Source organism: Pelomonas sp. BJYL3 (genome assembly GCF_027257975.1).
GTDB classification, from domain to species: domain Bacteria; phylum Pseudomonadota; class Gammaproteobacteria; order Burkholderiales; family Burkholderiaceae_C; genus Roseateles_B; species Roseateles_B flavus.
In genome coordinates this window covers 728,824-784,472 of record NZ_JANZKX010000003.1, presented here as the reverse complement: position 1 = coordinate 784,472, position 55,649 = coordinate 728,824, and the positions used below count along the sequence as shown (strand labels likewise).

55 protein-coding genes and 4 tRNA genes (2 of these 59 only partly in view) are annotated in these 55,649 nt (G+C 65.2%); 56 read left to right on the top strand and 3 right to left on the bottom strand.

From position 1 onward, the window contains the following. The 7 genes in view from O9Y01_RS13255 to O9Y01_RS13225 are tightly spaced (at most 52 nt apart) and all read left to right on the top strand, a layout consistent with a single transcriptional unit that may run on beyond the window. A protein-coding gene (locus O9Y01_RS13255; RefSeq protein WP_183103958.1) for a GntR family transcriptional regulator crosses the window boundary here: on the top strand, window positions 1-198 show its final stretch. Its footprint begins 543 nt before the window's first position; the window shows 198 of its 741 coding nt (coding positions 544-741); the start codon falls outside the window, past its left edge; its stop codon occupies window positions 196-198. Further along, complete coding sequence (gene nagA, locus O9Y01_RS13250) at window positions 195-1,325, top strand: N-acetylglucosamine-6-phosphate deacetylase (RefSeq protein WP_269632027.1); 1,131 nt, start codon at window positions 195-197, stop codon at window positions 1,323-1,325. Before O9Y01_RS13255 ends, nagA begins: the two co-directional genes overlap by 4 nt. Before the next feature lie 13 nt (window positions 1,326-1,338). After that, on the top strand, window positions 1,339-2,349 hold the full coding sequence (locus O9Y01_RS13245; protein ID WP_269632139.1) for an SIS domain-containing protein: 1,011 nt from the start codon (window positions 1,339-1,341) through the stop codon (window positions 2,347-2,349). A 13-nt stretch (window positions 2,350-2,362) separates the two neighbouring features. After that, on the top strand, window positions 2,363-3,850 hold the full coding sequence (nagZ, locus tag O9Y01_RS13240; protein ID WP_269632026.1) for a beta-N-acetylhexosaminidase: 1,488 nt from the start codon (window positions 2,363-2,365) through the stop codon (window positions 3,848-3,850). Window positions 3,851-3,881: 31 nt separating this feature from the next. After that, complete coding sequence (locus O9Y01_RS13235; RefSeq protein WP_269632025.1) at window positions 3,882-5,204, top strand: MFS transporter; 1,323 nt, start codon at window positions 3,882-3,884, stop codon at window positions 5,202-5,204. A 52-nt stretch (window positions 5,205-5,256) separates the two neighbouring features. Beyond that, a complete protein-coding gene (locus O9Y01_RS13230) occupies window positions 5,257-6,141 on the top strand; it encodes a glycoside hydrolase family 16 protein (protein WP_269632024.1) in 885 nt (294 codons plus the stop codon). 23 nt (window positions 6,142-6,164) lie between these two features. Then, a complete protein-coding gene (locus tag O9Y01_RS13225; protein WP_269632023.1) occupies window positions 6,165-7,235 on the top strand; it encodes an acyltransferase family protein in 1,071 nt (356 codons plus the stop codon). 81 nt (window positions 7,236-7,316) lie between these two features. On the opposite strand, the gene O9Y01_RS13220 is transcribed toward O9Y01_RS13225, so the two are convergent. Continuing rightward, the gene (locus tag O9Y01_RS13220; protein WP_269632022.1) at window positions 7,317-8,321 is read right to left on the bottom strand and encodes a hypothetical protein; all 1,005 of its coding nucleotides are present in this window, start codon (window positions 8,319-8,321) and stop codon (window positions 7,317-7,319) included. A 334-nt stretch (window positions 8,322-8,655) separates the two neighbouring features. Here O9Y01_RS13220 and O9Y01_RS13215 point away from each other — a divergent pair, with 334 nt between their 5' ends. The 8 genes from O9Y01_RS13215 to O9Y01_RS13180 all read left to right on the top strand — a co-directional run bounded on the left by O9Y01_RS13215 (window position 8,656) and on the right by O9Y01_RS13180 (window position 19,812). Further along, the gene (locus O9Y01_RS13215; protein WP_269632021.1) at window positions 8,656-10,185 is read left to right on the top strand and encodes a tryptophan halogenase family protein; all 1,530 of its coding nucleotides are present in this window, start codon (window positions 8,656-8,658) and stop codon (window positions 10,183-10,185) included. 541 nt (window positions 10,186-10,726) lie between these two features. Continuing rightward, window positions 10,727-13,912 carry a lantibiotic dehydratase gene (locus O9Y01_RS13210; RefSeq protein WP_269632020.1) on the top strand — a complete coding sequence of 1,062 codons (3,186 nt, stop codon included), beginning with the start codon at window positions 10,727-10,729 and terminating at the stop codon, window positions 13,910-13,912. Continuing rightward, entirely contained in the window at window positions 13,909-15,123 is a 1,215-nt protein-coding gene (locus O9Y01_RS13205) for a lanthionine synthetase LanC family protein (RefSeq protein WP_269632019.1), read from the top strand. Before O9Y01_RS13210 ends, O9Y01_RS13205 begins: the two co-directional genes overlap by 4 nt. 72 nt (window positions 15,124-15,195) lie before the next feature. Continuing rightward, complete coding sequence (locus O9Y01_RS13200; protein WP_269632018.1) at window positions 15,196-15,492, top strand: hypothetical protein; 297 nt, start codon at window positions 15,196-15,198, stop codon at window positions 15,490-15,492. A gap of 213 nt (window positions 15,493-15,705) precedes the next feature. Continuing rightward, window positions 15,706-15,963: a hypothetical protein gene (locus O9Y01_RS13195; RefSeq protein WP_269632017.1), complete on the top strand. Its 258-nt coding sequence runs from the start codon at window positions 15,706-15,708 to the stop codon at window positions 15,961-15,963. A 42-nt stretch (window positions 15,964-16,005) separates the two neighbouring features. Beyond that, a complete protein-coding gene (locus O9Y01_RS13190) occupies window positions 16,006-16,278 on the top strand; it encodes a hypothetical protein (protein ID WP_183103970.1) in 273 nt (90 codons plus the stop codon). Window positions 16,279-16,489: 211 nt separating this feature from the next. Continuing rightward, on the top strand, window positions 16,490-17,716 hold the full coding sequence (locus O9Y01_RS13185; RefSeq protein ID WP_183103971.1) for an HlyD family secretion protein: 1,227 nt from the start codon (window positions 16,490-16,492) through the stop codon (window positions 17,714-17,716). A 5-nt stretch (window positions 17,717-17,721) separates the two neighbouring features. Further along, a complete protein-coding gene (locus tag O9Y01_RS13180; RefSeq protein ID WP_269632138.1) occupies window positions 17,722-19,812 on the top strand; it encodes a peptidase domain-containing ABC transporter in 2,091 nt (696 codons plus the stop codon). A gap of 493 nt (window positions 19,813-20,305) precedes the next feature. On the opposite strand, the gene O9Y01_RS13175 is transcribed toward O9Y01_RS13180, so the two are convergent. After that, entirely contained in the window at window positions 20,306-22,936 is a 2,631-nt protein-coding gene (locus O9Y01_RS13175) for a TonB-dependent receptor (protein ID WP_269632016.1), read from the bottom strand. 604 nt (window positions 22,937-23,540) lie between these two features. Here O9Y01_RS13175 and O9Y01_RS13170 point away from each other — a divergent pair. From O9Y01_RS13170 to rpoC, 13 genes are all read left to right on the top strand, one after another. After that, a tRNA-Tyr gene (locus O9Y01_RS13170) sits at window positions 23,541-23,626 on the top strand. Between the two features lie 54 nt (window positions 23,627-23,680). Continuing rightward, window positions 23,681-23,754, top strand: a tRNA-Gly gene (locus O9Y01_RS13165). A gap of 72 nt (window positions 23,755-23,826) precedes the next feature. Continuing rightward, window positions 23,827-23,901: transfer RNA gene (locus O9Y01_RS13160), tRNA-Thr, on the top strand. Between the two features lie 48 nt (window positions 23,902-23,949). Then, window positions 23,950-25,140 carry an elongation factor Tu gene (tuf, locus tag O9Y01_RS13155; protein ID WP_183103973.1) on the top strand — a complete coding sequence of 397 codons (1,191 nt, stop codon included), beginning with the start codon at window positions 23,950-23,952 and terminating at the stop codon, window positions 25,138-25,140. 15 nt (window positions 25,141-25,155) lie between these two features. Further along, window positions 25,156-25,231: transfer RNA gene (locus tag O9Y01_RS13150), tRNA-Trp, on the top strand. Window positions 25,232-25,358: 127 nt separating this feature from the next. Then, the gene (secE, locus tag O9Y01_RS13145; protein WP_269632015.1) at window positions 25,359-25,742 is read left to right on the top strand and encodes a preprotein translocase subunit SecE; all 384 of its coding nucleotides are present in this window, start codon (window positions 25,359-25,361) and stop codon (window positions 25,740-25,742) included. Between the two features lie 20 nt (window positions 25,743-25,762). Beyond that, on the top strand, window positions 25,763-26,344 hold the full coding sequence (gene nusG, locus O9Y01_RS13140) for a transcription termination/antitermination protein NusG (RefSeq protein WP_269632014.1): 582 nt from the start codon (window positions 25,763-25,765) through the stop codon (window positions 26,342-26,344). A 180-nt stretch (window positions 26,345-26,524) separates the two neighbouring features. Further along, window positions 26,525-26,956 (top strand): 50S ribosomal protein L11, encoded by a 432-nt coding sequence (gene rplK / locus O9Y01_RS13135; RefSeq protein ID WP_195795794.1) that lies wholly within the window; start codon window positions 26,525-26,527, stop codon window positions 26,954-26,956. Between the two features lies 1 nt (window position 26,957). Continuing rightward, window positions 26,958-27,665, top strand: coding sequence for a 50S ribosomal protein L1 (gene rplA / locus O9Y01_RS13130; protein WP_269632013.1), 708 nt, complete (start codon window positions 26,958-26,960; stop codon window positions 27,663-27,665). A 320-nt stretch (window positions 27,666-27,985) separates the two neighbouring features. Next, on the top strand, window positions 27,986-28,504 hold the full coding sequence (gene rplJ, locus O9Y01_RS13125; protein WP_183103978.1) for a 50S ribosomal protein L10: 519 nt from the start codon (window positions 27,986-27,988) through the stop codon (window positions 28,502-28,504). A 51-nt stretch (window positions 28,505-28,555) separates the two neighbouring features. Beyond that, window positions 28,556-28,936, top strand: coding sequence for a 50S ribosomal protein L7/L12 (gene rplL, locus O9Y01_RS13120; RefSeq protein WP_269632011.1), 381 nt, complete (start codon window positions 28,556-28,558; stop codon window positions 28,934-28,936). 430 nt (window positions 28,937-29,366) lie between these two features. Beyond that, window positions 29,367-33,488 (top strand): DNA-directed RNA polymerase subunit beta, encoded by a 4,122-nt coding sequence (gene rpoB, locus O9Y01_RS13115; protein WP_269632010.1) that lies wholly within the window; start codon window positions 29,367-29,369, stop codon window positions 33,486-33,488. A 21-nt stretch (window positions 33,489-33,509) separates the two neighbouring features. Continuing rightward, entirely contained in the window at window positions 33,510-37,733 is a 4,224-nt protein-coding gene (gene rpoC, locus O9Y01_RS13110; RefSeq protein WP_269632009.1) for a DNA-directed RNA polymerase subunit beta', read from the top strand. 116 nt (window positions 37,734-37,849) lie between these two features. Here the strand turns inward: rpoC and O9Y01_RS13105 are convergent, their stop codons facing one another. Beyond that, window positions 37,850-38,416, bottom strand: coding sequence for a putative toxin-antitoxin system toxin component, PIN family (locus O9Y01_RS13105; RefSeq protein ID WP_269632008.1), 567 nt, complete (start codon window positions 38,414-38,416; stop codon window positions 37,850-37,852). Window positions 38,417-38,821: 405 nt separating this feature from the next. Here O9Y01_RS13105 and rpsL point away from each other — a divergent pair, with 405 nt between their 5' ends. From rpsL to infA, 28 genes are all read left to right on the top strand, one after another. Then, on the top strand, window positions 38,822-39,199 hold the full coding sequence (gene rpsL / locus O9Y01_RS13100) for a 30S ribosomal protein S12 (RefSeq protein WP_183103984.1): 378 nt from the start codon (window positions 38,822-38,824) through the stop codon (window positions 39,197-39,199). Window positions 39,200-39,373: 174 nt separating this feature from the next. After that, the gene (gene rpsG / locus O9Y01_RS13095) at window positions 39,374-39,844 is read left to right on the top strand and encodes a 30S ribosomal protein S7 (RefSeq protein ID WP_183103985.1); all 471 of its coding nucleotides are present in this window, start codon (window positions 39,374-39,376) and stop codon (window positions 39,842-39,844) included. 69 nt (window positions 39,845-39,913) lie between these two features. Continuing rightward, window positions 39,914-42,016 carry an elongation factor G gene (fusA, locus tag O9Y01_RS13090; protein ID WP_269632007.1) on the top strand — a complete coding sequence of 701 codons (2,103 nt, stop codon included), beginning with the start codon at window positions 39,914-39,916 and terminating at the stop codon, window positions 42,014-42,016. A 239-nt stretch (window positions 42,017-42,255) separates the two neighbouring features. Then, window positions 42,256-43,446 (top strand): elongation factor Tu, encoded by a 1,191-nt coding sequence (gene tuf / locus O9Y01_RS13085; RefSeq protein ID WP_183103973.1) that lies wholly within the window; start codon window positions 42,256-42,258, stop codon window positions 43,444-43,446. An 89-nt stretch (window positions 43,447-43,535) separates the two neighbouring features. After that, on the top strand, window positions 43,536-43,847 hold the full coding sequence (rpsJ, locus tag O9Y01_RS13080; RefSeq protein WP_130434746.1) for a 30S ribosomal protein S10: 312 nt from the start codon (window positions 43,536-43,538) through the stop codon (window positions 43,845-43,847). A gap of 331 nt (window positions 43,848-44,178) precedes the next feature. Then, window positions 44,179-44,850, top strand: a complete 672-nt coding sequence (gene rplC, locus O9Y01_RS13075) for a 50S ribosomal protein L3 (protein ID WP_183103987.1) — start codon at window positions 44,179-44,181, stop codon at window positions 44,848-44,850. Beyond that, window positions 44,850-45,470 carry a 50S ribosomal protein L4 gene (gene rplD, locus O9Y01_RS13070; protein WP_183103988.1) on the top strand — a complete coding sequence of 207 codons (621 nt, stop codon included), beginning with the start codon at window positions 44,850-44,852 and terminating at the stop codon, window positions 45,468-45,470. Before rplC ends, rplD begins: the two co-directional genes overlap by 1 nt. Continuing rightward, window positions 45,467-45,781 (top strand): 50S ribosomal protein L23, encoded by a 315-nt coding sequence (gene rplW, locus O9Y01_RS13065; RefSeq protein ID WP_269632006.1) that lies wholly within the window; start codon window positions 45,467-45,469, stop codon window positions 45,779-45,781. The genes rplD and rplW overlap by 4 nt, the downstream gene beginning before the upstream one ends. Continuing rightward, window positions 45,781-46,605: a 50S ribosomal protein L2 gene (gene rplB, locus O9Y01_RS13060; protein WP_269632005.1), complete on the top strand. Its 825-nt coding sequence runs from the start codon at window positions 45,781-45,783 to the stop codon at window positions 46,603-46,605. Before rplW ends, rplB begins: the two co-directional genes overlap by 1 nt. Window positions 46,606-46,618: 13 nt before the next feature. Next, window positions 46,619-46,894, top strand: a complete 276-nt coding sequence (gene rpsS / locus O9Y01_RS13055) for a 30S ribosomal protein S19 (RefSeq protein WP_183103991.1) — start codon at window positions 46,619-46,621, stop codon at window positions 46,892-46,894. Between the two features lie 11 nt (window positions 46,895-46,905). Next, a complete protein-coding gene (gene rplV, locus O9Y01_RS13050) occupies window positions 46,906-47,235 on the top strand; it encodes a 50S ribosomal protein L22 (RefSeq protein WP_183103992.1) in 330 nt (109 codons plus the stop codon). Window positions 47,236-47,251: 16 nt separating this feature from the next. Continuing rightward, window positions 47,252-48,073 carry a 30S ribosomal protein S3 gene (gene rpsC, locus O9Y01_RS13045; RefSeq protein ID WP_183103993.1) on the top strand — a complete coding sequence of 274 codons (822 nt, stop codon included), beginning with the start codon at window positions 47,252-47,254 and terminating at the stop codon, window positions 48,071-48,073. Between the two features lie 2 nt (window positions 48,074-48,075). Next, on the top strand, window positions 48,076-48,492 hold the full coding sequence (gene rplP, locus O9Y01_RS13040; RefSeq protein WP_183103994.1) for a 50S ribosomal protein L16: 417 nt from the start codon (window positions 48,076-48,078) through the stop codon (window positions 48,490-48,492). A 14-nt stretch (window positions 48,493-48,506) separates the two neighbouring features. Then, the gene (rpmC, locus tag O9Y01_RS13035; RefSeq protein ID WP_183103995.1) at window positions 48,507-48,701 is read left to right on the top strand and encodes a 50S ribosomal protein L29; all 195 of its coding nucleotides are present in this window, start codon (window positions 48,507-48,509) and stop codon (window positions 48,699-48,701) included. A gap of 1 nt (window position 48,702) precedes the next feature. After that, complete coding sequence (rpsQ, locus tag O9Y01_RS13030) at window positions 48,703-48,972, top strand: 30S ribosomal protein S17 (protein ID WP_183103996.1); 270 nt, start codon at window positions 48,703-48,705, stop codon at window positions 48,970-48,972. 148 nt (window positions 48,973-49,120) lie between these two features. Further along, window positions 49,121-49,627: a peroxiredoxin gene (locus O9Y01_RS13025; protein ID WP_269632004.1), complete on the top strand. Its 507-nt coding sequence runs from the start codon at window positions 49,121-49,123 to the stop codon at window positions 49,625-49,627. Window positions 49,628-49,939: 312 nt separating this feature from the next. Then, the gene (gene rplN, locus O9Y01_RS13020) at window positions 49,940-50,308 is read left to right on the top strand and encodes a 50S ribosomal protein L14 (protein WP_183103998.1); all 369 of its coding nucleotides are present in this window, start codon (window positions 49,940-49,942) and stop codon (window positions 50,306-50,308) included. 25 nt (window positions 50,309-50,333) lie between these two features. Next, window positions 50,334-50,651, top strand: coding sequence for a 50S ribosomal protein L24 (gene rplX, locus O9Y01_RS13015; protein WP_269632003.1), 318 nt, complete (start codon window positions 50,334-50,336; stop codon window positions 50,649-50,651). A gap of 10 nt (window positions 50,652-50,661) precedes the next feature. Further along, window positions 50,662-51,201 carry a 50S ribosomal protein L5 gene (gene rplE, locus O9Y01_RS13010; protein WP_133605052.1) on the top strand — a complete coding sequence of 180 codons (540 nt, stop codon included), beginning with the start codon at window positions 50,662-50,664 and terminating at the stop codon, window positions 51,199-51,201. An 8-nt stretch (window positions 51,202-51,209) separates the two neighbouring features. Next, window positions 51,210-51,515: a 30S ribosomal protein S14 gene (gene rpsN, locus O9Y01_RS13005; protein WP_269632002.1), complete on the top strand. Its 306-nt coding sequence runs from the start codon at window positions 51,210-51,212 to the stop codon at window positions 51,513-51,515. Window positions 51,516-51,538: 23 nt separating this feature from the next. Beyond that, window positions 51,539-51,934 carry a 30S ribosomal protein S8 gene (gene rpsH, locus O9Y01_RS13000; protein ID WP_133605050.1) on the top strand — a complete coding sequence of 132 codons (396 nt, stop codon included), beginning with the start codon at window positions 51,539-51,541 and terminating at the stop codon, window positions 51,932-51,934. A gap of 19 nt (window positions 51,935-51,953) precedes the next feature. Then, window positions 51,954-52,487 (top strand): 50S ribosomal protein L6, encoded by a 534-nt coding sequence (gene rplF / locus O9Y01_RS12995; protein ID WP_183104001.1) that lies wholly within the window; start codon window positions 51,954-51,956, stop codon window positions 52,485-52,487. Between the two features lie 11 nt (window positions 52,488-52,498). Further along, on the top strand, window positions 52,499-52,864 hold the full coding sequence (gene rplR / locus O9Y01_RS12990) for a 50S ribosomal protein L18 (protein WP_183104002.1): 366 nt from the start codon (window positions 52,499-52,501) through the stop codon (window positions 52,862-52,864). 21 nt (window positions 52,865-52,885) lie between these two features. Continuing rightward, complete coding sequence (gene rpsE / locus O9Y01_RS12985) at window positions 52,886-53,404, top strand: 30S ribosomal protein S5 (protein ID WP_183104003.1); 519 nt, start codon at window positions 52,886-52,888, stop codon at window positions 53,402-53,404. 22 nt (window positions 53,405-53,426) lie between these two features. Further along, the gene (gene rpmD / locus O9Y01_RS12980) at window positions 53,427-53,609 is read left to right on the top strand and encodes a 50S ribosomal protein L30 (protein WP_183104004.1); all 183 of its coding nucleotides are present in this window, start codon (window positions 53,427-53,429) and stop codon (window positions 53,607-53,609) included. 25 nt (window positions 53,610-53,634) lie between these two features. Then, a complete protein-coding gene (gene rplO / locus O9Y01_RS12975; protein ID WP_269632000.1) occupies window positions 53,635-54,072 on the top strand; it encodes a 50S ribosomal protein L15 in 438 nt (145 codons plus the stop codon). 20 nt (window positions 54,073-54,092) lie between these two features. Continuing rightward, complete coding sequence (secY, locus tag O9Y01_RS12970; protein WP_183104006.1) at window positions 54,093-55,403, top strand: preprotein translocase subunit SecY; 1,311 nt, start codon at window positions 54,093-54,095, stop codon at window positions 55,401-55,403. A gap of 58 nt (window positions 55,404-55,461) precedes the next feature. Then, window positions 55,462-55,649, top strand: partial view of a translation initiation factor IF-1 gene (gene infA, locus O9Y01_RS12965; protein WP_009855680.1) — the 5' portion only. It continues 31 nt past the right edge of the window; only the first 188 of its 219 coding nucleotides appear in the window; the start codon lies at window positions 55,462-55,464; its stop codon lies beyond the right edge, outside the window.

Sequence of the window (55,649 nt, the reverse complement as noted above, 5' to 3'; positions counted from 1 at the left end):
GTGCGCGCGCTCCAGCACATTCGAGCCATCAACGCCGACTCCCGCCTTGCCAGCCTGCTGGAAGTGCCCGTGGGTCAGGCCGTGCTGTTCATCACACGGGTGGGCTATCTGGAATCGGGTCAGGCCGTGGAGCTGACCCATTCGTACTGCCGCAGCGACTACTACGACTTCGTTGCGGAGATGAGGCGGGATGGATGACCGAAGCACAGCGCACTGACGGATTCGTACTGACACCTGCGGGATTCGTCCGCGGTGTGCTGGAGCATCAAGGGGGCCGCATCACCCGCATCGAGGGTGAGGCGGTCACCGAGTACGAGGTCCGCCACGGATCTCAGGATCTGCCCCTGATCCTCCCCGGCTTCATCGACGTGCATGTGCACGGCGGCGGCGGCCGGGACACCATGGAAGGTGGCGACGCCGCCCGGGCCATCGCCCGGCTGCATGTGCGCCATGGCACGACCTCGCTGCTGGCCACCACCATGACCGCGCCCATGGACGAGATCCGCGCGGCCCTGTCGGCCCTGGGCCCTGTGTGCCGCGAGCGCGAGCCGCAGGCCGCCCGCGTGCTGGGTGTGCATCTCGAGGGCCCCTACATCAATCCCGGCAAGCTGGGCGCCCAGCCCGACTTCGCCCGCGCCGCGCAGCTGGCCGAAGTGCAGGCCCTGCACGCCCTGGCCCCCATCCGCCTGATCACGCTGGCGCCCGAGCTGCCCGGCAATCTGGACCTCACCGAGCAGCTGCGCGCGGCCGGCTTCCAGGTGCAGATCGGCCACACGCTGGGCACCTACGAAGACGGCGTCGAGGCCCTGCAGCGCGGCGCCGGCGGCTTCACCCACCTCTTCAATGCCATGACGGGCCTGCATCACCGCGAGCCTGGCATGGTGGGCGCCGCGCTGGCCCATGCGCGCTACGCCGAGATCATCCCGGACCTGCTGCATGTGCATGAAGGTGCCGTGCGCGTGGCCCTACGCTCCATCCCCTGCCTGTTCTGCGTGACCGACTCGACCGCTGCCGCGGGCATGCCCGATGGCGAGTACAGCCTGGGCCGCCACCGCGTCACCAAGTGCATGGGCGGCGTGCGCCTGCCCGACGGCACGCTGGCCGGCAGCACGCTGACGATGGACCAGGCGCTGCGCAATCTGGTGGGGCTGGGGCTGGAGATGGCGGACGCCTCGCGTCGCGTCTCGACCCATGCCGCGGACTATCTGGGACTCGGGGACCGCGGCCGCCTGGCTGTCGGCGCCTGGGCGGACTTTGTGATGTTGGACCGTGATTTGCAGGTGCAAGGCGTGGTCGTTGAAGGAGATGGAATTGACCTCGCTTGATATCAAGACCCGCATGCTGGAGGAGTGCCTGTCGGCGCCCGCGGCTGTTGCGCGCCAGCTGGCCGCTGACCAGAACGCCTATGCGGCCCTGGGTGAATCGCTGCGCGACGCGCCGCCCAGCAGCCTGCTGACCGTTGCCCGTGGCAGCTCGGACCACGCGGCCCACTACATGGCCTACCTGGTGATGGCGCGCCTGGGCCGGCTGGTCACCTCGCTGCCCATGTCCCTGATCACGCTGTACCAGAGCAAGATCGCCTGCGAGGGCCTGGTGTCCCTGGCTTTCTCGCAATCGGGCCAGAGCCCGGATCTGGTGGCGCCGACGCGCTTCTTCCGTGAAGGCGGGGCACGCACCGTGGCCTTCGTCAACGCCGAGGGTTCGCCCCTGGCCGCCGCAGCGGAGCATGTCTTCTCGCTGCATGCCGGTCCCGAGAACAGCGTGGCCGCGACCAAGAGCTACATCGCGCAGCTGGTGGCCGGCGCCCGCGTGGTCGCCGCCTGGCAGGGGGATGAGGACCTGGCCGCCGCCCTGCAGCAGCTGCCCGACGACCTCGTCAAGGCCGCCGGCCTGCGCTGGGATGCCGCCGTGGAAGCGCTGCGCGGCGCGGACAAGCTCTTCGTGATCGGCCGCGGCACCAGCCTGCCCATCGCACTGGAAGCCGCGTTGAAGTTCAAGGAAACTTGCGGTATCCAGGCCGAGGCCTTCTCCGGCGCCGAGGTCAAGCACGGCCCCATGGCCCTGGTGGAGGAGGGCTACCCGCTGCTGGTCTTCGCGCCGCGCGGCCCGGCCCAGGCCGGCCTCGTGGCCCTGGCCGAGGAAATGCGCGGCCGCGGTGCCCGCGTCCTGCTGGCCGCGCCGGCCGGCACGCCCGGTGCCGAGCTGCCGCTGGCCTGCACCGGCAACGAGGACCTCGACCCCATTGCCGCCATCCAGAGCTTCTATCCCATGGTCGAGGCCCTGGCCCGCGCCCGCGGCCTGAACCCCGACCAGCCGCGCCACCTGGCCAAGGTCACCAAGACCCACTGAGCGAGGCGCCGTCATGACCCAAGCATTCACGCCCGAAGACGCCGGCCAGCTGGTGATGGTCGACATCCAGGGCAAGACCCTGGACGCCGCCACCGCGGCCTTCCTGCGCGAGCACAAGATCCGCGCCGTCTGCCTGTTCCGCAAGAACCTGGGCACGGAAGAGGAAGTGCGCCAGCTGACCCGCGAGCTGCGCGAGGTGATGGGCCCCCACGCCCTGATCGGCCTGGATCAGGAAGGCGGCTCCGTGGTGCGTGCGACCTTCCTGCCTCAGGCGCCCTCGGCCATGGCCCTGGGCGCGGCGGGCGACAGCGAGCTGTGCGAGCGCGTGGGCGCCGCCGTGGCCCGCGGCCTGCGCAGCATCGGCGTGAACTGGAACTTCGCTCCGGTGCTGGACATCAACAACAACCCGGCCAACCCGGTGATCGCCGAGCGCAGCTTCTCCGAGCGCGCCGACGAGGTCACCCGCCTGGCCGGCGCCTGGATGTGGGGCTCGCTGCGCGAGGGCGTGGCCTGCTGCGTCAAGCACTTCCCCGGCCATGGCGACACGCATGTGGACTCCCACCTGGCCCTGCCCACGGTGGACAAGAGCCGTGCCGAGCTCGATGCCCTGGAGCTGCGCCCCTTCCACGCCCTGCGCGAGATCGCGCCGGCGGTGATGACGGCGCACATCGTCTACCCGCAGATCGACCCCGAGTACCCGGCCACGCTGTCCGCCACCATCCTCGGCGGCATCCTGCGCAAGGAGTGGGGCTACGAGGGCGTGGTGATCACCGATGCGCTGATGATGAAGGCCATCTGCGAGCGCTACGGCTATGACCGCGCCGCCGTGCTGGCCCTGCAGGCCGGTGCCGACATGATCCTGGCCCAGGGCTCGCTGGAAGAGCAGGGTCAGTCCTTGCGTGCCCTGCGCGAGGCCTTCGCCCGCGGCGAGCTGACGCCGGCGCAGGGCGCCCGGGCGCGCGATCGCCTGGACCGCCTGGCGCGGGCCTATCCGGTCAGCCACGACGACTATGGCGGCGCCGTCCGCGAGGCCGACGGCGCGCTGATGGCCGAGGCCTGGGCCCGTGGCCTGACGGCCCTGCGCGCCGCGAAGGCGCCTGCGCTGCATGCGCCGCTGCGCGTCTACGTGCAGACCGACGTGCCCACCGACATGGTCAGCGAGGCCGGCCCGACCGGCGCCCAGATCGCCGGCCTGTTCAGCGGCTTCGCGGACGCCGAGATCGTGATGCTGGACGACCTGCTGGGCCTGGACTGGTCGCAGGTACCGCAGGACGGCCGCCAGACCATCGTCGCCTCCACGCACCGGATGCGCTACGGCGCCAATGCCGGCCATTGGCAGCCGGACCTGCACCTCGTGCTGTGGAACCCCTTCCAGGCGCTCGATGTGCAGGGCCCCACCGTCGTCAGCTGGGGCTATGCGGACGGCGCGCTGGCCGCGCTGAAGAGCTGGCTGCAGGGCGAGCTGGCCGCGACGGCCGCATCGCCGGTGAGCCTGGGCTGAGGCCCGCGTCGAACCACAACAAGGACAAGCCATGAGCGCGATCCAGGACTCCTCTTCGGCCAGCCCCCTGCGCTGGGTGCCCAGCCTGTACTTCGTGCAGGGCCTGCAGTTCTTCGTGGTCATGCTGATCGCCAGCATGATGTACAAGACGCTGGGCGTGGAGAACGACCAGATCGCGCGCTGGACCAGCCTCATCGGCCTGGCCTGGGCCTTCAAGCCGCTGTGGAGCCCCTTCCTGGAGCTGATTCCCAGCAAGAAGCGCATCGTCGTGAGCATGCAGTTCCTGGGGGCGGCCGGCCTGCTGGCGGTGGCCCTGACGCTGCAGCTGCCCAGCTGGTTCGGGGCCTCGCTGGCGGTGTTCTTCGTGCTGGCCTATGCCTCGGCCACCCATGACATCGCCTGCGACGGCCTTTACATGGCCTCGCTGTCGGACAAGGAGCAGGCCGCCTACGCGGGCTGGCAGGGGGCCTTCTTCAACGCCTCCAAGTTCCTCACGCAGGGCGGCCTGCTGATCCTCGCCGGACTGCTGGCCGAGCGCTTCGGCCTGAGCAATGCCTGGACGAGCATCTTCGTGATGCTGGGCGTGCTGCTGGCCCTGCTGGCCAGCTACAACGCCGTCGCGCTGCCCAACCCGCTGCCCGCACAGGCGCCCAAGGGCGGAGCCTCGGCGGTCTGGCAGACCCTGGTGGAGGTGATTGCCGACCTGCTGCGCAAGCCGGGCATCTGGGGCTTCATGCTCTTCATCGTCCTGTTCCGCCTGGCGGAAGGCCAGGTACAGACCATCGGGCCCCTGTTCCTGCTGGAGGCGCGCGAGAAGGGCGGGCTGGGACTGACGCAGGAACAGACGGGCGGCGTCTACGGCACGGTGGGCACCGCCGCCTTCCTGGTGGGCAGCATCCTGGGCGGCTACTTCACGTCGAGGCTGAGCCTGCGCCGCGCCATGCCGGTGCTGCTGCTGGCCATGGCGGTGCCCAGCGTCACCTTCTACTACCTGGCTGCGGCACGCCCGACTGACATCATCCACATCGGCGCGGCCATCGCGCTGGAGATGTTCGGTTACGGCTTCGGCTTCGTCGGCATGATCCTCTTCATCATGCAGGTGGTGGCCCCCGGCCGCTTCCAGACCGCGCACTACGCGCTGGGCTCGGGCGTGATGCAGCTGGGCTTCATCCTGGCCCGTTCGTTCAGCGGGGACGTGCAGCTGGCGCTGGGCTACGAGCGCTTCTTCCTCTGGACCATCGCCTGCGGTGCCCCGGCCCTGCTGCTGTACTTCTTCGTCCGCTTCCCCCAGGGCCAGGCCGCCGCCACCCCGGACGCGGCTCCCCAGGCAAGCGCCTTGCCGGCGGGTCGCTGAGCGTTCCGGCATGCGTGCTCACGTTCTTCATGTGGTAGGCCTTGTGCTTGCCTTGTCTCTTGGGCCGGCCTCCGCGCAAAGCGGGGCCGGCCGTTTTTTTGACGATTTCAGCGATGCCGACCTGGCCGGCCTGCAGGCCGCCGGCTGGACGGCTCGCACGGCGCCGGGCCACCCAGGCGTGCCCGGCGCGCAGTGGGGCGAATCCCAGCTGCGGCTGCTCGACGATCCCGCGCACAAGGGCAACCGCCTGCTGCGCCTGGTGGCCGAGACCGACGGCACCGGCCCCGGCACCCGCCAGGCCCAGCTGTGCCAGCAGCGCAAGTTCCACGAGGGGACCTACGCCGCTCGCCTTCGCTTCAGCGACGCGCCGGTGCAGGGCGCGGACGGCGATCCCGTCATCCAGACCTTCTACGCCGTCGCGCCGCTGCGCCACGATTTCGACCCGGAGTTCAGCGAGATCGACTGGGAGTACCTGCCCAACGGCGGCTGGGGCAGCGAGAAGACGCGGCTCTACGGCATCAGCTGGCAGACCGTGCGCATCGAACCCTGGCTGGCCTACAACGGCTCGCATGAGGAGATGGGCGCGCTGGGGGCGGGCGATGCGGCCTGGCACGTGCTGCTGATGCAGGTGGCCGGCGGCCGTGTGCGGCTCTTCCTGGACGGCCGCCAGGTGGCCGAGCATGGCGGGCGCAACTACCCGGTGGTGCCCATGTCCATCAACTTCAACCTGTGGTTCTCGCCCGGCGGCCTGCTGCCCGCAGGCGGCCCGGTACGCCGCTACGAGCAGGACGTGGACTGGGTCTTCCATGCGCGCAACGAGGTCCTGAGCCTGGCGCAGGTCGAGGCGGCCGTGGCCGCCTACCGCCGCCAGGGCAGGGGCCGCGAGGACACCGTGCCCGCCGCACAGCCCGCGCTGGACAGCCGCTGCGATTTCTGAGCCCGCGCCTTGCGCCAATCCCGATGACTGCGAACTCCCGTCTGGCCTCCGTCGATGCCCTGCGCGGCCTGACCGTGGCCGCCATGCTGCTGGTCAACAACCCGGGCGACTGGGACCATGTGTTCTGGCCCCTGGAGCACGCCGCCTGGAACGGCTGCACGCCCACCGACCTCATCTTCCCCTTCTTCCTGCTGATTGCCGGCGCCAGCCTGAGCCTGGCCACGGGCGGGCGCTGGAGCCGTGGCGAGCCGGCCGGCCTGCTGCTGCCGCCTCTGCTGAAGCGTGCGTTGAAGGTCTTCGTGCTGGGCCTGGTGCTGCACCTGCTGGCCTGGTGGCTGATGGACAAGCCGCAGTACCGGCTGATGGGCGTGATGCAGCGCATCGGCCTGTGCCTGGCCTTCGCGGCCCTGCTGGGCACCGCCTGGCGCAGCGAACGTGCGCGCTGGTCCGTGCTGGCTGCGCTTTTGATCGGCTATGGTGGCCTGATGGCCTGGGGCGGCGGCTGGGAGCCGCAGACCAATCTGGCCTCGCGCCTGGACAGCCTGATCCTGGGCCGCTGGAACTACCTGTGGGATGCGGCGAGCGGCCTGGGTCACGACCCCGAGGGCCTGCTCAGCACCCTGGGCGCCCTGGCCAGCACGGTGCTGGGCCTGATCGCCGGAGAGCGCCTGCGCCAGGGGCGTGGCCGCAGCCTGTGGATGCCCGCGGCCCTGCTGCTCCTGCTGGGCGCACTGGCCACGCAATGGGTGCCCTGGAACAAGCAGCTGTGGACGCCCAGCTTCGTCCTCTGGACCGGCGGCTGGGCCTTCGCGGCCCTGGCCCTGGCCAACGAGCTGGTGGACCGCCGCGGCCTGCCGCCGCTGGGGCGGGCCTTCGGCGTCAATGCCATGGCCGCCTATGCGGGGGCCTGGATGTGCACGGTCTTCCTGGAAGGCTTTGGCTGGATGGGGCCGCTGTACGGCGGCTTGTTCTCCCCCATCGGGACGGCCCTCGGCCCCGAGGTCCAGTCCCTGAGCTTCGCCCTGGCCTTCGTGGCGCTGTGGAGCGGCATTGTTTGGGCGCTGGACCGGCGGGGCTGGTACTGGAAGCTCTGAGTCCGGCCACCGCACGGGGGGCGCGCACGAGAAGAAGGGCCGACCCTTGCGAGCCGGCCCTGCTGACGACGCGGAGGTCGATCAGGGGATGGGGCAGGACTTGGTCGGGTCGCGCAGGCTGCACTTCCACTGCCACATCACATTCAGCCTCTCGGTGAGGTTCACCGTGAAGTTCATGCCCGGCGCGCTCAGATTCAGGGTGATGACATTGCCGCTGATGATGTCGGACGTGGGCTCGCCGGTCCCGTAGACACCCTGGACCACCGCGCCCTTGCCCAGTTGCACGCTGACCTGGCTGTTGGCGATCAGGTAGGCCAGGTTGTTGTTGACGTACTGGCCGATGGGGAAGGTCTGGCCATTGGGCAGCGTCACCACCTTGTCGGCCGGAATCAGCTTGTTCAGGCCAGTCAGGTAGTTCTGGTCGCGGCCGAAGAAGAGGCCGTCCTTGACCATGCCCAGGGAGCCCTTGACGCCGTCCAGCACGCCCTGGTCAATCTTGCCCTCGGCCTTGTTGATGATGATGTTGCCCAGGATGGGCAGCATCCAGCTGAGGTTGGAGTCGCAGTCGGTCGAGGACCCCACATTGGCGGTCACGCCGATCTTGTCGGAGGGCAGCTCGCCGGTTGCCGCGCCGTACTGGGCCGTGACCTGCAGATTGGCCAGGGAGGCATGGTTGACGCAGCTGTACGAGATGATGCCCCAGCGCTTGCCGCTGAACTGCGTGTAGGCGTCATAGCGGACGCCGCCCAGCGTCATCAGTACCGTGCCGTTGGCTTGCGGCTGAATCTGCACGTTGACATCGCCGGAGAGCGTGCCGCTCTGGAAGTTGACGCCCTGGCTGGCAGCCGACGCCCGCATGAATTCGTTCAGGCCGTTCTGCATGCTGTAGGGCACGGCCTTCATCTGTCCGGCGAGGGTGCCCAGCGGTCCACCGCTGCGCCAGTCTTCCGCGTAGCTCAGACTGCCGCCGCCATAGCTGACGGTGGCCACATACTGGCCTGATTGGATGCGGGGAGACCAATCGGCCTGAGCCGCTCCCGTGAAAGCCAGGGCCAGGGCCCCCAGAAGCAGGTGTTGTCGCTGCATAGATCCTCATTCCCGCCTGTGACGTGGCCGTGCGCCCATGCATGGGCGCCGCCGCCTTCCCCGATCTTGGTCAAGCACACCGCTCCCGTCTGCGGCGGGCAAGGGGTAGGGCGGGTGCCTGATGGCCCCGGCCCTTGCGGGTCCGGCGCGGCGGAAGGATGGCAAAAAGCCGAGGGCGGCAACACTGCAAGAGTTGCGAGGTTCTGAAGGACTGTGCGATCCGCGGGTTGACGGCAGACGGTGACGGAGCCTCCATGCTAGGCCGGAGGCTTCGAGCTCATTCATGGTAGATGACGATTGACTACCACTTGAATACCAACCAGGATTCCAGCCCATGAAGATCAAGACGATTGCCATCATCGGCGGCGGCACCGCGGGTTGGCTGGCGGCCAACCATCTCGGGCGCGAGTTGCTGGCCGATCCGGAGTTGAGCATCACGGTCATCGAGTCGGACGAGGTGCCCATCATCGGCGTGGGCGAAGGCACGGTGCCCTTCATCAAGCAGTCCTTGCAGAAGTTCGGCATTGGCGAGGCCGAGCTGATGCTGTCCTGCGAGACCACCTTCAAGACCGGCATCCGCTTCCAGGGCTGGCTGGATGCGGCCCGGCATGGCGCCGACCACCACTACCTCCACGCCTTTGCCTCGCCCTTCCCCGGCGGGCTGGACGTGACGCCCGCCTGGCTGGAGGACAGCGGCGGGCGGCCCTTCGACGACGTGTCCGTCGCGGCCCGCCTCTCGGAGGCTGGGCGCAGTCCCAAGCAGATCTCCTCCGGGCCCTATGTGGGCGAGGCCGACTACGCCTATCACGTCAACGCGCAGCAGTTCGCCCAGCTCCTCTCGCGCAATGCGCAGCAGCGCTTTGGTGTCCGGCACCAGCTCGCCACCATCGTCGGCGCCGAGCGCGCGGCCGACGGCAGCATCGCGGCCCTGCGCACCCGCAGCGGCGAGCGTCTGGCCTTCGACTTCTACGTGGACTGCAGCGGCTTCGCCTCCCTGCTGACCCAGGGCGTGCTCAAGGTGCCCTTCGTGGACAAGTCGCACCAGGTGCTGACGGACACCGCCCTGGTCCAGCAGGTGCCCTTCGGCCCCGACGAGCCCATCGCGCCCTACACCCTGGCCACGGCCCACCGCGCGGGCTGGATCTGGGACATCCCCGTGACCCAGCGCCGCGGCACCGGCTTCGTCTACGCCAGCGCCTACATGGGCGAGGACGAGGCCGTGGCCGCCTTCGCGCGCTACCTCGGCCGCCCCGAGGCCGGCTTCGTGCCGCGCAAGATCGCCATGAAGATCGGCTACCGCCAGCAGATGTGGAGCCACAACTGCGTGGCCCTGGGCTTGGCGCAGGGCTTTGTCGAACCGCTGGAGGCTACGTCCATCCTGCTGACGGACTTCTCGGCCCAGCTCCTGTCCCGGAACTTCCCCCGCCAGCGGGGCGATGAGCCCGCGCTGCGGCGCCATTTCAATGAAGCGACCGGGCAGGCCTGGGAACGGATCATCGATTTCGTCCAGCTGCACTACCACCTGTCGGACCGCAGCGATTCCGACTTCTGGCTCGACAACCGCCAGCCCGGCCACCTGTCCGAGGTCCTGCGCGAGCGCCTGGCGAAATGGCGCGTCGCCCCGCCTCAGGCCACGGACTTCGGGAGCCGCTTCGAGCTCTTCAGCGTCGAGAACTACCTGTACGTGCTCTATGGCATGAAGTTCGCCACCCGCGGCTTCCCCATCGGCGAGGCCGAGCGCCGGGAGGCGCGCCAGCAGCTGGCCCAGGTCGAGGCGCGCGCCCGCCGTCTGGTGGAGAGCCTGCCGTCCCATCGCGAGTGGCTCGATGGCCTGCGCGCCGCCGCCGCGCAGGCGCGCGGCTGAGCCCGCGGTTCAGGCGTTTCCGCGCATCGGCAGGCGGCCGGGCCCCGGCCGCCTGCGCCGCGCTTCGACGTTCCGCATGATTTCGCCGGCACGGAGCCGGTGCAGCGGCGCGCTTCCCTGCAGGCGGCTGTCCGCCCGGTCTGTTCGTGCGCTGAAACCGGGCCACTCCCTTGACCTGTAAGAACTGACAGGTGGGGCAGCCGGGGGCGCATTCCCCTGGATTCCATGCTTGCGCTGGATTTGTGCAGGTATTAAATTGGTATTCAAATATAGAAACTGGATCCTGATTGGTGCTTTGCTGGCTCAGTGGCGAGGTGGCCGGGAAGGCGGGGCATCAGGCGGTGTGCTGATGTCAGGGCGCTGACCTAATGGATTGGGTCGGGGGTGCTCTGACGCAGGCGCGGCCGCCTGTGCAGGGTCTGGTGTCGAGCGCCGGAAACACGGCGCCAGCACATCGTGCAGGACGGAGATCCGCGGCCGGGGCCTGGCCTGCGGCTGTGGTGGATCTCCGGCGTCATTCGTTTCGTCTCGGAGGGAGACCATGAAAGAGCTGATCGCGCCGGCGGGCTTCGCCGTGCTGCGCCGCCCCCTGCTGCCCCTGCGGCACTTCCAGGACTGGCAGCGGAGCGAGGACCCGGAGTCCTTCATCCTGTCCCTGTATGCCCAGCCGTGGCTGGAAGAGGGACTGTATGTGTCCAGCCCCTCTCTGCATGCCCGCCTGCTGGAGCTGAGGCAGGGCGTGGGGGAGGTCAGCCGCCTGCCGACGGAGCGCAAGAAGCTGGTCGCCAGCCTGGCGCGCTTCCTCAGCCGCGCGGCCTACCGCTGCACGCCTTTCGGACTCTTCGCCCAGGTCCAGCTGGCGACGACGGGGGCGCACGAGGAAGCCGAGCCGGCTCCCGCATCCGCCCCGACGACGCAGGCCCTGCAGCGCGGCATCCACCTGGACAGCGGCGTGGAAGCCTGCCTGCTGGAGCGGGCCCTGCAGGACCGCGGCTGGCGTGAGCAGCTGCATTGGCAGATCAGCAACACGGCGGTGCGCTGCGGTGAGCACCTCAGCTATGTGGACTGGATCTACCAGGCCAACCGCCAGCGCAGCTACCGCGCCGTCGAACTCGTCCATGGCGAGGCCCTGCAGCTGCTGCTGGATGGCGCCCAGGTCCCGCAAGCCTTCGCCACCTTGAGCGGGCTGCTGTGCCGGCAGCTGGAGGTCGAGCCGGCGGAGGCTGCGGACTTCCTGCACGAGCTGATCGACCGCCGCCTGCTCCAGCCTCTGCTGGCTCCCACGGCCAGCCCGGGCTGCAGCCTTGATCAGGCCCTGGCCCGGACGTCGCCGCATCCGGCGCTGGAGGCGTTGCTGGACATCCAGCGGCATCTTCAGGGCCTGCGGGCCCAGGCGGACAGCGAGGCCTCCCTGGTGCCGGCCTACCAGGCCTTGCGCGAGCGTATCGAGGCCGAGATCGGCAGCGAGGACTTGAGCCGCGGCGTCCTGCAGATCGACACCCTGGACCCGCGCCCCGCCCGGCTGGACCCGGCCCTGGTGGCCAGCCTGGTGAGCCGGCTGCAGACGGTGATGGCGCTCACGGCCCGTCGCACGGCCCAGCGGCAGGACTACAAGCGCCTGTTCCGCGAGCGCTTCGAGGAGCGCGAGGTCAACCTGGCCTACGCGCTGCATCCGGAGCTGGGCCTGCCCTATCCGAACCGCGGCAGCCTGGCCTCCCCTCTGCTGGAGGGCCTGAAGCTGGGCGGCGCTGGCGGCGGTGAGGGCGGCGCTGCGCTGCCCATGCTGCCGCTGGAACGCCTGGTGCTGAGCCGGCTCTTCGCGCAGGGCGGGCAAGGTGAGCCCATCGAACTGAGCACGGAGGACCTCAAGGGCCTGGGCCAGCCAGCCGAACCGACCCTGCCCGAGGGCCTCTATGCCCAGGTCGCGCGCCTGCCGGCGCCGGCCGGGCAGGCGCCCCAGTTCGAGCTGCGCGGTCTGGGCGGGCGCAACGGCCTGGAGCTGGTCGCCCGCTTCTGCCACCTGAGCCCGCAGCTGACCGAGGCCGCCGCCCGCTATGCCCGCGAAGACCGCGACGAGCAGCCGGACTGCCTCTATGCCGAGCTGATCCACCACCCGCAGGACCGCCTGCTCAACATCCTGCGCCGCCCGGCCCTGGCCAGCCACGAGCTCGTCTATGCCGGCAGCAGCGACAAGCCGCGCGAGCAGCAGCTGTGGCTCAGCGACCTCAGCATCCAGCTCGTGGGCGATCGCTTCGTGCTGCGCGAGCGGCGCAGCGGCCGCCGCGTCATCCCGCGTCTCAGCAGCGCCCACAACTACAGCGCCCGCCAGCTGGGCACCTATGAGTTCCTGGCCGGGCTGCAGGACGAAGACGGCCCCTGGATGGGCTTTGCCTGGCCCCAGGCCGTCCAGCACCTGCCCTTCCTGCCGCGGGTGGCCTGCGAGGGGCTGATCCTGGCGCGCGCCCGCTGGCTGCTGGATGCACCCGGCATCGAGGCCCTCAACAAGGCCGCCGCGCAAGGCAGCCTGAGTGCCTGGCGTGCCGAGCGCGGGCTGCCGCGCTTCGTCACCTGGGACCAGCACGACAACCACCTGCCGGTGGACCTGGACAACCCCGGATCGGTCGCCCTGCTGCTGGACGAGATCATCAAGCTGCCGCAGGCCCTGCTGCACGAGTGCCTGGCCCTCAACGCTGCGCAGCAGCACCAGGCCTTCGACCAGCACAGCCAGGAATGGCTGCTGCCACTGCGGCGCCCGAAGCGCGCGGCGGCGCCGGCGCAGCCCGCAGCCTGGCATCCGGAGCGTGAGGCGCTGGTGGCGGAAGGCGAGCGCCGCCCCTGCCTGGATGACTGGATCTATCTGCGCCTCTACACCGGCGCGGGCTATGCCGACCGGGTGCTGCGCGAGCACGTCGCACCGCTGATGCGGGAGGCCCAGTCGCAGGGCCAGCTCAAGGCCTGGTTCGTCGTGCGCTATCAGGACAGCTTCGAGCACCTGCGCCTGCGCTGCCGCGCCCGCGACCGCGACACCCTGGTGCAGCTGCACGAACGGCTGCAGTCCAGCCTGGCGCAGGCCCAGCGGCGCGGCCTGCTGTGGCGCGTGCAGACGGACGACTACCTGCCGGAGCTGCAGCGCTACGGGGGCGCCGGTGGCCTGGCGCTGGCGGAGCAGCTCTTTGCCGTGGATTCGGACGAGCTGCTGGCCCTGCTGGACCTCGAAGCCGAGGCTGGCGAAGCCGGTGTGGAGGCGGCACCGCGCTGGCTCCATGCCCTGGCCTCCCTCGATGCCTATGCCGGCCAGCTGTGCCCCGACCCGGCACGGCGCGAGGCTCTGCTGGACAAGCTGGCCCGGCAGTTCCTGGAGGAGCAGGCCGGCAGTGCGGGCCGCTCGGCAGCGCTGGTGGCCATCGGCGCCCGCTTCCGGGAGTTCAGGCGCGAGCTGGAAGGGCTGCAGAAAGGGGAGGGCAGCCTCGGCCGATGGCTGGCGGTGCTGGCCCTGCATGCACCACGCCGTGAGCCGCTGCTGCAGGCGCTGCAGGTGCAGCTGCAGACGCTGCCGCAGGCGCAGCGCGAGCAGGTCCTCGAAAGCCTGCTGCACATGCATTGCAACCGCCTGGCGCCCAGCGAGCCGCGTCGCCACGAGACCCTGCTCTATGACTTCGCGAGGCGCCTGCTGCGCGCCCGCCAGGCGCGGCGAGCCCCCGTGGCCGCCGCGGAGCCGGCCGCATGAGCCCGGCCCAGCTTCGCCTGATCGAGACCGTGCGCGGGCATCTGCGCCGGGCACTGGACCAGGACTGGCGCGATGCCACCTATGCGCGCGGTGCCGCCGGGCAGCTCCTGGCGCTGGCCGCACTCGATGAGCTGGCCGTGGCGCGCGGTGCCCCGCCCAGCCTCGACGCGGGCTGGCTGGCCGAGCGCCTGGCGCGCCTGCTGTCCCAGCTTCCGCGCTACCCGCACGGCCTGTTCCAGGGTGTCCAGGGGCTGCTGTTCGCCGCGCTGGAGCTGGACCGCGTCCATGCGCTGGGCATGGCGGAAGAGATGGCCCGGGACGCGGACGAGCACCTGATGGAATGCCTGCGCAGTGGCGAGGGGCTGCCCGAGCACTTCGACCTCATCGGCGGCCTCAGCGGCCTGCTCGTCTACGCGGCCTATCGCGAGCAGCAGGGCGGGGACCTGCCCCTGGCCGAGGCCTGCCTCCGGCGCCTGGCTGCCCAGGCGCGGCCGGACGGCGCGGGCGGCCTGTCCTGGTTCACCCCCGCCGCCTGGATACGCGGATTTCCCATGGGCGATGTGCATCCCACGGGGTGCACGGACCTCGGCGTTGCGCACGGGCAGGCGGGCGTGCTGGCCGCCTTGGCCTATGCCCAGGCCGTGGGGGCCAGTGGCGCCGCGCAGGGGCGTGAGCTGCTGCTGGGCAGCGTGCAGACGCTCAGGCGCCATGAGCAGCAGGGCGGGCCGGCCCATTTCGGCGTGGCGGCGGAAGAGGCGGGCGGATCGCGCTGCGCCTGGTGCTATGGCGATCTGGGCATGGCCGCAGCGCTGCAGCTGTCGGCGCAGGCGCTGGCGGATCCGGGCCTGGAGGCCTGGGTGGAGCGCCTGCTGCAGTCGCTCTCTCGACGCCCGCTGCCGAGCCTGGGCTTTTCCGACGCCTGGCTGTGCCACGGCAGCATCGGCTCGGCCTGGCTGCTGCGCCAGCTGGCCCCGCAGCGGGCCGAGATGGCCGCCCGCTTCCAGCGGCAGCACGCCCTGGAGGGCGAGGGCGGCCTGCTGGCGGCGCTGGAGGCGGACGCAGCGCCGGATCTGAGCCTGCTCGAAGGTCATGCTGGGCTCGCCCTGGTGCTGGCCGAGCTGGGGCAAGACCTGACCCCCGCGCTGCACTGGAGCCTGCCATTTCTGGCCGGACGCCGAGCCCTTCAGGCCCGGGCGAGCGCACCGGCCTGACGACTGACGCAGTGCCTGCTTTCGAGCCGCGCAGGCAGCAGTTCAAGGCGGCTCATCACGCAAGGAAGAACCATGAGCAAGAGCAACAAGCTGGGGCTGAGCACGACCTCCATCCGGCATCTCAACGAGGGCGAGCAGCAGGGCGTGGCCGGGGGCTACACGCCGCCCATCTCCTACACGGGGCCGGCGCAGGCCGGCTGCGCGGGCTGGTCCGTGGGCTGCCCCGTCAGCAACACCTGCCCTCCGGCGACGGCCGACTGCCCGCCCGCCACCGGGGGCTGCCCGCCGGCGAGCCTCCCGACCTGCGTGTCGCCCACGCATGACCGCGGCTGCGCTCCCACGGGCGCCGTCTGTGTGCCCTGGGCCTGATTCGCGGCCCGGGCTCGATGCCTGAACACGCCGCCGTGCAGGAGGGCTCGGCCGGGCCTGAGCGCAGGGCGGCGCCCTGGGCACTTTGGTGTTCCCGGAGCTGCACGGAGCTCCCGTAATGCCAGGTGCCGCCGCCGACGGGCCGCCGTGAACGGCCCCGGCGACTCTCCGCGGCAGCGCCTGCGCTGCCTTCCTCTCCCAAAAGGATCATCCATGAGCAACTCCACCCGCCTGCGACTGAGCACGACCTCGGTGCGCAGCCTGTCCTCGTCTGAAGTCGGCCAGGTGGCCGGCGCTGACGGCGGCCCGACCGGCAACACCTCGCTGTCCAACGCCTACTGCGGCCCCTGCCCGTCCAACAACCCCTGCCAGACGAACTACTGCCCGCCGCCGGCCACGGCCACCTGCCCGCCGGCCACCACCAACTGCCCTGCGCCCACGACCAACGTCACCAAGGGCTGGTGCATCTGAGCGCTGCGGCGCCTTTCACGACATCCATCAAGGAGACTGACCATGAGCAAGAAGCTGAAGCTGTCCACCACCTCGGTGCGCCAACTGGGCGCCAACGAGCTGACCGACGTGGCCGGTGGCTACACCTCGATCGCCGCCTGCGGCGACGACCCCACCAACCGCCCCTGCATGACCATCAATGCGGCCTCGGGCTGCCCCACGGGCGTGCCTGAGACGCAGACCTGCCCGCCCGCTACCGGTGCCTGCGCCACCAGCGCCTGCCCGCCGGTGTCGCGCACGCCGCGTTGCGGCGGCGGTGCCAGCTACCTGTGCTGATGCAGGCGGCCTGCCATCGGCCCGGGACCGCCTCGGTGGGCCCCGTCGCCGTCCGACAGCAGCGCTTGAGCGGCTGATGGCGGCTTGATCGCGAGTGGATGCCATCGGGCATCCACTCGCCTCCCGATTCCCCTTTCCCGCGGACGCGCGCCGGCCCCAGCGCCGGGCGTGCGGACGCCGATTCCGTCACCGACCCGAGCGAGTCCCCCACATGCTGTTTCGTCAAGCCGCCCTCGATCACCTGCGGCGCGGTCATGCGCAGGGTCAGGTCTTGCTGCGCAGCCCGCGCAGCTTCTGGTGGATGTCCTCGGCCGCGCTGGCACTGGGCCTGGGCGTGCTGGTGCTTCTGTTCCTGGGCAGCTACACGCAGCGCGCCCGCGTGAGCGGCCATCTGGTGCCGGACAAGGGACTGGTGCCGCTGAGTGCCCTTCAGCCCGGCCTGCTGGCCGAGGTGAGGGCCAGCGAAGGTGATGCCGTGCGGCAGGGTCAGGTCTTGTTCCGCCTGCGGTCCGAGCGGCAATCGCTCAAGGGCGAGCTGAGCCAGCAGGCCGTGCGCAGCCTCCAGGAGCAGCGCAGCGGTCTTGAACGCGAGCTGAGGCTGCTGGACGCACTGGCCCAGACCCAGGCCCAGGCGCTGCGACAGAAGCAGCGCGAGCTCGAGCAGGCGCTGCCACGCGCCCAGGCCGAGCAGGCCCTGCAGCGAAGGCGCCTGCAGTCCGCACAGGCCACGCTGCAGCGCTACGAGGAGCTGCAGCGCACCGGCTTTGCCAGCCCCCTGCAGCTGCAGCAGCGTGCTGACGAGGTCCTGGACCAGCAGGCCCGGCTCGCGGTGCTGGAACGCAGCGAGCACGAACTCAAGGCCCAGCTGCAGGCGCTCCAGCTGGACCTGCAGGCCCAGGCCCTGCGCGACGACGGCCCCCGCGCCCAGGCCCGGCGCCAGCTGGCCGCACTCGACCAGGAACTGGCCGAGGCGCAAGGGCGGCGCGAATGGGTGCTGACCGCGCCGGTGGATGGCGTGCTGACCTCGCTGCGCGCACACCCGGGCCAGCTGGTGCAGCCCGGTCAGGAACTGGGTCTGGTGCTGCCGCAGGGCTCGCAGCTGCTGGCAGAGCTGCAGCTGCCCTCCAGCGCAGCGGCCTTCGTGCGGACGGGCCAGCGCGTGAACCTGCGCTACGCCGCCTTCCCGTATCAGAAGTTCGGCCAGCAGCAGGGCGTGGTGAAGGAGCTCGCCCGGGCGGCCGGGCAGGGCGCGGCCGCGGGCGGCGGGGAGCGCAGCTACCGGGTGCTGGTGAGCCTGCCTCGCCAGCAGGTGATGGCCTACGGTGAGCCGGTGCCGCTGCAGCCCGACATGCAAGTGGAGGCCGATGTGATGCTGAGCCAGCGGCGCCTGATCGAGTGGATCTTCGAGCCCATGCTGGCCTTGAAGGGGCGGCTGTGAACCTGATGCAGGGATTGCGATTCGGATTCGGCGCCCGGCTGCCCATGCTGCAGCAGGCCGAGACCGCCGAGTGCGGGCTGGCCTGCCTGGCCATGATCAGCTGCTTCCACGACCGCTGGGTCGAGGTGCAGACGCTGCGCCAGCAGCTCCAGGCCTCGGCCAAGGGCATGAACCTCAAGCAGCTGATGGAGCACGCCACGGCGCAGGGCTTCTCCACGCGCGCCGTCCGCCTGGAACTGGAGGACCTGCCGCAGTTGCAGCTGCCCTGCATCCTGCACTGGGACATGAACCATTTCGTGGTGCTGCGCCGGGTCAGCGGCCGGGAACTGCTCATCCACGACCCGGCTCAGGGCGTGCGCCGGCTGGGCCTGGCCGAGGCATCGCGGCATTTCACCGGCGTGGCGCTGGAGCTGGCGCCCATGCCGGACTTCCAGCGCAGCGAACCCAAGCCGGCTGTGAGCCTCGGGCAGCTGGTGGGCCAGGTGCGCGGCCTCAGGCGCTCGGTGCTGCAGGTGCTGATGCTGTCGCTGGCGCTGGAGATCCTCGCGGTGGTCTCCCCCTTCTTCCAGCAATGGGTGCTGGACGGCGTGATCGTCCAGCATGACACCGACCTGCTCCAGGTGCTGGCGATCGGCTTCGGCATGCTGATGCTGCTGCAGCTGGCCATCAGCACACTGCGCAGCTGGATGGTGATCTACTTCTCCACCCAGCTGAACCTCCAGTGGGCGGCGGGCGTGCTGAGCAAGCTGCTGCGCCTGCCCATGGACTACTTCATGCGGCGCCATCTCGGCGACGTGATCTCGCGCTTCGGCGCCATCCAGAACATCCGGCAGACGCTGACCTCGGCCGCCCTGAATGCGGTGCTGGACGGGCTGATGGCCGGCGTGGCGCTGGTGATGATGCTGGTCTACAGCCTCAAGCTGGCCGCGGTGACCCTGCTGGCGCTGGCGGCCTATGTGCTGATTCGCGTGCTGTCCTATGAGCCCTTCAGGCAGGCCAACGAGGAGCAGATCGTCCATGCCGCGCGGCAGGATGGGCATCTGCTGGAATCCGTGCGCGGCGTGCAGTCGCTCAAGCTCTTCAACCGCGAGGACGAGCGCCTGGCGCACTGGCTCAATCTGCTGGTGAACACCAGCAACCGTGAGCTGGCCACGCAGCGGTTGTCGACGCTCTACCAGAGCGCCAACACCCTGGTCTTCGGCGCCGAGAACATCGCGGTGGTGTACCTGGGCGCCCTGCTGGTGATCCAGGGCGAGCTGTCCATCGGCATGAGCTTCGCCTACGCCGCCTACAAGACCCAGTTCAGCGGGCGCATCAGCGCCCTGGTCGACCTCGGTTTCCAGGTGCGCATGCTGCGCATCCAGCGCGAGCGGCTGGCAGACATCGTACTCAGCGAGCCCGAGCCTGCGGGGGGCACCGGCCTGCCGAGCGATGCGGTGCCCGACATCGAGCTGCGACAGGTGCGTTTCCGCTATGCAGCGAACGAGCCCTGGGTTCTGGACGGCGTGAGTCTGCGCGTGGAGGCCGGGGAGTCGGTGGCCATCGTGGGGCCGTCGGGCTGCGGCAAGACGACCCTGCTCAAGCTCATGCTGGGCCTGCTGCAGCCGACCGAGGGCGAAATCCTGGTGATGGGTCGCCCGCTGGGCGCCGTCGGCCTCAGGGCCTGGCGAGAGTGCCTGGGCGCGGTGATGCAGGAGGACCAGCTCTTTGCCGGCACCATCGCCGAGAACATCGCCTTTGGCGACCCCGAGCTGGACCTGGCCCGTGTGCAGCTCTGCGCCCGCCAGGCCGCCGTCGAGGAGGACGTGCTGGCCATGCCCATGGGCTGGCAGACCTTGATCGGCGACATGGGGGCGGCCATCTCGGGCGGGCAGAAGCAGCGGCTGCTGCTCGCCCGGGCCCTGTACAAGCAGCCGCGCGTGCTGTTTCTGGATGAGGCCACCAGCCATCTCGACGCCCAGCGCGAGCTGCAGGTCAACGAGGCCATCCAGGCCCTGCGCCTCACCCGCGTGGTGATTGCCCACCGCCAGGAGACCATCGAGCGCGCGGGCCGGGTGATCCGGCTCGCGGCGGTGGCGGCGCCGGCGCTGCGCTGAGGACCGCACTGGCGCACTGTCCGCCGGCCTGCGTCGCCGCCGTCAAGGTGCCACGCTCTGATCCGGCGTCTGCGGGTGCGTGCGGGTGCTCGTCCGCCAATGGCCCCTTGCCTGCGTGCCTGCACGCCCTGAGTGGGGCGGCGTGAGCCCGTCCGAGGATGCGCTATCGCCGGCAGGTGTGTCCAGTGGCTAACGTCTGAAGTGAAGTCCCGTCTCAATGCCGGCGGGCGTGCTCGACCCAGGCGCCAGGCGCTCGCCGGCACCAGCCCGGAGCGGCAGCGGGGTGGCTGGTCGCCTCTGCTGTGCAAGACCGGCTCGGCGCATGCAGCCAGGGCAGCTGCCGCGCCGTTCCTGTGACGGGCAGGCGGCGTCGCGGCCAGGGCTGAGGCCCTGCATCGGGCACGACATAGCGCTTGGTCAGCTGCGCAGAACGTCAGGACGAAAAAAAGCCCGGCTGAGCCGGGCTTTGAGGGGCCTACAGGCGAAGGATCGCTTAGAACTTGGCGCTCAAGCCGAGGCGGTAGGTCGTCTCGCCCATGAAGGACCAGGCCGGGTAGCCCACCTTCATGCTGCCCTTGACGTCCGGGTTGCTGGCGTCGGCGGCACCGTACTGCACGTCGTCCTTCTTCAGCAGATTGACGGCTTCGAAGGTCAGGCGCAGGTTCTTGTTGATGTTCCAGCCTGCGCTGAAGTCCAGCGAACCGTACGGATCGTGCATGCGGTAGCTGTAGTAGCCCGTCTCACGGATCATGTACTTGGAGCGCCAGTTGTAGGCCAGGCGAGCGGTGTAGTTCTCCGTTTCGTAGAAGCCCACCAGGTTGACGGTGTGCTTGGACGATTGGGTGAACAGGGCCAGGCCGTCCGGGTAGCTGGAAGCGGGCGCCTTCGCGTCAGCGTAGGTGTAGCTGCCGGCGAAGCCGAAGCCGCTGTCCAGGCTGTGGTTGATCTGGGCTTCGAAGCCGTTGATCTTGCCGCCGCCGGCGTTGATGTACTGGTTGACGGTCCAGTTGTCGACCTTGCTCAGCGGATCCACCACGCCCAGCTTCTGGTTGGTCTTGACCAGGGCCGTGACGAAGTTGTCGATCGACTTGTGGAAGATCGCGGCGGACACCATGTTGCCCTTGCCGTAGTAGTACTCGATGCCCAGGTCGAACTGCTTGGAGGCCTGGGGCTTCAGGCCCACGGAGCCGAAGGTCATGGACTCGTTGCCGACGCGGTCATCGTTGTAGCCGGCCTGCTTGGTCAGGAACATGTACTCGAAGTTGGGGCGGGTGATGGCCTTGGAGGCGGCCAGTCGCAGCACCGTGTTCTTGTCGATGTTGTAGGCCGCATTCAGGCTGGGCAGCCAGTCGCTGTAGCTGGCCTTCTCCTCGCGGATGGTGTTGCCCCAGCCGTCGTTGTTGGGCACATCGTTGGCGGCCAGCGGCGTGCCGTCGAACTTGTAGCCACGACCGGTCACGTTGGTGTGGACGTAGCGCAGGCCGAAGTTGCCGCGCCAGCCGGCCTTCTCGAACTCGAACATGCCGTAGGCGGCACGGTTGTCCTCCTCGATCTCGGCGAAGCTGGAACGCTGGGGCGTCCAGGAGGCGGTGTTCTTGTCATACAGGGCGGCCATGGCGTCCAGGTTGGCCTTGGGGAAGTCCCAGCCATTGGGGCCCATCTTGATGGAGCCGCTGTACAGGTCGCTGGTGTTGCCCGAGACCACGGTGGGGCTGAACTTGGCGCGCAGGGCGCTCTGCTCGTACTTGTGGCTGGTCGCACGGACACCGGCCTTGAAGGAGGTCAGGCCGTTCCAGTCCAGGTCGTAGGTGGCGTCCGCCTGGGCGAAGTTCTCCTTGTCGGCGTTCGGCTGCTGCTGGTCGGTGGCCCAGCCGGTCGGCACGAGCTTGGAGGGCAGGTTGGACACCTTCACGTCCATGGGGACGGTCGGGGAGATCACGATCTGCTTGCCGGTAGCGTCGATGGTGCCCTTGAACTTGGGCAGGCTCTGGCCGTCATCCCACCAGCCCACGCCGTAGTTCATGGTGTGCGAGGTGCCGCCCTTGGCCTTGGTCTGGCCGGCCACGGCGTCGATCTTGAGACCATCGGCACGGAAGGAGCCGTTCAGCACCAGGCTGTCCGAGCTCATCTTGCCCTGGCGGGCCCAGGTCTGCATGAAGGTGTTGACGGGGTCGGCATCACCGGCCACGGCCTTGACGCACAGGCCTGCAGCGTTCTTCTGCTTGCAGTTGCTGTCGTTCTGACCCATGAACAGGTACAGATTGCTGTTCGTGTTGTCGCCCGTCAGGTCCAGGCTCAGGTAGTTCAGGCCCAGGTCGATGTTGTCAGCCGGCTTGCCCTGCAGCGTCACGTTCATGGCCGTGCGCTTGCGATCCTGGACGAAGGTGGCCGGGGCCACGTCGCCAGCCCAGCCTGCGTCGGATTCGATGCCGCGGCGGACGTACTCGCTCTTCTCCACAGCGCCGGCGACCAGCACACCGAAGGACTTGGCTTCATTGCGCCAGCTGTAGAGGCCGGCGACGTCCTTGGACAGGTCGGTGCTGACCGTGCCCTTGCCCAGCTTGAGGCTGGCGAAGGCGGTGCCGGCCTTGAGGTCCAGGGGCTTGCGCGTCTTGACGATCACGGTGCCGCCGATGCCGCCTTCGGTCAGGTCAGCCTGGGAGGACTTGTAGACCTCCATGCCGCCGATCAGCTCGGAGGGCAGCAGGGAGTAGTTGAAGGAGCGGTCCACCGTGGCCTGGTCGTACCAGCCGGTGGAAGCCACGCTCTGGCCGTTCAGGGTGGTGTAGGTCATCTGCGGATCAGAGCCGCGCACCGACACGGTGGCACCTTGGCCAAAGGCGCGGCCGACCGTGATGCCGGGCAGGCGGCCCAGCGATTCGCCGACGTCCGAGTCCGGCAGCTTGCCCACGTCTTCGGCGGTCACGGCGTCGACGACGGCGTTGGCATTTCGCTTGATGTTGGCTGCCGACTGCAGCGAAGCGCGGATGCCGGTGATGACCACCTGGTCCAGCTGATTGCCTTCCTTCTTGGCCGGCTCAGCCTGCTGCGCTTGCGCTGCCATGGCAACGCCCAGCAGGGTGATGGTCACCGCCGCGGCGATGGGGGTCTTTGAGACCTTCATGAACTGCTCCTCTTAGTGGCCAGTGAATTCGGTCTGGCCTGTTGAAAGACTTGGCATCAGAGGGCGGGATGAAAACTCATCCCCACTACGACACCACCAATACACACCTCAAATGCAACCAATGCCATGCCACTATAACGACCAATAGATCCACTTTGCTACCACTTTGAGGGGCGTGTTTTCCCTGCTGTGGCATCGCTGCGACCGCTGCGGGGCGGCCGGGTGCGGCCGCGTCGAATGCGGGCGGACATGGGGGTGGGCCGGCTGGCTTGGTAGTCGATTGGTATTGTTGATCGGCGGCGTAGTGGAGGGTGGATCCAGGACAGGCTCGCCTCGTTGTGGTGTGTGGGCCTGCGCATTCGGGCGCAAGTCCGGCGGCGTCATCTTGATATGCCTTCGCATAAGCTGCTATAGTCGCGGGCTCCGCTGATGCGGGTCTGGTTTTCGGTGATGTTTCGTGGCGCAAGCCGCGAGAGCTTGCCAGAAAGCAGGCTGGCAGCTGGGGCGCAGTGGCTCTGGTCCGGGTGCTTGAAGAATGCTTGAAAGAGTTTTCGAAAGTTGCTTGAGATCTGGAAAAGCTGTGCTACAGTAGCGGGCTTGCCTCGGAGGGGTGGCCGAGTGGTTAAAGGCAGCAGACTGTAAATCTGCCCGCTTACGCGTACGCTGGTTCGAATCCAGCCTCCTCCACCAAGGCAAAGCACACTCGATGAGTCGGTGGTTCTGGCTCAGAGAGAAAACTCCCGGGCGGGAGTAGTTCAATGGTAGAACCTTAGCCTTCCAAGCTAATGACACGGGTTCGATTCCCGTTTCCCGCTCCAGCGGCAGCTTGAAGGTCATGTCGGCACCGGTTTGATGAAAGCGTCTTTCGTCGTCGTCAAACCCGTGTCGATGCCCATGTGGCTCAGTGGTAGAGCACTCCCTTGGTAAGGGAGAGGTCACGCGTTCGATCCGCGTCATGGGCACCACCTCCTTTCTCCCCTTCTCTTTTCTGATCTGATCGCCAGGAGCGCAAGATGGCAAAAGGCAAGTTTGAACGTACCAAGCCGCACGTGAACGTGGGCACGATTGGTCACGTTGACCATGGCAAGACCACGCTGACGGCTGCTATCGCGACCGTGCTGTCGAAGAAGTTCGGCGGCGAGGCCAAGGCCTACGACCAGATTGACGCTGCGCCGGAAGAAAAGGCTCGTGGCATCACGATCAACACCGCGCACGTCGAGTACGAGACCGCCAACCGCCACTACGCTCACGTGGACTGCCCGGGCCACGCTGACTATGTGAAGAACATGATCACCGGTGCTGCCCAGATGGACGGCGCGATCCTGGTGTGCTCGGCCGCTGACGGCCCGATGCCCCAGACCCGCGAGCACATCCTGCTGGCACGTCAGGTCGGTGTGAAGTACATCATCGTCTTCCTGAACAAGTGCGACATGGTGGACGACGCCGAGCTGCTGGAGCTGGTGGAAATGGAAGTCCGCGAGCTGCTGAGCAAGTACGACTTCCCCGGCGACGACACCCCGATCGTGAAGGGTTCGGCCAAGCTGGCACTGGAAGGCGACACGGGCGATCTGGGCGAGCAGGCCATCATGCGCCTGGCTGACGCTCTGGACAGCTACATCCCCCAGCCTGAGCGTGCTGTGGACGGCGCGTTCCTGCTGCCGGTGGAAGACGTGTTCTCGATCTCTGGCCGTGGCACCGTGGTGACCGGTCGCGTCGAGCGCGGCATCATCAAGGTTGGCGAGGAAATCGAAATCGTCGGCATCCGTGATCTGCAAAAGACCACCGTGACCGGCGTGGAAATGTTCCGCAAGCTGCTGGACCAAGGTCAGGCTGGCGACAACGTCGGTATCCTGCTGCGCGGCACCAAGCGTGAAGACGTCGAGCGCGGCCAAGTGCTGGCCAAGCCCGGCACGATCAAGCCGCACACCCACTTCACCGCTGAGATCTATGTTCTGAGCAAGGAAGAGGGCGGCCGTCACACCCCGTTCTTCAACAACTACCGTCCCCAGTTCTACTTCCGTACCACGGACGTGACCGGTGCCGTGGAGCTGCCGAAGGACAAGGAAATGGTCATGCCCGGCGACAACGTCGGCATCACCGTGAAGCTGATCGCTCCGATCGCCATGGAAGAAGGTCTGCGCTTCGCTATCCGCGAAGGTGGCCGTACCGTCGGCTCGGGCGTGGTTGCCACCATCATCGAGTAATCTTTGAAAGGCCACAGGGGCATAGCTCAATTGGCAGAGCGTCGGTCTCCAAAACCGAAGGTTGGGGGTTCGAGACCCTCTGCCCCTGCCAGCAATCTCTGATCAGGATTGTTGGTCTTTGTGGTCAAGCCAAGCCCGCGGGAGTTCGTCTCGGCGGGCTTTGCTGCTGATGGGTCAGGATTGACCCTTGCCCGATACGGGCGCTGAAAGCGAATCGAATGTCCAATCCTCAAGTCGAAACCGTCACCTCCGGTGCCGACAAGGTCAAGCTGGCCGGTGCCGTGCTGCTGCTGATCGGCGCACTGGTGGCCTTCTATGCCTTGTCCAAGCAGGGCGCGCTGGCCCAGTGGGGCGCCTTGCTCGTGCTGCTGGCTGCTTCGGCCGGTGCCTTCTTCACCTCCGAATCCGGCAAGTCCCTGATCGCCTATGGCCAGGACTCGCTGCGCGAGGTGCGCAAGGTGGTGTGGCCCACCCGCAAGGAAGCGACGCAGATGACGGGCTACGTCTTTGCCTTCGTTGTCGTGATGGCGCTCTTCCTGTTCCTCACGGACAAGACCCTGGAATGGGTGTTGTATGACCTGATTCTGGGTTGGAAGCGCTGAGCTGGTGCAAAAGGACTGATATGAGCGAAGAGCAACAAGTTGCCGCGACCGATGCCGCACCGGCCGGCCTGCCCAAGCGCTGGTACGTGGTCCATGCCTATTCGGGCATGGAGAAGGCTGTCGAGCGCAACCTGCGCGAGCGCATCGATCGCGCCGGCATGCAGGACAAGTTCGGCCGCATCCTGGTCCCCACCGAAGAAGTGGTGGAGCTGAAGAACGGCAAGAAGTCCGTGACCGAGCGTCGCTTCTTCCCCGGCTACGTGCTGGTGGAAATGCTCATGGACGACGACACCTGGCACCTGGTCAAGAACACCTCCAAGGTGACGGGCTTCGTGGGCGGCGCCAAGAATCGCCCCGCTCCGATCTCCGAGCACGAAGTGATGAAGATCGTCAACCAGATGCAGGAAGGCGTCGAGAAGCCCCGGCCCAAGGTCGAGTGGACGGTCGGCGAAATCGTCCGCGTCAAGGAAGGCCCCTTTACCGACTTCAATGGCGCCATCGAGGAAGTCAACTACGACAAGTCCAAGGTGCGCGTCTCGGTCACGATCTTCGGTCGTGCCACGCCGGTGGAGCTGGACTTCTCGCAGGTCGAGAAGGTCTGACGCCAAGAACAAGGGCCCGATGCGGCCCTTCAGGTGCTTCTGGCATCTGGACAACGCATCCGTAGCCAGTCCGGGACGAGACACGGACAAGAGGAGCCAGGGTAAAGGCGCAAGTCCCAGTCCCTGGCGCTAGCACTCAGGCGCAACGGCGAGGCCGCCGTGGCGCTTCTAGGAGAAAACATGGCCAAGAAGATTGTCGGCTTCATCAAGCTGCAAATTCCGGCTGGCAAGGCAAATCCTTCGCCTCCGGTCGGTCCCGCGCTGGGTCAGCGCGGCCTGAACATCATGGAATTCTGCAAGGCGTTCAACGCCCAGACGCAGGGCTATGAGCCGGGCATGAAGCTGCCGGTGGTGATCACCGCCTTCGCAGACAAGAGCTTCACCTTCATCATCAAGTCGCCTCCCGCGACCGTGCTGCTGAAGAAGGCTGCCAAGATCGAGAAGGGCTCGCAGCGCCCCCACCTGGACAAGGTCGGCAAGCTGACCCGTGCCCAGCTGGAAGAGATCGTCAAGACCAAGCAGAAGGACCTCACCGCTGCTGATCTGGACGCTGGCGTTCGTACGATCGCTGGTTCGGCCCGCTCGATGGGCATCATCGTGGAGGGTGTGTGACATGGCTAAGCTGACCAAGAAGCAAAAAGCTCTGCAAGGCAAGGTCGAGAGCACCAAGCTGTACCCCCTGGGTGACGCTCTGAACCTGGTCAAGGAACTGGCCACCGCCAAGTTCGATGAGTCCATCGACGTGGCCGTGCAACTGGGCATCGATGCCAAGAAGTCGGACCAAGTGGTGCGCGGCGCTGTCGTGCTGCCCCATGGCACCGGCAAGACCAAGCGCGTGGCGGTGTTCGCCCAAGGCGCCAAGGCTGAAGAAGCCAAGGCTGCCGGCGCTGACGTCGTCGGCATGGAAGACCTGGCTGAGCGCGTGAAGGCTGGCGACATGCCCTTCGACGTGGTCATCGCCTCGCCCGACACCATGCGTATCGTTGGTACCCTGGGTCAGATCCTGGGCCCCCGCGGCCTGATGCCGAACCCCAAGGTCGGCACCGTGACCCCGGACGTCGCCACCGCTGTCAAGAACGCCAAGGCTGGCCAGGTCCAGTTCCGCGTCGACAAGGCCGGCATCATCCACGGCACCATCGGCCGTCGTTCCTTCGACACCGACAAGCTGCAAGACAACCTGCGTGCACTGGTTGAGGCTCTGAACAAGTCCAAGCCGGCTACCAGCAAGGGTGTCTACCTGCGCAAGGTGGCTGTGTCTTCGACGATGGGCGTCGGCGCCCGCGTCGAAATCGCCAGCATCAACGCTGCAGCCGCTGCCTAAGTGCAGAAGCCTGGCGCCCCGGCGCCAGGCGGCAATGAATCTGCGCGGTGCGAGTCTGGCATCGCGCGACAAGATTGGTGGGGCGCTTTTGTCATCTGACGGAAGCGCGTCATCCAAGACCGCTGGTGTGAAGCCCTGCAGTACCGGGGGTGACGCTTAATGGCCACTTCGTGTGGCAGCCAGCGCAGATGGCGAACCCGCTGAAGGGAAAGTTTTGTGCCCGGACCGAGAGGTCCAGGTGTGAGTTCCTGACAGAAGGTCGCTGAATTCCGGTGTGCCGGAGGTCGCAAGACCGAAGGCATTTTTGTGAGGAGTAGACCTTGAGTCTCAATCGCAACGAGAAAGCAGCCGTCGTGTCGGACGTGGCAGCCCAGGCTGCCAAGGCCCAGACGCTGGCGCTGGCCGAGTACCGTGGCCTCACCGTTGAAGCCTTGAACAAGCTGCGCGTCACTGCGCGTGCCCAAGGTGTGTATCTTCACGTGCTGAAGAACACCCTGGCCCGTCGCGCTGTCGCTGGCACCTCGTTCGAGGTCGCATCGGAGAGCATGGTCGGCCCGCTGATCTACGGCTTTTCGGAAGATGCTGTCGCGGCTGCCAAAGTCATCGCTGACTTTGCCAAGACCAATGACAAGCTGGTGATCAAGGGCGGCGCCTATGGTGGCAAGGCCCTGGACGTCAATGGCGTGAAGGCCCTGGCCGCCGTGCCGAGCAAGGAAGTGCTGCTGTCGCAAGTGGCCGGCCTGCTCAAGTCGCCCGTGCAGCGTACCGCTGCCGTGCTGGCTGCACTGGCTCAGCAACGTGGTGGCGGCGCAGAAGCCGAAGCCCCGGCTGCCGCCTGATCGACGACGATCACCGCATCAACTGCAACTTATCTGTATTTAGGAAACATCATGGCATTCGATAAAGACGCATTCCTGGCTGCTCTGGACAGCATGACCGTTCTGGAACTGAACGACCTGGTCAAGGCCATCGAAGAGAAGTTCGGCGTGTCCGCCGCTTCCATGGCTGCTCCCGCTGCTGGCGGTGCTGCTGGCGGCGGCGCTGCTGCTGCTGAAGAAAAGACCGAGTTCACCGTGGTGCTGGCTGAAGCCGGTTCCAACAAGGTGGGCGTGATCAAGGCCGTGCGTGAAATCACCGGCCTGGGTCTGAAGGAAGCCAAGGACCTGGTCGACGGCGCTCCGAAGCCCGTCAAGGAAGGCGTTGCCAAGGCTGACGCCGAAGCCGCTAAGAAGAAGCTGGAAGAAGCCGGCGCCAAGGTCGAACTCAAGTAATTCGTACGGCGTTCGGCTACTGCGCCGGCCGATCTCGGGCTTTCGATGCTCGCCGTACCCAAGTACGGCTGCGCGTCTCAAGCCCGACCTCGACCAGCTCGCTACGCCGCCCGCCGCACGAATTCAGGTTCACCTGGATTCGAGAAGGGGTTGCCTTTGGGCTTCCCCTTTTTCGTCATTGCGGGTTTATCTTGATTGAGAACAGCTGAAAGTGCTTCGCGAGGTATCATTCGCGGTTCTTTCAAGTGTTCTCTGATCCGACTGCAGAGAGCAGGTTTGGTCGGACTCTGGTGACGCATGAGCATGCGGCCGGGGTTGTCCGCCAGCGGTTGGTAGTGGCCAACCACCAAGCTTCGGGTGCAATGCCTGAATAGCCAGTCGCCGACGCAGCCCCTGCCATGGCCAGGTGGGGGCTAGCCACGGAGTGTTTATGGCGCAAACAACCCCCTACAGCTATACCGAGCGCAAGCGTATCCGCAAGAGCTTCGGCAAGCGCGAGAACGTCCAGAACGTTCCCTATTTGCTGACCATGCAGAAGGACTCTTACGTCGCCTTCCTGCAAAAAGACCTTCCCCCCGCCAAGCGCAAGCCAGAAGGCTTGCAGGCAGCCTTCCTCTCCGCCTTCCCGATCGTGTCGCACAACGGGTTCGTGGAGATGAAGTTCCTCGAGTACAACATCGCCAAGCCGCCGTTTGACACCCGCGAGTGCCAACAGCGTGGCCTGACCTATGCAGCGGCCGTCCGCGCCCGCCTGCAGATGATCATCTACGACCGCGAGAGCCCCCAGGCCAAGACGGTCAAGGAAATCAAGGAACAAGAGGTCTACATGGGCGAAGTGCCCCTGATGACCGATTACGGTTCCTTCATCGTCAACGGCACCGAGCGTGTCATCGTCTCGCAGCTGCACCGCTCGCCCGGCGTGTTCTTCGAACACGACAAGGGCAAGACCCACTCGTCCGGCAAGCTGCTGTTCTCTGCCCGCATCATTCCCTACCGCGGCTCCTGGCTGGACTTCGAGTTCGACCCGAAGGACATCCTGTACTTCCGCGTCGACCGCCGCCGCAAGATGCCGGTCACCATCCTGCTCAAGGCTATCGGCCTGAATCCCGAGCAGATCCTGGCCCACTTCTTCGTGTTCGACAACTTCCGTCTGATGGACTCCGGTGCCCAGATGGAATTCGTGGCCGACCGCCTGAAGGGTGAGGTCGCCCGCTTCGACATCACCGACAAGAACGGCAATGTCCTCGTCGAGAAGGACAAGCGCATCACCGCCCGCCATGTGCGCCAGCTGGAGCAGTCCGGCACGCAGCACGTCACGGTGCCCGAAGACTTCCTGGTCGGCCGCGTGCTGGCCAAGAACATGGTCGACGGCGACACCGGCGAGATCATCGCCAAGGCCAATGACGAGCTGACCGACTCGCTGCTGAAGAAGCTGCGCAGCGCCGGCATCAAGGACATCCAGTGCCTGTACACCAACGAGCTGGATGAAGGCGCCTACATCAGCCAGACCCTGGCCCTGGATGAGACCACCGAGCAGCTGGCTGCCCGCGTCGCCATCTACCGCATGATGCGCCCTGGCGAGCCGCCGACGGAAGACGCCGTCGAGGCTCTGTTCAACCGCCTGTTCTACAGCGAAGACACCTACGATCTGTCGCGCGTCGGCCGGATGAAGTTCAACGCCCGCGTGGGCCGCGACACGCCGGAAGGCAACATGACCCTGTCGAACGAGGACATCCTCGACGTGGTCAAGATCCTGGTGGAGCTGCGCAACGGCCGCGGTGAAGTCGATGACATCGACCACCTGGGCAACCGTCGCGTGCGCTGCGTCGGCGAACTGGCCGAAAACCAGTACCGCTCGGGCCTGGCCCGTATCGAGAAGGCCGTGAAGGAGCGTCTGGGCCAGGCTGAAACCGAAGCCCTGATGCCGCACGACCTGATCAACTCCAAGCCGATCTCCGCGGCGCTCAAGGAGTTCTTCGGTGCCTCGCAGCTGTCCCAGTTCATGGACCAGACCAACCCCCTGTCCGAGATCACGCACAAGCGTCGCGTCTCCGCACTGGGCCCGGGCGGTCTGACCCGTGAGCGCGCCGGCTTCGAAGTCCGTGACGTGCACCCCACCCACTACGGCCGCGTCTGCCCGATCGAAACGCCGGAAGGCCCGAACATCGGTCTGATCAACTCGCTGGCCCTGTACGCCCAGCTGAACGAGTACGGCTTCCTCGAGACGCCTTACCGTCGCGTGGTCGATGGCAAGGTGACCGACCAGATCGACTACCTGTCGGCCATCGAGGAAGGCAAGTACGTCATCGCCCAGGCCAATGCCACCCTGAACAAGGAAGGCCAGCTGGTCGACGAACTGGTGTCCGCCCGTGAGAACGGCGAATCGGTGCTGACCTCGCCGGAGCGCATCCAGTACATGGACGTGGCCCCGACGCAGATCGTGTCGGTTGCAGCCTCGCTCGTGCCCTTCCTGGAGCACGATGACGCGAACCGCGCACTGATGGGCGCCAACATGCAGCGTCAGGCTGTGCCGACCCTGCGCCCCGAAAAGGCCTTCGTCGGTACCGGCGTGGAGCGCGTGGCGGCCAAGGACTCGGGCACGGTTGTCGCGGCCCGCCGCGGCGGTATCGTGGACTATGTCGACACCAACCGTATCGTGATCCGCGTCAATGACGAGGAAACGGTGGCCGGTGAAGTCGGCGTCGACATCTACAACCTGATCAAGTACCAGCGTTCCAACCAGAACACCAACATCCACCAGCGCCCGATCGTGCGCCGTGGTGACAAGGTGGCGGCCGAGGACATCATCGCCGATGGCGCCTCGACCGACATCGGTGAACTGGCCCTGGGCCAGAACATGCTGGTCGCCTTCATGCCCTGGAACGGCTACAACTTCGAAGATTCGATCCTGATCTCCGAACGCGTGGTGGCCGAAGACCGCTACACCTCGATCCACATCGAGGAACTGGTGGTCATGGCCCGTGACACCAAGCTGGGCTCCGAGGAAATCACCCGCGACATCCCGAACCTGTCCGAGCAGCAGCTGGCTCGCCTGGACGAGTCCGGCATCGTCTACATCGGTGCTGAAGTCGGCCCCGGCGACGTGCTGGTCGGCAAGGTGACCCCGAAGGGCGAAACCACCCTGACCCCGGAAGAGAAGCTGCTGCGTGCCATCTTCGGCGAGAAGGCGTCCGACGTGAAGGACACCTCGCTGCGCGTGGACCAGGGCACCTCCGGCACCGTCATCGACGTGCAGGTCTTCACCCGTGAAGGCATCCAGCGCGACAAGCGCGCCCAGCAGATCATCGACGACGAGCTGAAGCGCTTCCGCCTGGACCTGAACGACCAGCTGCGCATCGTGGAGGCCGACGCCTTCGACCGTATCGAGAAGCTGCTGAACGGCAAGGTCGCCAATGGCGGTCCCAAGAAGATTGCCAAGGGCACGGTCATCACCAAGGACTACCTGGCCGAGGTCGAGAAGTTCCACTGGTTCGACATCCGTCCCGCCGAGGACGAGATCGCCAACCAGCTGGAATCGATCAAGAACTCGCTGGAGCAGACCCGTCACAGCTTCGACCTGGCCTTCGAAGAGAAGCGCAAGAAGCTGACGCAAGGCGACGAGCTGCCCGCTGGCGTGCTGAAGATGGTCAAGGTCTACCTGGCCGTCAAGCGCCGCCTGCAGCCTGGCGACAAGATGGCCGGCCGTCACGGCAACAAGGGTGTCGTGTCCAAGATCACCCCGATCGAAGACATGCCCTACATGGCCGACGGCACCCCCGCCGACATCGTGCTGAACCCGCTGGGCGTGCCCTCGCGGATGAACGTGGGTCAGGTTCTGGAAGTGCATCTGGGCTGGGCCGGCAAGGGCATCGGCCAGCGCATCGGCGACATGCTCCAGCAGCATGCAGCCGTCAGCGAGCTGCGCAAGTTCCTGGACGAGCTCTACAACAAGAGCGGCGGCAAGTCTGAGAACCTGGACGAGCTCAGCGACAAGGAAGTCGTCGAGATGGCCCAGAACCTCTCCAAGGGCGTGCCTTTCGCGACCCCGGTCTTCGACGGTGCCAAGGAAGAGGAAATCCGCGGCATGCTGAAGCTGGCCTACCCGGACGACATCGCCGCCAAGAAGGGCCTGACCGAAACCCGCACCCAGGCCTATCTGTACGACGGCCGCACCGGCGAGCAGTTCGAGCGTCCGACGACCATCGGCTACATGCACGTGCTGAAGCTGCACCACTTGGTGGACGACAAGATGCACGCCCGCTCGACCGGCCCGTACTCGCTCGTCACGCAGCAGCCGCTGGGTGGTAAGGCGCAGTTCGGTGGCCAGCGCTTCGGTGAAATGGAAGTGTGGGCCCTGGAAGCCTACGGCGCGTCCTACGTGCTGCAGGAAATGCTGACCGTGAAGTCCGATGACGTGAACGGCCGCACCAAGGTCTACGAGAACATCGTCAAGGGCGAGCACGCCATCGACGCCGGCATGCCGGAGTCGTTCAACGTGCTGGTGAAGGAAATCCGTTCGCTCGGTATCGACATCGAGCTCGAGCGCAACTAAGAGACGGAACAGGAGAAACACATGAAAGGTTTGCTGGACCTGTTCAAGCAGTTCACGCCGGACGAGCACTTCGACGCGATCAAGATCGGGCTGGCTTCGCCCGAGAAGATCCGTTCGTGGTCTTTCGGTGAAGTGAAGAAGCCCGAGACCATCAACTACCGGACCTTCAAGCCGGAGCGTGATGGCCTGTTCTGCGCCAAGATCTTCGGCCCGATCAAGGACTACGAGTGCCTGTGCGGCAAGTACAAGCGCCTGAAGCACCGCGGCGTGATCTGCGAGAAGTGCGGCGTCGAAGTGACCCAGACCAAGGTGCGCCGCGAGCGCATGGGCCACATCGACCTGGCGGCTCCCTGCGCCCATATCTGGTTCCTGAAGTCCCTGCCTTCGCGCCTGGGCCTGGTGCTGGACATGACGCTGCGCGACATCGAACGCGTGCTGTACTTCGAAGCCTATGTGGTCGTCGATCCCGGCATGACCCCGCTGAAGAAGTTCTCGATCATGAGCGAGGACGACTACGACGCGAAGCGTGCCGAGTACGGTGACGAGTTCATCGCGCTGATGGGCGCCGAGGGCATCAAGAAGCTGCTGGAGGAGATGGATCTCGACATCGAGATCGATCGCCTGCGCAACGACATGACCGGCTCGGAGCTCAAGGTCAAGAAGAACTCCAAGCGCCTGAAGGTCATGGAAGCCTTCAAGAAGTCCGGGATCAAGCCGCACTGGATGATCATGGACGTGCTGCCCGTGCTGCCGCCGGACCTGCGTCCGCTGGTGCCGCTGGATGGCGGCCGCTTCGCGACCTCGGATCTGAACGACCTCTACCGTCGCGTCATCAACCGCAACAACCGTCTGGCTCGCCTGCTGGAGCTGAAGGCCCCTGAGATCATCGTGCGCAACGAAAAGCGCATGCTGCAGGAAGCCGTCGACTCCCTGCTGGACAACGGTCGCCGCGGCAAGGCCATGACGGGCGCCAACAAGCGCGCCCTGAAGTCCCTGGCCGACATGATCAAGGGCAAGAGCGGTCGCTTCCGTCAGAACCTGCTGGGCAAGCGCGTGGACTACTCCGGTCGTTCCGTGATTACCGTGGGCCCGACCCTGAAGCTGCACCAGTGCGGCCTGCCGAAGCTGATGGCGCTTGAGCTGTTCAAGCCCTTCATCTTCTCGCGCCTGGAAGCCATGGGCATCGCCACGACCATCAAGGCGGCCAAGAAGGAAGTCGAATCCGGCACCCCGGTGGTGTGGGACATCCTGGAAGAGGTGATCAAGGAGCACCCGGTGCTGCTGAACCGCGCACCGACCCTGCACCGCCTCGGCATCCAGGCCTTCGAGCCCGTGCTGATCGAAGGCAAGGCCATCCAGCTGCACCCCCTCGTCTGCGCGGCCTTCAACGCCGACTTCGACGGTGACCAGATGGCCGTCCACGTGCCCCTGTCCATCGAAGCGCAGATGGAAGCCCGCACCCTGATGCTGGCCTCCAACAACGTGCTGTTCCCGGCCTCCGGCGAGCCCTCCATCGTCCCGTCTCAAGACGTGGTGCTGGGCCTGTACTACGCCACCCGCGATCGCATCAACGGCAAGGGCGAAGGCATGGTCTTCTCCGACGTGTCGGAGATGCTGCGTGCGCTGGAGAACGGCGTGGTGGAAATCACCGCCAAGATCAGCGTGCGTCTGACCGAGTACACCAAGGACAAGGAAACGGGCGAGTGGATCCCCGAGACCAAGCTGGTGGACACGACCGTCGGTCGCGCCCTGCTGTCCGAGATCCTGCCCAAGGGCCTGCCGTTCTCGAACATCAACAAGGCGCTGAAGAAGAAGGAAATCTCGCGCCTGATCAACACCTCCTTCCGCAAGTGCGGCCTGAAGGAAACCGTGGTGCTGGCAGACAAGCTGCTGCAGTCCGGCTTCCGCCTGGCCACGCGCGCCGGCATCTCGATCGCCATCGACGACATGCTGGTGCCCAAGCAGAAGTACGAGCTGATCGAGCGCGCCGAGAAGGAAGTCAAGGAGATCGAGCAGCAGTACGTCTCGGGTCTGGTGACTGCCGGTGAACGCTACAACAAGGTGGTGGACATCTGGGGCAAGACCGGCGATGAAGTCGGCAAGGTCATGATGTCGCAGCTGTCCAAGCAGAAGACCATCGACCGCAACGGCAAGGAAGTGGATCAGGAGTCCTTCAACTCCATCTACATGATGGCTGACTCCGGTGCCCGCGGTAGCGCGGCCCAGATTCGCCAGCTGGCCGGTATGCGGGGCCTGATGGCCAAGCCGGACGGCTCGATCATCGAGACGCCCATCACCGCGAACTTCCGCGAAGGCCTGAACGTTCTGCAGTACTTCATTTCCACCCACGGTGCCCGTAAGGGTCTGGCGGATACGGCACTGAAGACCGCGAACTCGGGTTACCTGACCCGTCGTCTGGTCGACGTGACGCAGGATCTGGTGGTGGTTGAGGACGATTGCGGCACCGACAACGGCATCAACATGCGTGCCCTGGTCGAGGGCGGTGAAGTCATCGAGTCCCTGCGCGATCGCGTGCTGGGCCGCGTGGCTGCCATCGACGTCGTGCATCCGGAAACCCAAGGCGTCCTGCTGACGGCCGGCAACATGCTGGACGAAGACACCCTGGACGTGCTGGAACAGGCCGGCGTGGACGAGATCAAGGTCCGCACCCCGCTGACCTGCGGCACCCGCTTCGGCCTGTGCGCCAAGTGCTATGGCCGTGACCTCGGCCGTGGCGGCCTGGTCAACACCGGTGAGGCCGTGGGCGTGATCGCTGCACAGTCGATCGGTGAGCCGGGTACCCAGCTGACCATGCGTACGTTCCACATCGGCGGTGCCGCTTCGCGTGCTGCCGTGGCCTCGAGCGTGGAAGCCAAGTCGGACGGCATCATCGGCTTCAATGCCACGATGCGCTACGTCACGAACGGCAAGGGCGAGCTGGTGGTGATTTCCCGTTCCGGTGAAATCATCATCGCCGACCAGCACGGTCGCGAGCGTGAGCGTCACAAGGTGCCTTACGGCGCGACCCTGAACGTCAAGGCCGACCAGACCCTCAAGGCTGGCACGGTGCTGGCGAACTGGGACCCGCTGACCCGCCCGATCATCACGGAATTCGCCGGCCAGGCGAAGTTCGAGAATGTCGAGGAAGGCGTCACCGTGGCCAAGCAGGTCGACGAAGTGACCGGTCTGTCCACCCTGGTGGTGATCGATCCCAAGCGTCGTGGCGCCGCCAAGGTGGTGCGTCCGCAGGTCAAGCTGCTGGATGCCAATGGCCAGGAAGTGAAGATCCCCGGCACCGACCACTCGGTGACCATCGGCTTCCAGGTCGGCGCGCTGATCCAGATCCGCGACGGTCAGGACCTGGCTCCTGGTGAGGTGCTGGCCCGTATCCCGGTCGAAGGTCAGAAGACCCGAGACATTACCGGCGGTCTGCCTCGCGTGGCAGAACTGTTCGAAGCCCGCTCGCCCAAGGACAAGGGCGTGCTGGCCGAGCAGACCGGTACGGTCTCCTTCGGCAAGGAAACCAAGGGCAAGGTTCGCCTGCAGATCACCGATCCGGACGGCAAGGTCTGGGAAGAACTCGTGCCCAAGGAAAAGAACATCCTGGTGCACGAAGGCCAGGTGGTCAACAAGGGTGAAGGCATCGTCGACGGCCCGGCCGATCCGCAGGACATCCTGCGTCTGCTGGGTATCGAGGAACTGGCTCGCTACATCGTCGACGAAGTGCAGGACGTCTACCGTCTGCAGGGCGTGAAGATCAACGACAAGCACATCGAGGTGATCGTTCGCCAGATGCTGCGCCGCGTGCAGATCGTCAACCCGGGTGACTCGCACTACATCATCGGTGAGCAGGTCGAGCGCTCCGAGCTGCTGGACACCAACGACCGCCTGCGCGGCGAGGGCAAGCTGATCGCCACGCACGCCGACGTGCTGCTGGGCATCACGAAGGCCTCGCTGTCGACCGACTCCTTCATCTCGGCCGCTTCCTTCCAGGAAACGACCCGCGTGCTGACCGAGGCTGCCATCATGGGCAAGCGCGACGAGCTGCGTGGCCTGAAGGAAAACGTGATCGTGGGTCGCCTGATTCCCGCCGGTACTGGCATGGCCTTCCACCAGGCCCGTCGTGCCAAGGAAGAAATGGACGACGCCGAACGTCGCGCCATCGCCATGCAGGAAGCCGAGGAAATGGCTGCCGTGCAGCTGGCCGCTCTGGACGAGCCGGCTGGCGAAGGCTCCGCCGAGTAAGGCTGGATGCAAGGGCCGGGGCAACCCGGCCTGCGCCCCCGACAAGCCGCCGCACCCGAAAGGGGCGGCGGCTTTTTTCTACCCGTTTCTCGCGCCAGCGCGCGGATCAGAGAGGATCAGAGGGGCGCGGTGCCCGCCGCGGGAGCGGCTTGCGTGAGCGCCAGCCACTGATCGGGCTTCAGGATGGCCAGCCCGTGCTTGCGGGCGCGCTTGGCCAGGGCCAGGACATCGCCGTCCCGGCTGATCAGGGCGTCCGCCTTCTGGGCCAGCGCCAGGTCGATGAACTTCTGGTCATCCTTGTCGCGACATTTGAGGAGGGGCAGGGCGGCTTCTTCCGCGAGGGGCTCGTGCATCCGGCACAGGCGTGCGAACACCTCCGCGATGCTGGCCGGGTCCGGACTCCAGCGGGCCGCCACGCCTCGTGACAGGACATGGAGCAGCTCATCCCGCATGGCAGTGCTGCCAATCCAGACCCAGTGACCCGCCTCGATGGGCTCGGCCAGGGCTCGAATGCCCGGGTCGCGGAACACCAGCCACTCCATCACCACCTGGGTGTCCAGCACCAGCCGCGGCGCTGCGCTGCGGGCGGCAGCCGGCCCGCCTGCAGTCTCGCCGTGGCGGGAGGTGATGGTGTGGACGGGGGGACTCGAATGCGAGGTGGGCATCAGGAGGAGATGAGGCATGTCAGGGGAGGGGAGCGGCACGTCCCTGCCACCACTGCCCAGCAGGCTTGGCGGGTGGGGCCGAGGAATGCGAGGCCGGTGGCTGATCGTGAGTCGTCAGGAGGTGCTCATTTTCCCAGCAATGCCCCTGCCCATCGGCGTTGCGGGCACCGCCGCTTGTGCAAAAGATGCTCGCTGGCATACAATCGAGGGCTCTCTAGTTGGTCTAGCTGCGCCCATCGAGGTGCAGACAGCTTGAACTCAGCGTGCGGCGCCTTGGCGTTGCGCGCTTTTGCGCTTCTTTTTGTGCTTCTCGCGGCAGCGTCGCAGGGGCGCGTGGGCACGATGTTCAGGCGGTGTTTTGCCAGGGGGTGAAACATGTCGGGCGACTAGAGGTCTGTGACTTCAAACGGGAACAAGTTACTTATGCCAACCATCAACCAGCTCGTGCGCCAAGGTCGTGAGACCGAGGTCACGAAGTCCAAGTCGCCTGCCATGCAGGCATGCCCCCAGCGTCGTGGCGTGTGCACCCGCGTGTACACCACGACCCCCAAGAAGCCGAACTCCGCTCTGCGTAAGGTCGCCAAGGTTCGCCTGACCAACGGCTTCGAGGTGATTTCCTACATCGGCGGTGAAGGCCACAACCTTCAAGAGCACAGCGTCGTGCTGGTGCGCGGCGGCCGTGTGAAGGATCTGCCGGGTGTTCGTTACCACATCGTCCGCGGTTCGCTGGACCTGCAAGGCGTCAAGGATCGCAAGCAGTCCCGTTCCAAGTACGGTGCCAAGCGCCCGAAGAAGGCTTAATTGAGTTGTCACGACCGGCCCTCAGGCTCTGGTCGGATGTTTTTGCGGAGCGCATGACCCCAAAGTGGGCACAGCGGCCGAGTAAGTGGATGTCCCGAATGCGTGGTCATCCCCGGTTGCGGCAGATGGCAGCGAGCCATTGCCAGACCAACTGAAGCGAAGAAGGAAATACCCATGCCACGTCGTCGCGAAGTACCCAAGCGCGAGATCCTGCCTGATCCCAAGTTCGGTAGCGTTGATCTGTCCAAGTTCATGAACGTCATCATGGAATCGGGCAAGAAGGCTGTCGCCGAGCGCATCATTTACGGCGCCCTCGAGCAAGTCGAGAAGAAGGCCGGCAAGGATCCGCTGGAAGTGTTCATGATCGCCTTGAACAACGTGAAGCCCATGGTCGAAGTGAAGTCCCGCCGTGTCGGCGGTGCGAACTACCAAGTTCCCGTGGAAGTTCGCCCCGTCCGCCGGATGGCTCTGGCCATGCGCTGGCTGAAGGAATCGGCCCGCAAGCGTGGCGAGAAGTCCATGGCTCAACGCCTGGCCAACGAACTGCTGGAGGCCTCGGAAGGCCGCGGCGGCGCCATGAAGAAGCGTGACGAAGTCCACCGTATGGCTGATGCCAACAAGGCGTTCTCGCACTTCCGCTTCTAAACACGACTTTTCTGGCCGCCTCGGGTTTCTACTGACCCGTTGGCGGCTCACTGCATCTGGAGCAAGATCATGGCCCGCAAGACCCCCATCGAGCGCTACCGCAATATCGGTATTTCGGCGCACATCGATGCCGGCAAGACCACGACGACCGAGCGCATCCTGTACTACACCGGTGTGAACCACAAGATCGGTGAAGTGCATGATGGCGCCGCCACCATGGACTGGATGGAGCAGGAGCAGGAGCGTGGCATCACGATCACCTCCGCTGCAACCACCTGCTTCTGGAAGGGCATGGACATGTCCTACCCGGAGCACCGCTTCAACATCATCGACACCCCGGGGCACGTGGACTTCACCATTGAGGTGGAGCGTTCCATGCGCGTGCTGGACGGTGCCTGCATGGTCTATTGCGCCGTGGGCGGCGTGCAGCCCCAGTCGGAAACCGTCTGGCGCCAGGCCAACAAGTACAAGGTGCCGCGTCTGGCCTTCGTGAACAAGATGGACCGTACCGGTGCCAACTTCTTCAAGGTCGTTGACCAGATGAAGACGCGCCTGAAGGCCAACCCTGTGCCCATCGTGATCCCCATCGGCGCTGAAGACAACTTCAAGGGCGTCGTGGACCTGCTGAAGATGAAGGCCATCATTTGGGACGAAGCTTCCCAAGGCATGAAGTTCAGCTACGAAGAGATCCCGGCTGATCTGGTCTCCGTTGCTCAAGAGTGGCGCGAGAAGATGGTCGAGGCTGCCGCCGAGGCCACCGAAGAGCTGATGAACAAGTACCTCGAGACGGGTGACCTGTCCGAGGAAGAGATCAAGCTCGCCCTGCGCACCCGCACGATTTCCACCGAAATCCAGCCGATGCTCTGCGGCACCGCCTTCAAGAACAAGGGCGTTCAGCGCATGCTGGATGCCGTGATCGACTTCCTGCCCTCTCCGGTGGACATCCCCCCGGTGAACGGCACCGACGAAGACGAGCAGCCGGCCACCCGCAAGGCCGACGACAGCGAAAAGTTCGCCGCTCTGGCCTTCAAGCTGATGACCGACCCGTACGTCGGTCAGCTGACCTTCGTTCGCGTGTACTCGGGCGTGCTGCAATCCGGCGCTACCGTGTACAACCCGATCCGTGGCAAGAAGGAGCGTATCGGCCGTATCCTGCAGATGCACGCCAACCAGCGTGAAGAAATCAAGGAAATTCTGGCCGGTGACATCGCTGCCTGCGTGGGTCTGAAGGACGTCACCACCGGCGAAACGCTGTGCGATCCGGAATCCGTGATCACCCTGGAAAAGATGGTCTTCCCTGAGCCCGTGATCTCGCAGGCCGTGGAACCCAAGACCAAGGCTGACCAGGAAAAGATGGGTCTGGCTCTGGGCCGTCTGGCTGCAGAAGATCCTTCCTTCCGTCTGCGTACCGACGAAGAGTCCGGTCAGACCATCATTTCCGGCATGGGTGAGCTCCACCTGGAAATCATTGTCGACCGCATGAAGCGCGAATTCGGCGTGGAAGCCAACGTGGGCAAGCCTCAAGTGGCCTACCGCGAAACCATCCGCAAGACCGCCACCGACGTCGAAGGCAAGTTCGTTCGCCAGTCGGGCGGTAAGGGCCAGTACGGTCACGTCGTGCTGACGGTCGAGCCGCAAGAAGCCGGCAAGGGCTTCGAGTTCGTCGACGCCATCAAGGGCGGCGTGGTGCCTCGCGAGTACATCCCGGCAGTCGAGAAGGGCATCATCGATTCCCTGCCGAATGGCGTGCTGGCGGGCTTCCCCGTCGTGGACGTGAAGGTCACCCTGACCTTCGGTTCGTACCACGATGTGGACTCGAACGAAAACGCGTTCAAGATGGCCGCTTCGATGGGCTTCAAGGAAGGCTGCCGTCGCGCCAGCCCCGTGATCCTCGAGCCGATGATGGCTGTGGAAGTCGAGACTCCGGAAGACTACGCCGGCAACGTGATGGGCGATCTGTCCAGCCGTCGCGGCATGGTCCAGGGCATGGACGACATGGTCGGCGGTGGCAAGGTCATCAAGGCCGAAGTCCCCCTGTCGGAAATGTTCGGCTACTCGACCACCCTGCGCTCGATGTCGCAAGGCCGCGCCACGTACACCATGGAGTTCAAGCACTACAGCGAAGCTCCGAAGAACGTGGCCGACGCGATCATTACCGCTCGCGCCAAGTAAAGACCACCCCCTACCGCCTGCGGCGGCCCCCTCAAGGGGGCGAGCCCGAGGGCCCGGCAGAGCCGGATCCGCGGGCTCCGTGCGGTGGACGGCCCTGCGGGCGTCCGTCGTGTGTGCTGGCGGTGCGGGTTTGAATCGTCTTCGTCGAGAGTCTCCTGCTTGCCAGCCGGCAGGGATCAAGGCCTCGGCGGAAACGCTAAACCAACAGACTGGATGAATGCTCTTTTTGGAGAATTGAAATGGCAAAAGGCAAGTTTGAACGTACCAAGCCGCACGTGAACGTGGGCACGATTGGTCACGTTGACCATGGCAAGACCACGCTGACGGCTGCTATCGCGACCGTGCTGTCGAAGAAGTTCGGCGGCGAGGCCAAGGCCTACGACCAGATTGACGCTGCGCCGGAAGAAAAGGCTCGTGGCATCACGATCAACACCGCGCACGTCGAGTACGAGACCGCCAACCGCCACTACGCTCACGTGGACTGCCCGGGCCACGCTGACTATGTGAAGAACATGATCACCGGTGCTGCCCAGATGGACGGCGCGATCCTGGTGTGCTCGGCCGCTGACGGCCCGATGCCCCAGACCCGCGAGCACATCCTGCTGGCACGTCAGGTCGGTGTGAAGTACATCATCGTCTTCCTGAACAAGTGCGACATGGTGGACGACGCCGAGCTGCTGGAGCTGGTGGAGATGGAAGTCCGCGAGCTGCTGAGCAAGTACGACTTCCCCGGCGACGACACCCCGATCGTGAAGGGTTCGGCCAAGCTGGCGCTGGAAGGCGACACGGGCGATCTGGGCGAGCAGGCCATCATGCGCCTGGCTGACGCTCTGGACAGCTACATCCCCCAGCCTGAGCGTGCCGTGGACGGCGCGTTCCTGCTGCCGGTGGAAGACGTGTTCTCGATCTCTGGCCGTGGCACCGTGGTGACCGGTCGCGTCGAGCGCGGCATCATCAAGGTTGGCGAGGAAATCGAAATCGTCGGCATCCGTGATCTGCAAAAGACCACCGTGACCGGCGTGGAAATGTTCCGCAAGCTGCTGGACCAAGGTCAGGCTGGCGACAACGTCGGTATCCTGCTGCGCGGCACCAAGCGTGAAGACGTCGAGCGTGGCCAAGTGCTGGCCAAGCCCGGCACGATCAAGCCGCACACCCACTTCACCGCTGAGATCTATGTTCTGAGCAAGGAAGAGGGCGGCCGTCACACCCCGTTCTTCAACAACTACCGTCCCCAGTTCTACTTCCGTACCACGGACGTGACCGGTGCCGTGGAGCTGCCGAAGGACAAGGAAATGGTCATGCCCGGCGACAACGTCGGCATCACCGTGAAGCTGATCGCTCCGATCGCCATGGAAGAAGGTCTGCGCTTCGCTATCCGCGAAGGTGGCCGTACCGTCGGCTCGGGCGTGGTTGCCACCATCATCGAGTAATTCCTGCGTGACTCTCGGGCGGCCCCCAGGGCCGCCTGTCATCACCATTTACGCGGCGTCACCGCCGCATGCTCTTTGAAGGAACAGTCATGCAAAAGCAAAAGATCCGCATCCGCCTGAAGGCCTTCGATTACAAGCTGATCGATCAGTCGGCTCTGGAAATCGTGGACACCGCCAAGCGTACCGGCGCCATCGTCAAGGGCCCCGTGCCCCTGCCGACCCGCCTGGAGCGTTTCGACATCCTGCGTTCGCCGCACGTCAACAAGACCTCGCGCGACCAGTTCGAAATCCGCACCCACCAGCGTCTGATGGACATCGTCGACCCGACCGACAAGACGGTTGACGCCCTGATGAAGCTGGACCTGCCGGCTGGCGTGGACGTGGAAATCAAGCTGCAGTAATGCGGCCTGGTGCGAGTGGTCCTTGAGGCCATTACGCGTCCCAAGCGTGAGAAGGGCAACCTCCAGGTTGCCCTTTTTTCTTGACCCTGATGTGACGCCGCTTGCGGCCCGCTCAGGGTTGACGCTATACTCGCAGACTTTTCCGCGCTGGTTTACGCCAGTGCGGCTTTAGTGCATCGCCTGGATGCGTGCCTCGGGGCGCCTTTACCGGCCCGAGGGATGAGTTCCAAGCGGTGTTTGGTCAGCCCGACCAATCGTTGTCGGGTGTTTGTAAATGGCTCTTGGAGCTGCGGGGCTTTGGCCTGGCGGCGAAAGGGGCTGGAGAAAAAACATGAGTCTTAGCAATCGTCTCGGATTGCTGGGCCGCAAGGTGGGCATGATGCGCATCTTCACGGACGATGGCGACGCCATTCCCGTGACCGTGCTGGACGTGTCCAACAACCGCGTGACCCAGGTCAAGACCGAAGAGACTGACGGCTACAGCGCCATTCAAGTGGCGTTCGGTGCACGCAAGGCCTCTCGCGTGACCAAGCCGGAAGCCGGCCACCTCGCCAAGGCGGGTGTGGAAGCCGGTGAAATCCTCAAGGAATTCCGCGTCGCAGCTGACGTCGCCGCCGAATACAAGGCTGGCGCTCAGGTGCCCGTGACCCTGTTTGCCGCCGGCCAGAAGGTCGACGTGCAAGGTACTTCGATTGGTAAGGGCTTTGCCGGCACCATCAAGCGCCACAACTTCGGTTCGCAGCGCGCTTCCCACGGTAACAGCCGTTCGCACAATGTCCCGGGCTCCATCTCGATGGCGCAGGATCCGGGTCGCGTGTTCCCGGGCAAGAAGATGTCCGGCCACATGGGCGACGAGACCGTGACCACCCAGAACCTCGACATCGTGCGCGTTGACGAAGCTCGTCAGCTGCTGCTGGTCAAGGGTGCCGTGCCGGGCGCCAAGAACGGCCATGTGGTCGTGCGTCCCGCTGTCAAGGTCAAGGTCAAGAAGGAGGCCAACTGATGCAGCTCGAGCTTCTGAACGAGCAGGGTCAGGCCACCTCCAAGGTGGACGCGCCTGACACCGTCTTCGCTCGCGAATACAACGAAGCCCTGGTGCACCAGGTGGTCGTGGCCTTCCAGGCCAATGCCCGCCAAGGCACCCGCGCTCAAAAGGACCGCGAACAGGTCAAGCACTCGACCAAGAAGCCTTTCCGCCAGAAGGGCACCGGCCGCGCTCGCGCCGGTATGACTTCCTCGCCGCTGTGGCGTGGGGGTGGTCGCATCTTCCCGAACCTGCCGGAAGAAAACTTCTCGCACAAGCTGAACAAGAAGATGTATCGCGCCGGCATGGCCGCCATCCTCTCTCAGCTGGCCCGCGAAGGCCGCCTGGCCGTGGTGGATTCGATCTCCGTCGAAGCCCCCAAGACCAAGCTGCTGGCTGCCAAGTTCAAGGCCATGGGTCTGGAATCCGTGATGCTGATCGCTGACCAGGTGGATGACAACCTGGCGCTGGCTTCGCGCAACCTGGCCAACGTGCTGGTTGTCGAGCCCCGTTACGCCGATCCCCTGTCGCTGGTCTTCTACAAGAAGGTGCTGGTGACCAAGGCCGCAATGGAGCAACTCAAGGAGATGCTGGCATGAGCGCCCCGAAGTTTGCAGAAGGCCGTCTGGCCCAGGTGCTGCTGGCTCCCATCGTGTCCGAAAAGGCCACCCTGGTTGCTGAGAAGCACAACCAAGTGTTGTTCAAGGTCCTGCGTGACGCCACCAAGCCCGAGATCAAGGCTGCCGTTGAACTGATGTTCAAGGTTGAAGTCGAATCCGTGAGCGTGGTGAACACCAAGGGCAAGGTCAAGCGCTTTGGCGGCCGTATCGGCCGTCGTGACCACGTCAAGAAGGCGTATGTGTCCCTGAAGGCTGGCCAAGAGCTCAACTTCTCCGGGGAGGCTGCGTAATGGCCGTCGTTAAAGTAAAGCCGACCTCGCCTGGCCGTCGTGGCGTGGTGAAGGTGGTGCACAAGCACCTGCACAAGGGCGCTCCCGAAGCGTCGCTGCTGGAGCCGCAAAAGCAAAAGTCTGGCCGTAACAACAACGGCCACATCACGATGCGCCACAAGGGCGGTGGTCACAAGCACCACTACCGCGTGGTGGACTTCCGTCGCAACAAGGACGCGATCCCTGCCAAGGTCGAGCGTATCGAGTACGACCCGAACCGTACGGCTCACATCGCTCTGGTGTGCTATGCCGACGGCGAGCGTCGCTACATCATCGCTCCGCGTGGCCTGGAAGTCGGTTCCACCATCCTGAGCGGTGCCGAGGCCCCGATCAAGGCTGGCAACACCCTGCCCATCCGCAACATCCCCGTGGGTTCGACGATCCACTGCGTGGAAATGCTGCCTGGCAAGGGTGCCCAGATGGTGCGTTCGGCAGGTGCTTCCGCCGTCCTGATGGCTCGCGATGGTGTCTACGCCCAGATCCGTCTGCGTTCGGGTGAAGTCCGCCGTGTCCACATCGACTGCCGCGCCACCATCGGTGAAGTGAGCAACGAAGAGCACAGCCTGCGTCAATACGGCAAGGCCGGCGCCATCCGCTGGAAGGGCATCCGCCCGACCGTCCGTGGTACCGCCATGAACCCGGTTGATCACCCGCACGGTGGTGGTGAAGGCCGTACCGGTGAAGGCCAGGCGCCTGTGTCGCCGTGGAACACCCTCACCAAGGGCTACCGCACTCGTAACAACAAGCGCACGCAGACGTTCATCGTTTCGCGTCGCAAGAAGTAAGGGGTAGACCAACATGGCTCGTTCCCTCAAGAAGGGTCCGTTCGTGGACCATCACCTGCTGGCCAAAGTCGACAAGGCTGTGGCCAACAAGGACAAGAAGCCCATCAAGACCTGGTCGCGCCGCTCGACGATCCTGCCCGAATTCATCGGTCTGACGATCGCGGTGCACAACGGCAAGCAGCACGTGCCGGTCTATGTGTCGGACCAGATGGTCGGTCACAAGCTGGGTGAGTTCGCGCTGACCCGCACCTTCAAGGGTCACCCTGGTGACAAGAAGGCCAAGAAATAAGGATTGAGACGATGGAAACCCGTGCAATCGTTCGCGGTGTCCGCCTGTCGGCCGACAAGGGCCGTCTGGTGGCGGACCTGATCCGCGGCAAGAAGGTGGACCAGGCGCTCAACATCCTGGAATTCACCCAGAAGAAGGCGGCACTCATCATCAAGAAGGCGCTGGAAAGTGCCATCGCCAACGCCGAGCACAATGACGGCGCTGACATTGATGAGCTGAAGGTCACCTCGATCTATGTGGAGCAAGGCACCACGCTGAAGCGCTTCTCGGCTCGCGCCAAGGGCCGCGGCAACCGCATCAGCAAGCCCACCTGCCACATCTTCGTGTCGGTCGGTAACTGAGGCCAAGAGGAAGACTATGGGACAGAAAATCCATCCGACCGGCTTCCGCCTGCCTGTCACCCGTAACTGGGCTTCGCGCTGGTACGCGAACAACCAGAACTTCGCCACGATGCTGGCTGAGGATCTGCAAGTTCGTGAGTACCTGAAGCAGCGCCTGAAGAATGCCGCCGTGTCGCGCATCCTGATCGAGCGTCCCGCGAAGAACGCCCGCATCACCATCTTCTCGGCTCGTCCGGGCGTGGTGATCGGCAAGAAGGGCGAGGACATCGAAAACCTGAAGGCCGAACTGACCAAGCGTCTGGGCGTGCCGGTGGCCGTGAACATCGAAGAAGTGCGCAAGCCCGAAATCGATGCTCAGCTGATCGCCGACTCGATCACCCAGCAGCTGGAAAAGCGCATCATGTTCCGTCGCGCCATGAAGCGTGCGATGCAGAACGCAATGCGTCTGGGCGCCCAGGGCATCAAGATCATGTCCGCCGGCCGTCTGAACGGCATCGAAATCGCTCGTACCGAGTGGTATCGCGAAGGCCGCGTGCCTCTGCATACCCTGAAGGCCGACATCGACTATGGCTTCTCCGAGGCCAAGACGACCTACGGCGTCATCGGTGTGAAGGTGTGGGTGTACCGCGGTGACCGCCTGGCCAATGGCGAGGCTCCCGTGATCAACACGCCCCCTGGCGCTGAAGATGATCGTCGTCCGCGTCGCAACGCCCGTCCGGGCGCTCCGGGTGGCCGTGGCCGTCCCGGCGCTGACAAGCCCGCCGACGGTGGCGACAAGCCCGGCGCTAAGCGCGTGGTCCGCAAGGCCCCCGCAGCTGGCGAGGCCAAAGGAGAATAAACATGCTGCAACCCGCTCGTCGCAAATTCCGCAAAGAGCAGAAGGGTCGTAACACTGGCGTGGCCACTCGCGGCGCCAATGTGTCGTTCGGTGACTTCGGCCTGAAGGCCACTGAGCGCGGCCGTCTGACGGCTCGCCAGATCGAAGCGGCTCGTCGTGCAATCTCGCGCCATATCAAGCGCGGTGGTCGTATCTTCATCCGCATCTTCCCGGACAAGCCCATCTCCCAGAAGCCCGCCGAAGTCCGTATGGGTAACGGTAAGGGCAATCCGGAGTACTACGTCGCTGAAATCCAGCCCGGCAAGGTGCTCTACGAGATCAACGGTGTGCCGGAAGCCCTGGCTCGCGAAGCGTTCACGCTGGCAGCTGCAAAGCTGCCCCTGCGTTGCACCTTCGTGGCGCGCCAGGTCGGCCTCTGATTGGAGAGATCACCATGAAAGCATCTGAACTGCGTGGCAAGGATGTCGCTGCCCTGGAAAAGGAAGTGACCGATCTGCTCAAGGCCCACTTCGGCCTGCGCATGCAAAAGGCCACCCAACAGCTGAGCAACACGACTCAGCTGGGCAAGATCCGTCGCGACATCGCTCGCGTCAAGACCGTGCTGGCCGAAAAGAAGAAGGGGGCCTGATATGACGCAAGCTCAAGAAAAGAACACCCGCACCCTGGTGGGTCGCGTGGTGAGCGACAAGCGCGCCAAGACCGTCACGGTCCTGGTTGAGCGTCGCACCAAGCACGAGCTCTACGGCAAGATCGTGGCCCGTTCCCGCAAGTACCACGCCCACGATGAAAAGGGCGAGTACAAGATGGGTGATGTGGTCGAGATCGCCGAAGGCCGTCCTCTGTCCAAGACCAAGAGCTGGGTCGTGACCCGCCTGGTCGAGAAGGCAGAAGCCGTCTAAGGCCTCTTTGGTCAAAGGCGCAGGATCCCTGGGGTCTTGCGCCGCAGACCCTGCAAACGGTCGGATCGCTGGTGATACTGGCGGCCGACCGTTTTTTACTTTCTGCCCGGCCGCGCATGCGCCGGGCTTTGCTTTTGAGGAGACTCTCATGCTGAAGATTGGCGACAAGCTGCCCAGTGCCACCGTGCAGGAATACGTGGAAGTGGAGGGCAATGGCTGCTCCATCGGCCCGAATGGCTTTGATGCTGCTGCGGCCGCTGCCGGCAAGACGATTGCCATCTTCGCCCTGCCTGGTGCCTTCACGCCGACCTGCTCGGCTCAGCATGCGCCCGGCTACATCCAGCAGGCGGACGCGCTCAAGGCTGCGGGCGCCGATGAGATCTGGTGTGTCTCCGTCAATGACGCCTTCGTCATGGGTGCCTGGGCTCGCGAGCTCGGCGCGGCTGGCAAAGTGCGCTTCATTGCTGATGGCAGCGCTGACTTCACGCGCGCCACCGGGCTGACCCTGGACCTGCAGGCGCGCGGCATGGGCCTGCGTTCGCAGCGCTACAGCATGCTCGTGGTCGACGGCGTCGTGAAGACGATCAATGTCGAAGCGCCCGGCAAGTTTGAAGTCAGCGGCGCAGACACCATGCTCGCGCAGCTCAAGGCCTGATCTTCCGCGGCAGCGCAAGGCTGTCATCACAGATCAAGACCGGGCGCCCTGCTGTTTAGAGGGGGTGTCCGAGTTTCAGTGCGGTGGGCGCTTGACATTGCTTCCACTTCACTGGCACAATCTAATGCTTCGCCGAACGTTGGGCGCATCATGCGGTGCGTCTCGGCCTCGGATCCGCCCTCAACCGCTGAAGGCGCTGGCTGATACACAAGCTGTGTCGGCGGGTGCTAAAGGCTTACGGGCCCAAGACTGACCGGTTTGGTCTGTTGCGATGGTCGCAGCAGGTCGAGGCGGGAAAAGTTGGGGACAGACATGATTCAAATGCAATCGCGACTGGATGTCGCGGACAACACTGGCGCCAAGTCCGTTCAGTGCATCAAGGTGCTTGGTGGTTCCAAGCGTCGGTATGCCGGCATTGGCGACATCATCAAGGTCAGCATCAAGGAAGCTGCTCCGCGAGGCCGCGTCAAGAAGGGCGAGGTCTACAGCGCTGTGGTCGTGCGCACCGCCAAGGGCGTGCGTCGCCAAGACGGTTCGCTGGTGAAGTTCGACGGCAATGCCGCCGTGCTGCTGAACGCCAAGCTGGAGCCGATCGGCACCCGTATCTTTGGCCCGGTCACGCGTGAACTGCGTACCGAGCGCTTCATGAAGATCGTGTCGCTGGCGCCCGAGGTGCTGTAAGCCTCGTCAAGTCAAAGGTACTGCCATGAACAAGATTCGTAAGGGCGACGAGGTCATCGTGCTGACCGGCCGCGACAAGGGCAAGCGGGGCGTTGTCGCTTCGCGTGTCGATGCTGACCACCTGATCGTGGACGGCGTGAACGTCGTGAAGAAGCACGCCAAGCCCAACCCCATGAAGGGCACCACCGGCGGCGTGGTCGACAAGACGATGCCGATCCATCAATCCAACGTGGCGATTTTCAACGCCGCCTCCGGCAAGGCCGATCGCGTGGGCATCAAGCTGCTCGACGACGGCAAGAAGGTGCGCGTCTACAAGTCGACCGGCGAAGAGATCAAGGCTTAAGAGGTTCGACATGGCTCGTTTGCAAGCGTTTTATCGCGAAAAAGTCGTCCCCGGCCTGACCGAGAAGTTCGGCTACAAGTCCGTGATGGAAGTGCCGCGCATCACCAAGATCACCCTGAACATGGGTGTCAGTGAAGCCGTGGCGGACAAGAAGGTCATGGACCACGCAGTGGGCGACCTGACCAAGATCGCCGGCCAGAAGCCCGTGGTCACCAAGTCCAAGAAGGCCATCGCCGGCTTCAAGATCCGCGACGGCGTGCCCATTGGTTGCATGGTCACTCTGCGTGGCGTCCAGATGTATGAATTCCTGGATCGCTTCGTGACCATCGCCCTGCCGCGCGTGCGTGACTTCCGTGGTATCTCCGGTCGTTCCTTCGACGGCCGCGGCAACTACAACATCGGCGTCAAGGAACAGATCATCTTCCCCGAAATCGAATACGACAAGGTGGATGCTCTGCGTGGTCTGAACATCAGCATCACGACGACTGCCAAGACGGACGACGAAGCGAAGGCCCTGCTGGCCGCGTTCAAGTTCCCGTTCAAGAACTGAGGTGATCCGTGGCAAAACTCTCGATCAAGCAACGTGAGCTGAAGCGCGAACAACTGGTCGCCAAGTTCTCGAAGAAGTATGCAGAACTGAAGGCCATCATCGACGACTCCAAGAAGTCCGATGAAGAGCGCTACGCCGCTCGCCTGGAGCTGCAGAAGCTGCCCCGCAACGCCAACCCCACTCGCCTGCGCAACCGCTGCGAGCTGACCGGTCGTCCCCGTGGCACCTTCCGCAAGTTCGGTCTGGCCCGTAACAAGATTCGTGAACTGGCTTTCAAGGGCGACATTCCTGGTGTCGTCAAGGCAAGCTGGTAATCGGCAGGTTTAGGAGATTTCGTATGAGCATGAGTGATCCTATCGCCGATATGCTGACTCGCATTCGCAACGCTCAAAGCGTTGAGAAGGCCAGCGTCGTGATGCCTTCCAGCAAGCTGAAGGTTGCGATCGCCAAGGTCCTCAAGGACGAGGGCTATATCGACGGTTTCGCGGTGCGTGGCGATGCAGCCCGTCCCGAACTCGAGATCGCGCTGAAGTATTACGCCGGGCGTCCGGTGATTGAGCGCATCGAACGCGTGAGCCGTCCCGGCCTGCGCATCTACAAGGGCCGCCACGACATCCCGCAGGTCATGAATGGCCTGGGTGTGGCGATCGTCACCACCCCCAAGGGTGTGATGACCGACCGCAAGGCACGTCAAGCCGGTATCGGCGGCGAAGTGCTCTGCTACGTCGCCTAAGCGCAAGGAGAGACAGACAATGTCCCGCGTTGGAAAAATGCCGGTCGCACTCCCGCAAGGCGTGGATGTGACGATCTCCGCTGAGCAAATCAGCGTGAAGGGCGCCCTGGGTACGCTGGTTCGTGCAGCCAACCCCCTGGTCGCGATCAAGAACGAAGGCGGCAAGCTGAGCTTCAGCCCGGCTGACGCTTCTGCTGAAGCTGACGCCATGAGCGGCACCTTCCGCGCCCTGGTGGCCAATATGGTCAACGGCGTGAGCAAGGGCTTCGAGAAGAAGCTGAACCTGGTTGGCGTGGGTTACCGCGCCCAGGCTCAAGGCCAGAAGCTCAACCTGCAGATCGGTTTCTCTCACCCCGTGGTGAAGGACATGCCGGCTGGGATCAAGGTGGAATGCCCGACCCAGACCGAAATCCTGATCAAGGGTGCCGATCGCCAAGTGGTGGGTCAGATTGCCGCCGAAGTGCGTGCCATCCGTCCTCCCGAGCCCTACAAGGGCAAGGGCATCCGCTACGCCGATGAAAAGGTCTCCCTCAAAGAGACCAAGAAGAAGTAAGGAGCCGCGCAATGTTGACCAAGAAAGAACAGCGCATCCGTCGTTCGCGCCAGACCCGTGCCCGCATCGCAGTGCAACGTGTCGCCCGCCTGACGGTTTTCCGCTCCAACCTGCACATCTACGCCAGCGTCATCTCCGAAGATGGTACTCGCGTCCTGGCCAGCGCCTCGACGGCCGAGAAGGACGTCCGCGCCCAGCTGGGTGGCGAAGGCAAGGGTGGCAATGTGGCCGCTGCCACGCTGATCGGCAAGCGCATCGCCGAGAAGGCCAAGGCTGCTGGCGTCGAGAAGGTGGCGTTCGACCGCGCTGGCTTCGCCTACCACGGCCGTATCAAGGCCCTGGCCGAAGCTGCCCGCGAAGCCGGCCTGCAGTTCTAAGCGCAAAAAGGATTGATGAACATGGCAAAGTTTCAACCCCGCGTGCAGGACGAAGGTCGTGACGACGGTTTGCGCGAGAAGATGATCGCGGTGAACCGTGTGACCAAGGTGGTGAAGGGCGGCCGTACGCTGTCGTTCGCAGCACTGACCGTGGTCGGCGACGGTGATGGCCGTATCGGCATGGGCAAGGGCAAGGCGAAGGAAGTTCCGGTCGCCGTGCAGAAGGCTATGGAATCGGCTCGCCGCAACATGGTCAAGGTGAACCTGCGTAACGGCACCATCCACCACAACGTGGTGGGTGAGCACGGTGCTTCGCGCGTCATGATGGCTCCGGCTCCTGCCGGTACCGGCGTGATCGCAGGCGGCCCGATGCGTGCCGTCTTCGAAGTGATGGGCGTGACCGACATCGTGACCAAGAGCCACGGTTCGACCAACCCCTACAACATGGTTCGCGCCACCCTGGACGCCCTGAAGCGCTCGACCACGGCCGCTGAAGTCGCTGCCAAGCGCGGCAAGACCGTTGAAGATATCTTCAACTGAGTCGCCAGGATTGGAGAGACAGATGTCTGACAAGAAAACTCTGACGGTCAAGCTCGTGCGCAGCCCGATCGGCTGCCGTGCCTCGCACCGTGCCACCGTGACCGGTCTGGGCCTGCGCAAGATGAACAGCACCCGTGTCCTCGAGGACACGCCTGCTGTGCGCGGCATGATCAACAAGATCGCCTACCTCGTGCAGGTGCTGTAAGCACGGCGCGAACTGAGGACTAGAAATGCAACTCAACACCATCAAGCCTGCCGCTGGTGCCAAGCACGCCAAGCGTCGCGTGGGCCGTGGCATCGGCTCCGGTCTGGGCAAGACTTGCGGCCGCGGCCACAAGGGCCAGAAGTCGCGTGCTGGCGGCTTCCACAAGGTTGGCTTCGAAGGCGGTCAGATGCCCCTGCATCGTCGCCTGCCCAAGCGTGGCTTCAAGTCGCTGACGCTGCCGTTCAACGCCGAGATCACCCTGAGCGATCTGCAAGGCCTGGCCGGCGACGAAATCGACCTGCTGACGCTGAAGGCTGTCGGTCTGGTGCCCGAGCTGACGAAGACCGTCAAGGTCATTCTGTCGGGTGAGATCAGCCGCAAGGTCACGCTGAAGGGCGTGGGTGCAACGGCTGGCGCCAAGGCCGCGATCGAAGCCGCTGGCGGCTCCGTCGCAGCTGAGTAAAGCTCAAGGATCAGGCAACAGTGGCTACCAACCCGAATCAACTGGCCAAGAGCGGCAAGTTCGGTGACCTGCGTCGCCGGCTTGTGTTCCTGTTGCTGGCTCTGGTCGTCTACCGCATCGGGGCGCATATCCCCGTGCCCGGCATCGACCCGGTCCAGCTTCAGCAGTTCTTCAAGGGCCAGCAGGGTGGCATCCTGAGCCTGTTCAACATGTTCTCTGGCGGTGCGCTGTCGCGCTTTACCGTCTTCGCGCTGGGCATCACGCCCTACATCTCGGCCTCCATCGTGATCCAGCTGATGGGCTATGTGGTGCCGAGCCTGGAAGCGCTGAAGAAGGAAGGCGAAGCAGGTCGTCGCAAGATCACGCAGTACACGCGCTATGGCACGCTGGGCCTGGCGATCTTCCAGAGCCTCAGCATTGCGCTGGCGCTGGAAAGCTCGCCTGGTCTGGTGCTGGCGCCCGGTTTCGGCTTCCGCCTGACCGCTGTCAGCAGCCTGGTGGCTGGCACCATGTTCCTGATGTGGCTGGGTGAGCAGATCACCGAGCGCGGTCTGGGTAATGGCATCTCGATCCTGATCTTCGGCGGTATCGCTGCAGGTCTGCCGGGCGCCATTGGTGGCCTGCTGGAGCTGGTGCGTACGGGGGCCATGTCGATCTTCTCCTGCCTTGTGGTGGTGGCGATCGTCATCGGTGTCACCTGGCTGGTGGTCTTCGTCGAACGTGGTCAGCGCAAGATCTTGGTGAACTATGCCAAGCGCCAGGTGGGCAACAAGGTGTACGGTGGTCAATCGTCGCACCTGCCGCTCAAGCTGAACATGTCGGGTGTGATTCCGCCGATCTTTGCATCGTCCATCATCCTGCTGCCGACCACGCTTGTGAGCTGGTTCGCCACGGGTGACAGCATGCGCTGGTTGAAGGACATCGCGGACATGCTGCGTCCGGGTCAGCCGATCTACGTGCTGCTCTACGCATCTGCGATTGTCTTCTTCTGCTTCTTCTACACGGCGCTGGTTTTCAATAGCCGTGAGACCGCGGACAACCTGAAGAAGAGCGGCGCCTTCATCCCCGGGATTCGTCCTGGTGAGCAGACCGCGAAGCACATCGACAAGATCCTTTCGCGTTTGACCATGGCGGGCGCCATCTACATCACGGGTGTGTGCCTGCTGCCTGAGTTCCTGACGCTGAAGTACAACGTCCCCTTCTATTTCGGTGGCACCTCGCTGCTGATTATTGTGGTGGTGACCATGGACTTCTGGGCCCAGGTGCAGTCTTACGTAATGAGTCAGCAGTACGAATCGCTGCTGAAGAAGGCAAATTTCAAGGCCAACTGAGCGTCAGCTCGGTCAGCCGATCCATCAACAACCGTACCAACTGAAGCGACAACGAGGCATGGCGAAAGACGACGTCATTCAAATGCAGGGTGAGATTCTCGAGAACCTGCCCAATGCCACGTTTCGAGTGAAGCTGGAGAACGGTCACGTCGTTCTCGGTCACATCTCCGGCAAGATGCGCATGCACTACATCCGCATCCTGCCTGGCGACAAGGTGACCGTTGAATTGACGCCGTACGATTTGAG

Coding starts and splice junctions, on each gene's coding strand:
- nagA (WP_269632027.1), top strand. CDS start 195: ATGACCGAAGCACAGCGCACTGACGGATTCGTACTGACACCTGCGGGA.
- O9Y01_RS13245 (WP_269632139.1), top strand. CDS start 1,339: ATGCTGGAGGAGTGCCTGTCGGCGCCCGCGGCTGTTGCGCGCCAGCTG.
- nagZ (WP_269632026.1), top strand. CDS start 2,363: ATGACCCAAGCATTCACGCCCGAAGACGCCGGCCAGCTGGTGATGGTC.
- O9Y01_RS13235 (WP_269632025.1), top strand. CDS start 3,882: ATGAGCGCGATCCAGGACTCCTCTTCGGCCAGCCCCCTGCGCTGGGTG.
- O9Y01_RS13225 (WP_269632023.1), top strand. CDS start 6,165: ATGACTGCGAACTCCCGTCTGGCCTCCGTCGATGCCCTGCGCGGCCTG.
- O9Y01_RS13220 (WP_269632022.1), bottom strand. CDS start 8,321: ATGCAGCGACAACACCTGCTTCTGGGGGCCCTGGCCCTGGCTTTCACG.
- O9Y01_RS13215 (WP_269632021.1), top strand. CDS start 8,656: ATGAAGATCAAGACGATTGCCATCATCGGCGGCGGCACCGCGGGTTGG.
- O9Y01_RS13210 (WP_269632020.1), top strand. CDS start 10,727: ATGAAAGAGCTGATCGCGCCGGCGGGCTTCGCCGTGCTGCGCCGCCCC.
- O9Y01_RS13205 (WP_269632019.1), top strand. CDS start 13,909: ATGAGCCCGGCCCAGCTTCGCCTGATCGAGACCGTGCGCGGGCATCTG.
- O9Y01_RS13200 (WP_269632018.1), top strand. CDS start 15,196: ATGAGCAAGAGCAACAAGCTGGGGCTGAGCACGACCTCCATCCGGCAT.
- O9Y01_RS13195 (WP_269632017.1), top strand. CDS start 15,706: ATGAGCAACTCCACCCGCCTGCGACTGAGCACGACCTCGGTGCGCAGC.
- O9Y01_RS13190 (WP_183103970.1), top strand. CDS start 16,006: ATGAGCAAGAAGCTGAAGCTGTCCACCACCTCGGTGCGCCAACTGGGC.
- O9Y01_RS13185 (WP_183103971.1), top strand. CDS start 16,490: ATGCTGTTTCGTCAAGCCGCCCTCGATCACCTGCGGCGCGGTCATGCG.
- O9Y01_RS13180 (WP_269632138.1), top strand. CDS start 17,722: ATGCAGGGATTGCGATTCGGATTCGGCGCCCGGCTGCCCATGCTGCAG.
- O9Y01_RS13175 (WP_269632016.1), bottom strand. CDS start 22,936: ATGAAGGTCTCAAAGACCCCCATCGCCGCGGCGGTGACCATCACCCTG.
- tuf (WP_183103973.1), top strand. CDS start 23,950: ATGGCAAAAGGCAAGTTTGAACGTACCAAGCCGCACGTGAACGTGGGC.
- secE (WP_269632015.1), top strand. CDS start 25,359: ATGTCCAATCCTCAAGTCGAAACCGTCACCTCCGGTGCCGACAAGGTC.
- nusG (WP_269632014.1), top strand. CDS start 25,763: ATGAGCGAAGAGCAACAAGTTGCCGCGACCGATGCCGCACCGGCCGGC.
- rplK (WP_195795794.1), top strand. CDS start 26,525: ATGGCCAAGAAGATTGTCGGCTTCATCAAGCTGCAAATTCCGGCTGGC.
- rplA (WP_269632013.1), top strand. CDS start 26,958: ATGGCTAAGCTGACCAAGAAGCAAAAAGCTCTGCAAGGCAAGGTCGAG.
- rplL (WP_269632011.1), top strand. CDS start 28,556: ATGGCATTCGATAAAGACGCATTCCTGGCTGCTCTGGACAGCATGACC.
- rpoB (WP_269632010.1), top strand. CDS start 29,367: ATGGCGCAAACAACCCCCTACAGCTATACCGAGCGCAAGCGTATCCGC.
- rpoC (WP_269632009.1), top strand. CDS start 33,510: ATGAAAGGTTTGCTGGACCTGTTCAAGCAGTTCACGCCGGACGAGCAC.
- O9Y01_RS13105 (WP_269632008.1), bottom strand. CDS start 38,416: ATGCCTCATCTCCTCCTGATGCCCACCTCGCATTCGAGTCCCCCCGTC.
- rpsL (WP_183103984.1), top strand. CDS start 38,822: ATGCCAACCATCAACCAGCTCGTGCGCCAAGGTCGTGAGACCGAGGTC.
- rpsG (WP_183103985.1), top strand. CDS start 39,374: ATGCCACGTCGTCGCGAAGTACCCAAGCGCGAGATCCTGCCTGATCCC.
- fusA (WP_269632007.1), top strand. CDS start 39,914: ATGGCCCGCAAGACCCCCATCGAGCGCTACCGCAATATCGGTATTTCG.
- tuf (WP_183103973.1), top strand. CDS start 42,256: ATGGCAAAAGGCAAGTTTGAACGTACCAAGCCGCACGTGAACGTGGGC.
- rpsJ (WP_130434746.1), top strand. CDS start 43,536: ATGCAAAAGCAAAAGATCCGCATCCGCCTGAAGGCCTTCGATTACAAG.
- rplC (WP_183103987.1), top strand. CDS start 44,179: ATGAGTCTTAGCAATCGTCTCGGATTGCTGGGCCGCAAGGTGGGCATG.
- rplD (WP_183103988.1), top strand. CDS start 44,850: ATGCAGCTCGAGCTTCTGAACGAGCAGGGTCAGGCCACCTCCAAGGTG.
- rplW (WP_269632006.1), top strand. CDS start 45,467: ATGAGCGCCCCGAAGTTTGCAGAAGGCCGTCTGGCCCAGGTGCTGCTG.
- rplB (WP_269632005.1), top strand. CDS start 45,781: ATGGCCGTCGTTAAAGTAAAGCCGACCTCGCCTGGCCGTCGTGGCGTG.
- rpsS (WP_183103991.1), top strand. CDS start 46,619: ATGGCTCGTTCCCTCAAGAAGGGTCCGTTCGTGGACCATCACCTGCTG.
- rplV (WP_183103992.1), top strand. CDS start 46,906: ATGGAAACCCGTGCAATCGTTCGCGGTGTCCGCCTGTCGGCCGACAAG.
- rpsC (WP_183103993.1), top strand. CDS start 47,252: ATGGGACAGAAAATCCATCCGACCGGCTTCCGCCTGCCTGTCACCCGT.
- rplP (WP_183103994.1), top strand. CDS start 48,076: ATGCTGCAACCCGCTCGTCGCAAATTCCGCAAAGAGCAGAAGGGTCGT.
- rpmC (WP_183103995.1), top strand. CDS start 48,507: ATGAAAGCATCTGAACTGCGTGGCAAGGATGTCGCTGCCCTGGAAAAG.
- rpsQ (WP_183103996.1), top strand. CDS start 48,703: ATGACGCAAGCTCAAGAAAAGAACACCCGCACCCTGGTGGGTCGCGTG.
- O9Y01_RS13025 (WP_269632004.1), top strand. CDS start 49,121: ATGCTGAAGATTGGCGACAAGCTGCCCAGTGCCACCGTGCAGGAATAC.
- rplN (WP_183103998.1), top strand. CDS start 49,940: ATGATTCAAATGCAATCGCGACTGGATGTCGCGGACAACACTGGCGCC.
- rplX (WP_269632003.1), top strand. CDS start 50,334: ATGAACAAGATTCGTAAGGGCGACGAGGTCATCGTGCTGACCGGCCGC.
- rplE (WP_133605052.1), top strand. CDS start 50,662: ATGGCTCGTTTGCAAGCGTTTTATCGCGAAAAAGTCGTCCCCGGCCTG.
- rpsH (WP_133605050.1), top strand. CDS start 51,539: ATGAGCATGAGTGATCCTATCGCCGATATGCTGACTCGCATTCGCAAC.
- rplF (WP_183104001.1), top strand. CDS start 51,954: ATGTCCCGCGTTGGAAAAATGCCGGTCGCACTCCCGCAAGGCGTGGAT.
- rplR (WP_183104002.1), top strand. CDS start 52,499: ATGTTGACCAAGAAAGAACAGCGCATCCGTCGTTCGCGCCAGACCCGT.
- rpsE (WP_183104003.1), top strand. CDS start 52,886: ATGGCAAAGTTTCAACCCCGCGTGCAGGACGAAGGTCGTGACGACGGT.
- rpmD (WP_183104004.1), top strand. CDS start 53,427: ATGTCTGACAAGAAAACTCTGACGGTCAAGCTCGTGCGCAGCCCGATC.
- rplO (WP_269632000.1), top strand. CDS start 53,635: ATGCAACTCAACACCATCAAGCCTGCCGCTGGTGCCAAGCACGCCAAG.